Annotated in this window: 51 protein-coding genes, 3 tRNA genes and 1 pseudogene; 21 read left to right on the top strand and 34 right to left on the bottom strand. The window is 63.4% G+C overall.

Annotated elements, in window-relative coordinates; genetic code table 11:
- Nucleotides 1–267: pseudogene (locus ACN0X9_RS12650) on the top strand (hypothetical protein); the annotation flags it as partial.
- Between the two features lie 32 nt (nt 268–299).
- The gene (gene grxD, locus ACN0X9_RS12645; protein WP_417487932.1) at nt 300–632 is read left to right on the top strand and encodes a Grx4 family monothiol glutaredoxin; all 333 of its coding nucleotides are present in this window, start codon (nt 300–302) and stop codon (nt 630–632) included.
- A 13-nt stretch (nt 633–645) separates the two neighbouring features.
- Here grxD and ACN0X9_RS12640 read toward each other — a convergent pair whose 3' ends face one another.
- Complete coding sequence (locus tag ACN0X9_RS12640) at nt 646–1,173, bottom strand: hypothetical protein (RefSeq protein ID WP_417487931.1); 528 nt, start codon at nt 1,171–1,173, stop codon at nt 646–648.
- A gap of 254 nt (nt 1,174–1,427) precedes the next feature.
- On the opposite strand from ACN0X9_RS12640, the gene ACN0X9_RS12635 reads away from it, so the two are divergent.
- The gene (locus ACN0X9_RS12635) at nt 1,428–2,684 is read left to right on the top strand and encodes a potassium/proton antiporter (protein ID WP_417487930.1); all 1,257 of its coding nucleotides are present in this window, start codon (nt 1,428–1,430) and stop codon (nt 2,682–2,684) included.
- A gap of 75 nt (nt 2,685–2,759) precedes the next feature.
- Here ACN0X9_RS12635 and rpsD read toward each other — a convergent pair whose 3' ends face one another.
- Both rpsD and ACN0X9_RS12625 read right to left on the bottom strand, forming a co-directional pair.
- Nucleotides 2,760–3,377, bottom strand: a complete 618-nt coding sequence (gene rpsD, locus ACN0X9_RS12630) for a 30S ribosomal protein S4 (RefSeq protein ID WP_011642956.1) — start codon at nt 3,375–3,377, stop codon at nt 2,760–2,762.
- 460 nt (nt 3,378–3,837) lie between these two features.
- Entirely contained in the window at nt 3,838–4,707 is an 870-nt protein-coding gene (locus ACN0X9_RS12625) for a hypothetical protein (RefSeq protein ID WP_417487929.1), read from the bottom strand.
- A 154-nt stretch (nt 4,708–4,861) separates the two neighbouring features.
- On the opposite strand from ACN0X9_RS12625, the gene ACN0X9_RS12620 reads away from it, so the two are divergent.
- Together ACN0X9_RS12620 and ACN0X9_RS12615 are read left to right on the top strand one after the other, a co-directional pair.
- The gene (locus tag ACN0X9_RS12620) at nt 4,862–5,950 is read left to right on the top strand and encodes an amidoligase family protein (protein WP_417487928.1); all 1,089 of its coding nucleotides are present in this window, start codon (nt 4,862–4,864) and stop codon (nt 5,948–5,950) included.
- A 122-nt stretch (nt 5,951–6,072) separates the two neighbouring features.
- Nucleotides 6,073–7,176: a serine hydrolase domain-containing protein gene (locus tag ACN0X9_RS12615; protein ID WP_417487927.1), complete on the top strand. Its 1,104-nt coding sequence runs from the start codon at nt 6,073–6,075 to the stop codon at nt 7,174–7,176.
- Nucleotides 7,177–7,209: 33 nt separating this feature from the next.
- On the opposite strand, the gene ACN0X9_RS12610 is transcribed toward ACN0X9_RS12615, so the two are convergent.
- The gene (locus ACN0X9_RS12610) at nt 7,210–7,959 is read right to left on the bottom strand and encodes an RNA methyltransferase (protein WP_417487926.1); all 750 of its coding nucleotides are present in this window, start codon (nt 7,957–7,959) and stop codon (nt 7,210–7,212) included.
- A 109-nt stretch (nt 7,960–8,068) separates the two neighbouring features.
- Here ACN0X9_RS12610 and ACN0X9_RS12605 point away from each other — a divergent pair, with 109 nt between their 5' ends.
- The 3 genes from ACN0X9_RS12605 to ACN0X9_RS12595 all read left to right on the top strand — a co-directional run bounded on the left by ACN0X9_RS12605 (nt 8,069) and on the right by ACN0X9_RS12595 (nt 10,399).
- On the top strand, nt 8,069–9,292 hold the full coding sequence (locus tag ACN0X9_RS12605; RefSeq protein WP_041636819.1) for an NADP-dependent isocitrate dehydrogenase: 1,224 nt from the start codon (nt 8,069–8,071) through the stop codon (nt 9,290–9,292).
- Nucleotides 9,293–9,517: 225 nt separating this feature from the next.
- Nucleotides 9,518–9,907, top strand: a complete 390-nt coding sequence (locus tag ACN0X9_RS12600) for a hypothetical protein (RefSeq protein ID WP_417487925.1) — start codon at nt 9,518–9,520, stop codon at nt 9,905–9,907.
- 99 nt (nt 9,908–10,006) lie between these two features.
- Nucleotides 10,007–10,399 carry a hypothetical protein gene (locus ACN0X9_RS12595; RefSeq protein ID WP_417487924.1) on the top strand — a complete coding sequence of 131 codons (393 nt, stop codon included), beginning with the start codon at nt 10,007–10,009 and terminating at the stop codon, nt 10,397–10,399.
- A gap of 14 nt (nt 10,400–10,413) precedes the next feature.
- Here ACN0X9_RS12595 and ACN0X9_RS12590 read toward each other — a convergent pair whose 3' ends face one another.
- The 4 genes from ACN0X9_RS12590 to recA form a co-directional block, all read right to left on the bottom strand.
- The gene (locus tag ACN0X9_RS12590; RefSeq protein ID WP_417487923.1) at nt 10,414–10,860 is read right to left on the bottom strand and encodes a YybH family protein; all 447 of its coding nucleotides are present in this window, start codon (nt 10,858–10,860) and stop codon (nt 10,414–10,416) included.
- Nucleotides 10,860–13,514 (bottom strand): alanine--tRNA ligase, encoded by a 2,655-nt coding sequence (gene alaS / locus ACN0X9_RS12585; RefSeq protein WP_417487933.1) that lies wholly within the window; start codon nt 13,512–13,514, stop codon nt 10,860–10,862. The genes ACN0X9_RS12590 and alaS overlap by 1 nt, the downstream gene beginning before the upstream one ends.
- A 178-nt stretch (nt 13,515–13,692) precedes the next feature.
- Complete coding sequence (locus ACN0X9_RS12580) at nt 13,693–14,022, bottom strand: hypothetical protein (protein ID WP_417487922.1); 330 nt, start codon at nt 14,020–14,022, stop codon at nt 13,693–13,695.
- Nucleotides 14,023–14,091: 69 nt separating this feature from the next.
- The gene (gene recA / locus ACN0X9_RS12575; RefSeq protein WP_417487921.1) at nt 14,092–15,171 is read right to left on the bottom strand and encodes a recombinase RecA; all 1,080 of its coding nucleotides are present in this window, start codon (nt 15,169–15,171) and stop codon (nt 14,092–14,094) included.
- A 172-nt stretch (nt 15,172–15,343) separates the two neighbouring features.
- Here recA and mltF point away from each other — a divergent pair, with 172 nt between their 5' ends.
- Nucleotides 15,344–16,741, top strand: coding sequence for a membrane-bound lytic murein transglycosylase MltF (mltF, locus tag ACN0X9_RS12570; protein ID WP_417487920.1), 1,398 nt, complete (start codon nt 15,344–15,346; stop codon nt 16,739–16,741).
- A 144-nt stretch (nt 16,742–16,885) separates the two neighbouring features.
- Here the strand turns inward: mltF and ACN0X9_RS12565 are convergent, their stop codons facing one another.
- From ACN0X9_RS12565 to ACN0X9_RS12555, 3 genes are all read right to left on the bottom strand, one after another.
- Nucleotides 16,886–17,485 (bottom strand): DUF2497 domain-containing protein, encoded by a 600-nt coding sequence (locus tag ACN0X9_RS12565; RefSeq protein WP_417487919.1) that lies wholly within the window; start codon nt 17,483–17,485, stop codon nt 16,886–16,888.
- Nucleotides 17,486–17,641: 156 nt separating this feature from the next.
- Nucleotides 17,642–19,030 carry a TolC family outer membrane protein gene (locus tag ACN0X9_RS12560; RefSeq protein ID WP_417487918.1) on the bottom strand — a complete coding sequence of 463 codons (1,389 nt, stop codon included), beginning with the start codon at nt 19,028–19,030 and terminating at the stop codon, nt 17,642–17,644.
- Nucleotides 19,031–19,304: 274 nt separating this feature from the next.
- Nucleotides 19,305–19,958, bottom strand: a complete 654-nt coding sequence (locus ACN0X9_RS12555; protein ID WP_417487917.1) for a protein-L-isoaspartate O-methyltransferase family protein — start codon at nt 19,956–19,958, stop codon at nt 19,305–19,307.
- A gap of 210 nt (nt 19,959–20,168) precedes the next feature.
- On the opposite strand from ACN0X9_RS12555, the gene ACN0X9_RS12550 reads away from it, so the two are divergent.
- Nucleotides 20,169–20,242: transfer RNA gene (locus tag ACN0X9_RS12550), tRNA-Cys, on the top strand.
- 429 nt (nt 20,243–20,671) lie between these two features.
- Here ACN0X9_RS12550 and ACN0X9_RS12545 read toward each other — a convergent pair.
- A complete protein-coding gene (locus ACN0X9_RS12545; RefSeq protein WP_417487916.1) occupies nt 20,672–21,361 on the bottom strand; it encodes an SDR family NAD(P)-dependent oxidoreductase in 690 nt (229 codons plus the stop codon).
- Nucleotides 21,362–21,449: 88 nt separating this feature from the next.
- Between ACN0X9_RS12545 and ACN0X9_RS12540 the strand changes: the two genes are divergently transcribed.
- Entirely contained in the window at nt 21,450–22,970 is a 1,521-nt protein-coding gene (locus ACN0X9_RS12540; protein ID WP_417487915.1) for a cryptochrome/photolyase family protein, read from the top strand.
- Between the two features lies 1 nt (nt 22,971).
- Here ACN0X9_RS12540 and ACN0X9_RS12535 read toward each other — a convergent pair whose 3' ends face one another.
- On the bottom strand, nt 22,972–23,112 hold the full coding sequence (locus ACN0X9_RS12535) for a DUF2256 domain-containing protein (RefSeq protein WP_417487914.1): 141 nt from the start codon (nt 23,110–23,112) through the stop codon (nt 22,972–22,974).
- Between the two features lie 36 nt (nt 23,113–23,148).
- Nucleotides 23,149–23,499: an Mpo1-like protein gene (locus ACN0X9_RS12530; protein ID WP_417487913.1), complete on the bottom strand. Its 351-nt coding sequence runs from the start codon at nt 23,497–23,499 to the stop codon at nt 23,149–23,151.
- A gap of 368 nt (nt 23,500–23,867) precedes the next feature.
- On the opposite strand from ACN0X9_RS12530, the gene ACN0X9_RS12525 reads away from it, so the two are divergent.
- Nucleotides 23,868–23,943 (top strand) — tRNA-Asn (locus ACN0X9_RS12525).
- 72 nt (nt 23,944–24,015) lie between these two features.
- Here ACN0X9_RS12525 and ACN0X9_RS12520 read toward each other — a convergent pair.
- The 4 genes from ACN0X9_RS12520 to ACN0X9_RS12505 all read right to left on the bottom strand — a co-directional run bounded on the left by ACN0X9_RS12520 (nt 24,016) and on the right by ACN0X9_RS12505 (nt 29,055).
- Nucleotides 24,016–24,738 carry a prephenate dehydrogenase/arogenate dehydrogenase family protein gene (locus ACN0X9_RS12520; RefSeq protein ID WP_417487912.1) on the bottom strand — a complete coding sequence of 241 codons (723 nt, stop codon included), beginning with the start codon at nt 24,736–24,738 and terminating at the stop codon, nt 24,016–24,018.
- The gene (locus ACN0X9_RS12515) at nt 24,735–25,415 is read right to left on the bottom strand and encodes a hypothetical protein (protein WP_417487911.1); all 681 of its coding nucleotides are present in this window, start codon (nt 25,413–25,415) and stop codon (nt 24,735–24,737) included. The genes ACN0X9_RS12520 and ACN0X9_RS12515 overlap by 4 nt, the downstream gene beginning before the upstream one ends.
- Nucleotides 25,416–25,471: 56 nt before the next feature.
- Nucleotides 25,472–27,367 carry an ABCB family ABC transporter ATP-binding protein/permease gene (locus tag ACN0X9_RS12510; RefSeq protein WP_417487910.1) on the bottom strand — a complete coding sequence of 632 codons (1,896 nt, stop codon included), beginning with the start codon at nt 27,365–27,367 and terminating at the stop codon, nt 25,472–25,474.
- A gap of 677 nt (nt 27,368–28,044) precedes the next feature.
- On the bottom strand, nt 28,045–29,055 hold the full coding sequence (locus ACN0X9_RS12505; protein ID WP_417487909.1) for a LysM peptidoglycan-binding domain-containing protein: 1,011 nt from the start codon (nt 29,053–29,055) through the stop codon (nt 28,045–28,047).
- Between the two features lie 120 nt (nt 29,056–29,175).
- Here ACN0X9_RS12505 and ACN0X9_RS12500 point away from each other — a divergent pair, with 120 nt between their 5' ends.
- Nucleotides 29,176–29,775 carry a TIGR00730 family Rossman fold protein gene (locus ACN0X9_RS12500; protein ID WP_417487908.1) on the top strand — a complete coding sequence of 200 codons (600 nt, stop codon included), beginning with the start codon at nt 29,176–29,178 and terminating at the stop codon, nt 29,773–29,775.
- Here the strand turns inward: ACN0X9_RS12500 and ACN0X9_RS12495 are convergent, their stop codons facing one another.
- The 9 genes from ACN0X9_RS12495 to ACN0X9_RS12455 form a co-directional block, all read right to left on the bottom strand.
- Nucleotides 29,776–29,979 carry a helix-turn-helix transcriptional regulator gene (locus ACN0X9_RS12495; RefSeq protein ID WP_417487907.1) on the bottom strand — a complete coding sequence of 68 codons (204 nt, stop codon included), beginning with the start codon at nt 29,977–29,979 and terminating at the stop codon, nt 29,776–29,778.
- Nucleotides 29,976–30,365: a hypothetical protein gene (locus ACN0X9_RS12490; protein ID WP_417487906.1), complete on the bottom strand. Its 390-nt coding sequence runs from the start codon at nt 30,363–30,365 to the stop codon at nt 29,976–29,978. The genes ACN0X9_RS12495 and ACN0X9_RS12490 overlap by 4 nt, the downstream gene beginning before the upstream one ends.
- Before the next feature lie 2 nt (nt 30,366–30,367).
- Nucleotides 30,368–31,306 carry an alpha/beta fold hydrolase gene (locus ACN0X9_RS12485; RefSeq protein ID WP_417487905.1) on the bottom strand — a complete coding sequence of 313 codons (939 nt, stop codon included), beginning with the start codon at nt 31,304–31,306 and terminating at the stop codon, nt 30,368–30,370.
- Between the two features lie 290 nt (nt 31,307–31,596).
- The gene (gene gltX, locus ACN0X9_RS12480; RefSeq protein WP_417487904.1) at nt 31,597–32,934 is read right to left on the bottom strand and encodes a glutamate--tRNA ligase; all 1,338 of its coding nucleotides are present in this window, start codon (nt 32,932–32,934) and stop codon (nt 31,597–31,599) included.
- 44 nt (nt 32,935–32,978) lie between these two features.
- Nucleotides 32,979–33,446: a hypothetical protein gene (locus tag ACN0X9_RS12475; protein ID WP_417487903.1), complete on the bottom strand. Its 468-nt coding sequence runs from the start codon at nt 33,444–33,446 to the stop codon at nt 32,979–32,981.
- A gap of 28 nt (nt 33,447–33,474) precedes the next feature.
- Nucleotides 33,475–33,969, bottom strand: a complete 495-nt coding sequence (locus tag ACN0X9_RS12470) for a hypothetical protein (protein ID WP_417487902.1) — start codon at nt 33,967–33,969, stop codon at nt 33,475–33,477.
- Nucleotides 33,966–34,481, bottom strand: coding sequence for a hypothetical protein (locus tag ACN0X9_RS12465; RefSeq protein ID WP_417487901.1), 516 nt, complete (start codon nt 34,479–34,481; stop codon nt 33,966–33,968). Before ACN0X9_RS12465 ends, ACN0X9_RS12470 begins: the two co-directional genes overlap by 4 nt.
- 358 nt (nt 34,482–34,839) lie before the next feature.
- The gene (locus tag ACN0X9_RS12460) at nt 34,840–36,498 is read right to left on the bottom strand and encodes an NAD+ synthase (protein ID WP_417487900.1); all 1,659 of its coding nucleotides are present in this window, start codon (nt 36,496–36,498) and stop codon (nt 34,840–34,842) included.
- A 40-nt stretch (nt 36,499–36,538) separates the two neighbouring features.
- On the bottom strand, nt 36,539–37,468 hold the full coding sequence (locus tag ACN0X9_RS12455; RefSeq protein WP_417487899.1) for a Gfo/Idh/MocA family protein: 930 nt from the start codon (nt 37,466–37,468) through the stop codon (nt 36,539–36,541).
- Nucleotides 37,469–37,657: 189 nt separating this feature from the next.
- On the opposite strand from ACN0X9_RS12455, the gene ACN0X9_RS12450 reads away from it, so the two are divergent.
- From ACN0X9_RS12450 to ACN0X9_RS12435, 4 genes are all read left to right on the top strand, one after another.
- On the top strand, nt 37,658–38,494 hold the full coding sequence (locus ACN0X9_RS12450) for a DUF3667 domain-containing protein (RefSeq protein WP_417487898.1): 837 nt from the start codon (nt 37,658–37,660) through the stop codon (nt 38,492–38,494).
- A 23-nt stretch (nt 38,495–38,517) separates the two neighbouring features.
- A complete protein-coding gene (locus ACN0X9_RS12445) occupies nt 38,518–39,513 on the top strand; it encodes an NADP-dependent oxidoreductase (protein ID WP_417487897.1) in 996 nt (331 codons plus the stop codon).
- Entirely contained in the window at nt 39,513–40,247 is a 735-nt protein-coding gene (locus ACN0X9_RS12440; protein WP_417487896.1) for a DUF3667 domain-containing protein, read from the top strand. The genes ACN0X9_RS12445 and ACN0X9_RS12440 overlap by 1 nt, the downstream gene beginning before the upstream one ends.
- 399 nt (nt 40,248–40,646) lie before the next feature.
- A complete protein-coding gene (locus tag ACN0X9_RS12435) occupies nt 40,647–40,913 on the top strand; it encodes an HU family DNA-binding protein (protein WP_011642915.1) in 267 nt (88 codons plus the stop codon).
- A gap of 86 nt (nt 40,914–40,999) precedes the next feature.
- On the opposite strand, the gene ACN0X9_RS12430 is transcribed toward ACN0X9_RS12435, so the two are convergent.
- The 6 genes from ACN0X9_RS12430 to glmU are packed head-to-tail and all read right to left on the bottom strand — an operon-like array spanning nt 41,000 to nt 47,823.
- Nucleotides 41,000–42,370, bottom strand: coding sequence for a class II 3-deoxy-7-phosphoheptulonate synthase (locus ACN0X9_RS12430; protein ID WP_417487895.1), 1,371 nt, complete (start codon nt 42,368–42,370; stop codon nt 41,000–41,002).
- A 1-nt stretch (nt 42,371) separates the two neighbouring features.
- The gene (gene gor / locus ACN0X9_RS12425; protein WP_417487894.1) at nt 42,372–43,760 is read right to left on the bottom strand and encodes a glutathione-disulfide reductase; all 1,389 of its coding nucleotides are present in this window, start codon (nt 43,758–43,760) and stop codon (nt 42,372–42,374) included.
- Nucleotides 43,761–43,808: 48 nt separating this feature from the next.
- A complete protein-coding gene (locus ACN0X9_RS12420; protein ID WP_417487893.1) occupies nt 43,809–44,291 on the bottom strand; it encodes a DUF2059 domain-containing protein in 483 nt (160 codons plus the stop codon).
- A 9-nt stretch (nt 44,292–44,300) separates the two neighbouring features.
- A complete protein-coding gene (gene rpiA / locus ACN0X9_RS12415) occupies nt 44,301–45,002 on the bottom strand; it encodes a ribose-5-phosphate isomerase RpiA (RefSeq protein ID WP_417487892.1) in 702 nt (233 codons plus the stop codon).
- Nucleotides 44,999–46,468: an NAD-dependent succinate-semialdehyde dehydrogenase gene (locus tag ACN0X9_RS12410; RefSeq protein ID WP_417487891.1), complete on the bottom strand. Its 1,470-nt coding sequence runs from the start codon at nt 46,466–46,468 to the stop codon at nt 44,999–45,001. The genes rpiA and ACN0X9_RS12410 overlap by 4 nt, the downstream gene beginning before the upstream one ends.
- Nucleotides 46,465–47,823, bottom strand: a complete 1,359-nt coding sequence (gene glmU, locus ACN0X9_RS12405; RefSeq protein WP_417487890.1) for a bifunctional UDP-N-acetylglucosamine diphosphorylase/glucosamine-1-phosphate N-acetyltransferase GlmU — start codon at nt 47,821–47,823, stop codon at nt 46,465–46,467. The genes ACN0X9_RS12410 and glmU overlap by 4 nt, the downstream gene beginning before the upstream one ends.
- A gap of 115 nt (nt 47,824–47,938) precedes the next feature.
- Here glmU and ACN0X9_RS12400 point away from each other — a divergent pair, with 115 nt between their 5' ends.
- On the top strand, nt 47,939–48,628 hold the full coding sequence (locus tag ACN0X9_RS12400; RefSeq protein WP_417487889.1) for an HAD hydrolase-like protein: 690 nt from the start codon (nt 47,939–47,941) through the stop codon (nt 48,626–48,628).
- Here the strand turns inward: ACN0X9_RS12400 and ACN0X9_RS12395 are convergent, their stop codons facing one another.
- Complete coding sequence (locus tag ACN0X9_RS12395) at nt 48,629–48,847, bottom strand: hypothetical protein (protein WP_011642908.1); 219 nt, start codon at nt 48,845–48,847, stop codon at nt 48,629–48,631. It abuts the gene before it with no gap.
- A 251-nt stretch (nt 48,848–49,098) separates the two neighbouring features.
- On the opposite strand from ACN0X9_RS12395, the gene ACN0X9_RS12390 reads away from it, so the two are divergent.
- The 3 genes from ACN0X9_RS12390 to ACN0X9_RS12380 form a co-directional block, all read left to right on the top strand.
- A tRNA-Val gene (locus tag ACN0X9_RS12390) sits at nt 49,099–49,173 on the top strand.
- Between the two features lie 190 nt (nt 49,174–49,363).
- Entirely contained in the window at nt 49,364–50,425 is a 1,062-nt protein-coding gene (locus ACN0X9_RS12385) for an extracellular solute-binding protein (protein WP_417487888.1), read from the top strand.
- A partial coding sequence (locus ACN0X9_RS12380) for an ABC transporter permease (RefSeq protein WP_417487887.1) occupies nt 50,425–51,159 on the top strand: 735 nt, incomplete at its 3' end. The genes ACN0X9_RS12385 and ACN0X9_RS12380, both read left to right, overlap by 1 nt.

Below are 51,159 nucleotides of genomic sequence, written 5' to 3'. Positions count from 1 at the left end.
GTCGGGATAGAAGCCATGGCAGGCGCCGCCCGACCGACCGGACCACCCCGTTCCCGCAGCGATCTGTGGTATCTGGCCCGCCAGGTCAAACGCCGGCTGCGCGGCGACCCACCGGCCTCTGCCACCACAGCACCGGCCGACGGCCTGGCCTGGGCCCTGGCGCAACCCTTTGCCAACAATGTTATCTGCCTGACCACCCGCCCGGCCCATCTGGCGGCCAATGCCGCACTGGTCGCTGCTCTTGAAGCCGACGCCGCGAAGCCTTAGCTATCGATCAGGATCATTCGAGGAGTTCCGCCATGTCCGCCACTGCCCATGACAGCATCAAGTCGACCATTGACGGCAATGATGTCGTGCTTTTCATGAAGGGCACACCGGTCTTTCCTCAGTGTGGGTTTTCCTCGGTCGTGGCTCGCGTCCTGGATCATCTCCAGGTCAATTTCGAGAGCGTGAATGTCCTTGAGGATGACGGCATCCGCCAAGGCATCAAGGAATTCTCGAACTGGCCGACAATTCCCCAGCTCTATGTGAAGGGTGAGTTCGTCGGCGGCTGCGACATCATCAAGGAAATGTTCGAGAGCGGTGAGCTGCAGTCCTATTTCAAGGACAAGGGCGTCCTCGCCGAGGCATGACGGACACGCCTGGCTAGCGCCGCGCGGCCATGCTGGTGCGATTGTCGTTCCAATCCCAGGGACGCTCAGTGTCGATCGGATTGAGCAGGATGACCTGACCGCCGATCGGCACGCCCAGTTCTTCAAAGCCGAAGCCCAGCTGGACACCCCAGGGTGTCGGCGAGGTGCAACGGTCCTCGACCTGGCGGGTCAGCTGCACCGTATAGATATCGTCGTGATACTGTTCGACATTGACCAGATAGTCAGCGCGCGAGGTGCAGCCATTGGTGTCGGCATGGACGATCAGGATATCATCCTCGATCACCCGCCAATAAATCACCGGCTCGGCATCAGTATCCACGGCGGGCGCCTGGCGGTCGGTGCCGGGAATGCGCATGTCGGAGATGTTGATAGTCGGCAGTGACGGCATGGCCGGCATGGGTGGCAGGCTGGGCAGGAAGCGGTTCTCCGCCTCTTGCTGCGGCGCTCCGCTGGTCGCACAGGCCGAAAGAGAAACAGCCAGTCCCACACTGGCTACAATGCCTCGCCAAAACACACGCATACTTGCCCCCAAAACAAATCCCCCAAACATGCCCGGCCCCGCTCGTTTGCCCCCACAGGACAGGACAGTTCGGGTATCCAAGCAGGGTTTCACGATGGATCAACCATAGACTCGTGACAGGCGAGCCGGGGACGGGAAATGCTCGATTGTGACGCAAGCGCGCCTCACATCGCATCGACGCCATTTTTGTGCGCGCAGCGCATTCTGTTTGGCCCCCGGCGCGGCTACCATGCCGGCACCGGTCAGGCCGCGGCGTGCCCGTTCAACCAGCAGTCACGCCCGAGCCGGACCCGATGATCGAACCTGTCTTCCTTTTCAGCCTCATCATCGCCTTGAGCATCGTGCTGATCCCGCTCTCGGCCCGCTTCCGGGCGCCCATCCTTTTGCTTTTCCTTGCGGTCGGCATGATGTTCGGCGAGGACGGGCCCGGCGGTATCCTGTTCGAGGATTTCGCGCTGACCTACAATGTCGGCTCGATCTGTCTCGCCCTGATTCTCCTGTCCGGCGGTCTTGGAACGCGGCTCACCGATGTTCGCGCCGCGGCCTTGCCGGCGGGATTGCTGGCCGGGCCCGGTGTCATCCTGACCGCGGGGCTGGTCGGCTTGGCCTATTCGCTCGTCTTTGACGCCCCGTTGGTCGAGGGTTTGCTGTTTGGTGCGGTGGTCGGCTCGACCGATGCAGCCGCGACCTTCATGTCGCTCAAGGATGGCGGCGTGACGCTGGCCCGGCGACCGCGTCAGACCCTTCTCGTCGAATCCGGCATCAATGACCCGATGGCCATCTTCCTGACGGTGATGATGGTGGAAGTCGTTGATACGGGCCTGCCTCTGGATGGCGACACGCTCGCGCGATTTGCTCCCGTCCTCGCCCAACAACTCGGACTCGGGCTGATAATCGGATTGGGAGCAGGCTGGATGGCGTCACGCCTGATGGCCTGGATAAAACTGCCCGCCGGTGTCGGCTCACCCTTCCTGCTGGCGATGGGGCTGATGGCCTATTCGGGTACCACCATGCTCGGTGGCTCCGGCTTCCTGGCGGTCTATCTGTTCGGGTTGGGCGCTGCGAATTTCGGGGCCACGCCGCCGATCCGGGCCATTCATTTCCATGAAGGCCTGTCCTGGATCGCGCAGATCTGCCTGTTTGTCCTGCTCGGCCTGTTGGTGACACCCAGCGCCCTGCCCGACGTCGCCCTGGCCGGGCTGATCCTCGCCGCCGCCCTGATGCTGGTCGTCCGCCCGGCCGTGGTCCTGACCTGCCTGACGCCGCTGCGCGTGCCGCTGAGGGAGCAGGTCTATGTCGGCTGGATGGGCATGCGTGGATCGGTGCCGATCTTCCTCGCCATCCTGCCCGTGGTCAGTCCGGGCCCGATCACCCCGGTTTTCTTCAACCTGGTCTTTGTGATCGTGGTCATCTCGCTACTGGTACACGGTCTGACCGCCGCCGCCTCCGCACGCTGGCTTGGCGTGGACAAGGACGTCGAAACGGACCCGGACGGCACAGCAAGCGACTGACGGGAACAACAACTGGCACGAAAAAGGCCGCCCCGGTTGTCCGGAGCGGCCTGTTTCTGGTCGATTTTCGTCCTCTTACGAGGAGTAGAATTCGATGACCAGGTTCGGTTCCATCTGCACCGCGTACGGCACTTCAGAGAATTCCGGCATGCGAACGAAGGTGGCCTTCATCGCCTTGGCATCGAGGTCGATGTATTCCGGCAGGTCACGTTCCGGGCTGTCCAGGGCTTCCAGGACCAGAGCCATCGAGCGCGAACGCTCGCGGACTTCGATCACATCGCCCGGCTTGCAGCGGTAGGACGGGATGTTGACCTTGATGCCATTGACCTTGACGTGGCCGTGATTGACGAACTGGCGCGATGCGAAAACCGTCGGCACGAACTTGCAGCGGTAGACGATGGCGTCGAGGCGGCTCTCGAGGAGACCGATCAGCAGCTCGGCGGTGTTACCCTTACGGCGGGAAGCTTCGTCATAGGTACGACGGAACTGCTTCTCGGTGATGTTGCCGTAATAGCCCTTCAGCTTCTGCTTCGCCATGAGCTGAAGACCGAAATCGGACATCTTGGTCTTGCGGCGCTGACCGTGCTGGCCGGGGCCATAGGAGCGCGAATTGACCGGAGACTTCGGACGGCCCCACAGGTTTTCACCCATGCGGCGGTCAATTTTGTATTTCTGCGAATGACGCTTTGACATGTTCTCTCTATTCGATGCGGCCCGGCGCGCCTTCCCTCAAAGGCGTGCGATCTAAACGGCGGTTCTCGCATCGTCCCGTTGGTGTTGAACGAAGTCCGGTGACCCGACAGGGCCCCGGCGAGGGAAGCGCGGGTTTTACCTGTGTGGACAGGGAAGTCAATGGCGGGAGCGCGGCGGTCGCGGCGTGTATGCAGCGGCGGGATTGCCCGCCGCGTCGCGGGCCGCCGAGGAGGCGCTGAAAATCTGATACCACACGGGTGTGACTACACCTGCCAAACCATTGTTCTCTAGCCGAGATTCAGCCTTTCGGGATGTCTTCAGTCAAGGGTGGAACCGCGACGCGGCGGCTTTGCCGCCCTTGACTGAAGACATCCCGAAAGGCGCACTGGCTGACAAGAGATCAATGCCTCTTCCCGCGCCAGGCGCCAGAATTGGACCGGACGGCCTCGTTGAGACCTTCCTACCCCCGAGCCAGCACGCTGCCCAGACGTTCATGGAATCCGCGATTGCCCCATTCCGACGTGTAGGCGGTCGCCTTCGTCTTGGCTTCGCCGACCGAGACGCCCCAGAAGTCAGCGAGGGTCAGGGCGTCATCAAATTCCAGCTCCGTATCAACCCAGCTGCACTGGACGGACGTTGCAGTCGAGGCAATATCCACATCGACGAGATCGGTGATCCCACCGGCAATCTTCTGACCGATCACCGTCTTGGCGGAGCCAACATCCGTGCCCCAGACATGGGCCACCTTGAGCGCGTCGCAATAGCCGTAATCGCTGTCGAAGAACATCCTCTGATAGGCTGCATCATTGGGCGCCGACGGATATTGCGGGTGCGCCGGATTAAGGACGTGCTCCATCGTGCGCATGAAACCCCGATGCCCGAGATCGCTGGCCATATCGCCAGCCTTCGCCTTGGCCTCTCCGGGGCTGCGACCCCAGTAGTTGGCCAGCGCAACGGCCTGGTCCCAACCAAGACCCAGCTCGCCCCAGTCACAGGCAACGCGGCCCGACGTCGAGGCAATGTCGGAATTGACGAGATCGGTCAGGCCATTGGCAATCTTGCCACCGATAATGGCCTTGGCGCTGAACGGGTCCGTATTCCAGACATGGGCGACCTTGCGGGCGTCGCAATAGCCGTACTCGCTGGCAAAGAAGAGATCGAGATGGGCGCGGTTTCGCTGGGTGAAGGCAAGGCCGGAGGAGGATGCCGCGAGGATGGCGGAAACTTCCGCTTCCGGTAGCACGATTTCCGCTCCCGCCACCTCGGCGTGAGCCGAAGTCCCGACAGCTGAGACCAGAGCCAGCGCACTCATGACCGATATGTTCGACATTTCATTCCCCCCGGATATCAATTGTTTCAAGCCTTAACCGTGTTGGACTGGCCCGGCAATCGAAATGAAACCCGCCCTGCCTTGCAGACTCCCATGCGGATTGGATCGCTGCCAGATTGGCACCGCGCAGCGGCGAAACAGTGCGGAGCAAGACATGAGCGACCCGGCCCATCGCCCCTGGAAAAAAGGGTTCGAAATCGAACTCATGGCGCCGCGCGGGCTCAGTCGGCGTGACCTGGCCGACCGGATCGCCGAACGGGCCGGCGGCCGCGTGCGCACTGTCTTCTATCCCCAGTCAGAACCCAGCCTGGTGCCGGGCATGCCGGTGTTCGAGAACCTGGTTCTGGGCTTTGAGGTAGTCGGCAGCGCCGGCGAGCGCGTCGCGCTCTGCGTCGACGACCTGACCCTGCGTGACGGGCTCAATCCTCGTGCGGCGCCATTGCCGGGCTGGATGCGGATCCTGAGCGATGATGCCCGCCTCCTGGCGCTGGTGGCCGAGCATTGCGATCCGGACGCCGACCTCGCCGACATCTTGGCACCCGTCGCCGCCCTGTTCGGGACCGAGCCTGAATACACCGAGGGCGGCATCACCAAAATCGTGGATCGTGCCGCGCGCTCCATCGCCATGGCCGCCCCCCTGCCCGGCGAGCGCGAACGCCCCTGCGAGATCATCACCCGGCCCTATGAGGACGATCCCGAGGCCAAGCTGACCGCTCTGTTGGCTGATGCCAGCGCGCTCGGCTTCACCGTGCCACGGGAAGCCGCCGTGCATATCCATTTCGATGCCGCTCCGCTGTGCGACGCCGCCATCCTGTCACGACTGGTGGAAACGCTTCATCGACACGGCGCCTACCTACGTGACCTGGTCGGCACCAATCCGGCCTGCGTGCGTCTGGGACCGATCGCAGATGAACTTGTGGAGCGGGTCCGCAGCGAGGCTTTCCTCGACGCTGATTGGGACAAGGCCCGCACAATGCTGGCCGAAACCAAGCCAACGAAATACGCCGACTTCAACCTGCTCAACATCGCCCACGCCCTGCCCGACAAGCACACATTCGAAGCCCGCATCTTCCCCGGCTCGATGGACGTCGCTGACATAATGCGCAATGCCCGGCTGTTGGAGGCTGTGCTGGTGCGGGCTATCGGCGGTGATGGGGCTCGGGACGATACGGACTTGATTGCGTCACTGGACCTTTCATCCACCGACCGGGCTTTTTGGACTGCGCGCATGATCAAAGGCTGAGCCTGCGGCAACCGGCAAGCCCGTCGGGGTATCGGCTCCCCAAATCCCCACGGCTTTGCGACAATGGAACAGACCTCTGGCGGAGGCTTGTGTCACTTGGCCGGCTCTTTTACACGGGCGACATGCGACAGATTCTTGCCGGCCTTGTAGCCCTTCTCATTTCAGCCACCGCTTCCGCGCAGTCCGACCTTGAGACGGTGCTTCGGACGCGGATCGATGCTGCCATTACCGACGAACTTGCTCCCGGCCTTGCCGCCAGCCTCCTGCTGCCCGACGGCCGGCACATTGATCATCAGGCCGGACTGGCTGACCGGCGTCGGCACTTACCCGTCAACGCCGAGACACGCTTCCTCTCCGGCAGTGTCGGCAAGACCATCACCGCCCTGGTCGCGGTCCAGCTCGCCGAGGAAGGCGTGCTCGATCTTGATGCCCCGGTGGAGCCCTGGTTGTCCGGACGGGACTGGTGGCCCGCACTGGCCAATCATGACGGGATGACGCTGCGTCACCTGCTCAATCACTCGGCCGGTGTGCCGGACTATCTGGGAGATCTCGACTTCTTCCTGGCCGGCCTGACACGCGGTCAACGCGGCTTCACGCCGGATGAGACAGTCGGCTTTATTGCCGGCGACCGCGCCGAAGGCCCGCTCGGCCAGCATTTTTCCTATTCCGATACCGACTATATCCTGGTTGGCCTGGTCATCGAGGCCGCGACCGGGGAGGCGTTCTACGACCTGGCCCAACGTCGCGTCATTGCCCCGCTCAACCTGTCGCAGACCGAGCCGCTGCATGGCCGCGACTTCGAACGCCTGGCCGACGGACATCGCCGCGGCTGGTTTGGCCTCTCGCCGACCGCCCGCAATGGCCGCCTGTCACAAAATCTCGACCATGAATGGACCGCCGGCGGCTGGGTGACCACACCGCAGGACCTTGTCACCCTGTACAGCGCGCTCGGCGCTGGCGGAATGTTCGAGGCCGAGGGCCGGACCATGCGCGCGGATTACAACGCCTTCGAGTCCGGCGGCTCCTCCGGTTACGGGCTCGGCATCTATGTCCGTGTCACCGGCGACGGGACTTACCGGATATCCCATGGCGGCGATTTCGGCGGCTACCGCTCGGCCGTCCTCCATGACAGCGCCACCGGCCTCACTGTCGCAAGCCAGGGCAATGCGAAGGATTTCGAGGCGCCCGGTTTCAATTTCGAGCTCTGGCAGGCCCTGTCGCAATAGCGGGACAAATCGCGGAGGCAGGCGTCACCGCCCCTAATCCTCCCGCACCACCCGCGCCTTGCCCCGACCGAGCGTCAGCGCCTTCACGGCGCCGCGGAAGGTCCGCACCTCCTGCTCTGTCCAGCGCCCGCGGATGAAGGCATTGCGCAGGTTCTGCACCATGAGCGGGGTCTTTGACGGCGGGTGGAAGAAGCCGGCCCGCTCGAGCTCGCTTTCGAAATGCTCGAACATGCGCTCCAGGTCTTCGCGTTTGGCGACATCGGAAACCGGTTCGAACTCTGCCGGCGCGCCCTCGCCTGCGGTCCACTCATAGGCGATTACGGCGACGGCCTGGGCCAGGTTGAGCGAGGAGAAGGAGCGGTCGACCGGCAGGGTGATGATGGCATCGGCCAGATTGACCGCCTCATTGGGCAGGCCGGACTTCTCGCCGCCGAACATCACGCCAACCTTTTCGCCGGCAGCGATGGCCGCGTTCATGTCGCTGACCGCCTCGCGCGCCGTCATCACCGGTTTTTCCATCCCGCGCGGCCGGGCCGTGGTGGCGTAAAGCCGGGTGTGGTCATGAATCGCATCGCCAAGCCGGTATTCGACTCGCGCATTGCCGAGCACCGGCGAGCCGGCCGACATGGTCACCGCCTTGTCATTGGGCCAGCCATCGCGCGGGTCCACAACAACCAGTTCCGGCAGGCCGAAATTACCCATCACGCGGGCCGCCGCGCCAATATTCTCGCCCAGCTGGGGCGTGTGGAGTATGAAAGCGGGCGTTGCAGAGTTTTGCGGCATGGAACCAGCCCTTCACCTTGGCGCGCACCGGTGCTAGAGAGCGCGCAAATTATGTGTCCGCGCTGTCCTAGCGCGACTTCAGTCCGTCCGAAAAGAAATGAGAGCACCCATGGCGAAGATCAAAGTCGATACCCCGGTCGTCGAACTCGACGGCGATGAGATGACCCGCATCATCTGGCAGCTGATCAAGGACAAGCTGATCCTGCCCTATCTCGACATTGATCTGAAGTATTACGACCTCTCGGTCACCAAGCGCGACGAGACGGATGACCAGATCACCGTCGATGCTGCCGAAGCGATCAAGCATTACGGCGTTGGCGTGAAATGCGCCACCATCACGCCGGACGAAGCCCGCGTCGAGGAATTCGGCCTGAAGAAGATGTGGCGTTCGCCGAACGGCACCATCCGCAACATCCTCGGCGGCGTCGTCTTCCGTGAGCCGATCGTCATCTCCAACGTGCCGCGCCTGGTGCCGGGCTGGCAGCAGCCAATGGTCATCGGTCGTCACGCTTTTGGCGACCAGTATCGCGCCACCGATTTCCTGGTCGACCGTCCGGGCAAGCTGACCATGACCTTCGAGCCGTCCGACGGTTCCGATCCGGTCACCCGCGAAGTCTTCGACTTCCCGTCCCCGGGCGTTGCCATGGGCATGTATAATCTCGACGATTCAATCCGCGATTTTGCCCGCGCTTCGCTGAATTACGGCCTGCAGCGCGGCTGGCCGGTCTATCTCTCGACCAAGAACACCATCCTGAAAGCCTATGACGGCCGCTTCAAGGACCTGTTCGAAGAGATCTACCAGGCCGAGTTCAAGGACGCCTTCGCCGAGAAGGGCATCTCCTATGAGCACCGCCTGATCGACGACATGGTCGCCGCCGCGATGAAATGGTCCGGCGGTTTCGTCTGGGCCTGCAAGAACTATGACGGCGACGTCCAGTCCGACACCGTGGCCCAGGGCTTCGGCTCGCTCGGCCTGATGACGTCCGTGCTGATGAGCCCCGATGGCTCGACGGTCGAAGCCGAAGCCGCCCACGGCACGGTCACCCGTCACTACCGCCAGCATCAGCGTGGCGAGCAGACCTCGACCAACTCGATCGCTTCGATCTTTGCCTGGACGCAGGGCCTCTCCCATCGCGGCCGCATGGATGGCAATCAGGACGTAATGGACTTCGCAGCCCTGCTGGAAGACACGATCATCAAGACGGTGGAAGCCGGCTTCATGACCAAGGACCTGGCGCTGCTGGTCGGCGAAAGCCAGGGCTGGCTGTCGACCGAAGGCTTCCTCGACAAGGTCGATGAGCGCTTCAAGGCTGCCATGGCCGCTCGCGGCTGATCGCAAACGATCAAGTCAGAACAGGCAAGGGGCGGCTCCGACGGGGCCGCCCTTTTTCTTGCCCGCGGGCATCCAAGCCGGAACCCGCGGGCAATCTTCAACAACTCTTCATTGCACCACGCATGGACGCATGTTGAAACTTGTTGAAAAGAGTGCCGGCCGCTTAATATTGGTTGGGTAGTGCGTCGCCCCAATGGGCTCGCGCCATTGGCGGCATGGTGACCGATGATTGTGAATTTCGAATTCGAGCCGGACAACAGGCTGTGCGTCTATCGGATTTCCGGCCAGGTAACCGCCGATGCCCTCATGGACGCCTTCGCCGACGCCCGATCGAATGATGGCTGGTCGGATGATTTCAATGCCCTCACCCTTCTTCAGAATGCGTCGCTGTCCACCATGCCCGCCGAGGCCATGACCGAACTCAGGACCCGCATGGCGGCCGTCAATCCGGTAACGGACAAACCGACACGCCGGGCGGCGATTGTCTGCGCGGACAAGCTGTCCAAGGCAATGCTGACCTATTGGGAGATCATCACCGCCGGCCGGCTCACACCGCAACAGCGGATATTCCAGACCGAAGCCGAGGCCCGGGCCTGGCTTTGCGAACCTGTCTGATCACGGACAACGCTCGATCATGTCCCATCATCCACCAGCACGCCGCCGCCCCCCCCCGTTCGCAACCGCGCCGGTCGAACCCGGCAATCGGAGCCAATCTTGAAAGCCACATACCAGTTTGAACCCGACAATAACCTGATCGTCTATCGCATGACCGGTGCCCTCACGACAGAGGGCGTCATGGCGGTGTTGAACACCGCCCTCGCTGATCCGGACTGGTCGCCGGAATACGATATGATGTGCATGTTCGACGGGGCGGACTTTACAAACTTCACGGTTTCCGAGGCGCAGCGCCTGTCCCAGGCTATCAGGGTACTCGACGCCCGGCGCGGTGAAACACCGTCGATTCGCGCGGCTCTGGTGTCCTCGGATATGCTGGCGAACGGCTTGCTGACCTTCTGGGAAGGTCTCGGGCGCACGGAGCGCTCGGCCACGGACCGTGTCTTTACCACCGAAACAGAAGCCCGGGCCTGGCTCGCCAGCGCCGGTTGACGACACTGCGGCCGTCAGGTCTGACCGCTTCGCTTCATCGTCACGAATGTCTCGGCCTCGATGCGCCAGACGCCATCCATTTCGCAACGCCATTTGGCAAAATAGCGGCCGGAATAGCGGATGGCGACGCCATCCGTGGACCAGGCCCCCTTCCAGCGCCCGGTCTCGGCGGCCAGATGGGCATCCTCACACACTTCGATGCGTGACGGGGTGCGGACATAGCTGACATCCGGCATCTGGCTGAAGATCGACGCCCAGGCGTCCAGCTGTGCCGCGCGGCCGGTGATCAGCTGGGCCTCGTCACCGGGGACGAGAACCGCATCCTCGGCAAGATGTGTGGCGATCACTTTCAGCGCCCGGCTCTCCAGCGCGGCATTGAAGTCCGCCCGCGCGGTCGCAATGGCGCGCGCGGCCGCCTTGTCTCCGAGCAGCTGGGTATCGGATTTTGGCGATCGAGCCATCAGCCCGCCAGGGCAGCGCGGATCGCCGCCAGCCCGTCATCCGCCTTCGCCCCGTCCGGCCCGCCTGCCTGCGCAAAATCGGGCCGTCCACCGCCGCCCTTGCCACCGACGGCCGCCGCACCGGCCTTGACCAGATCAACAGCGACCAACCGGTCCTTGAGGTCGTCGGTGACGCCGACCGCGAGAGCCGCCTTGCCGTCATTGACGCCGATAAAGGCCGCGACACCAGAGCCCATCTGGGCCTTGGCCTCGTCGATCAGGCCGCGCAAATCCTTGCCGCCGACGCCCTCGACCACGCGGCCGATGAAGTTGACGCCATTGATGGATTCCGGTCCGGCCGGAGCGCCGGCCGCGCCGCCGCCCATGGCCAGCTGCTTCTTGGCTTCGGCCAGTTGGCGCTCCAGTTTCTTGCGGTCATCGACCAATGCAACGACGCGGGTCGCGAGATCAGAGGGCGAGGCCTTGATTGCGTCCGCAGCAGCGCGCCCGAAACCGATCTGCTCTTCCATGTAAAGACGCGCGCCCTCGCCGGTCATCGCTTCAATCCGGCGGATACCGGACGACACGGCTGTCTCGGCGACAATCTTGAACAGGGCGATATCGCCGGTGCGCTCGACATGGGTGCCGCCGCACAACTCGACCGAATACGGGACGTCTTGATCCGCCAGGCCCTGGCCCATGGCCAGCACGCGGACAGTGTCGCCATATTTTTCCCCAAACAGCGCCAGGGCTCCGGCCTCGATAGCAGCGTCCGGCGTCATTTCACGGGTGGAGACCGGCGAATTCTGGCGGATCACCGCGTTGACCTGCGCTTCGATGGAAGCGATCTGAGCCGGGGTGACAGACTTGTTGTGGGAGAAGTCGAAGCGCAAGCGGTCCGGCCCGACATGCGAGCCCTTCTGGGCCCCATGGGCCCCGAGCCCGTCACGCAGCGCGCCGTGCGCCAGGTGGGTCGCCGAGTGATTGGCCCGGATCGCGGCACGCCGCGGGGCGTCAGCATCCAGCTCTGCTGTGTCACCCAAGGTAATTTCACCCTTGGTCAGGACACCGATATGGGCGTGCATGTCGCCGCCACGCTTTTGCGTATCCTCCACGGTGAAGACCGCACCATCCGCAAAACGTATCTCGCCGCTATCGCCGCATTGGCCACCGCTCTCGCCGTAAAAGGGTGTCTGATCAAATACCAGCTCGGCCCTCTGGCCGCTGCCCAGCGCCTTGGCTTCCTTGCCACCGGAGACGATAGCAACGAGACGCCCTTTGCCACCTGTGCCGGCATAACCGGTAAACGCCGTTGCGCCGACCTTGTCGTGTACGGCGAACCAGACGGCATCGGGAGCGGCGTCGCCGGAGGAAAACTTGCTCGCACGGGCGTCGGAGCGTTGCTTGGCCATCGCAGTGTCAAAGCCGGCCTCGTCCACGGTCATGCCCTTGGCGCGCAAGGCGTCCTGGGTCAGATCAAGCGGAAAGCCATAGGTGTCATAAAGCTTGAAGGCCGTTGCCCCGGCGAGGGCATCGCCCGCCGCCAGACCGGCCGTTGCCTCTTCCAGCAGCGAGAGGCCGCGACCGAGCGTGCGCTGGAAGCGTTCTTCCTCGACCTGTAAAGTTTCCTCCAACAAGGCCTGGGCGCGCACCAGTTCGGGATAGGCATCGCCCATCTCGGCCTTCAGGGCTGCGACCAGTTTCCATATCACTGGCTCGCTCGCTCCCAGCAAATGGGCGTGCCGCATGGCCCGGCGCATGATCCGGCGCAGCACATATCCACGGCCCTCATTGGACGGGGTCACGCCATCGGCCATCAGGAAACAGGACGAACGCAGGTGATCGGCGATCACACGGTGGCTTGCCAGAGCGTCGCCCCGGGCCTTCACACCCAGCGCTTCCTCGCCTGCCGCGATCAGATTTCGGAACAGGTCAGTCTCGTAATTATTGTGCTTGCCCTGCAGGATGGCTGCGATGCGCTCGAGGCCCATACCGGTATCGATCGAGGGTTTGGGCAGGTTGATGCGCTCGTCCGGGCCCAATTGCTCATACTGCATGAAAACGAGATTCCAGATCTCGATAAAACGATCACCGTCCTCGTCCGGAGACCCCGGCGGGCCCCCGGCAATGGACGGGCCGTGGTCGAAGAAAATTTCAGAGCAGGGGCCACAAGGGCCGGTGTCGCCCATCGACCAGAAATTGTCCGAGGTTGAAATCCCGATGATGCGGTCGTCTGACAGACCGGCGATCTTGCGCCAAAGGGCCCGGGCTTCATCGTCCTCGGAGTAGACAGTGACCAGCAGCTTGTCGGCCGGGAGGCCGAATTCGCCTGTCACCAATCGCCAGGCGTGGCTGATCGCCTCTTCCTTGAAATAGTCGCCAAAGGAAAAATTCCCGAGCATCTCGAAAAAGGTGTGATGGCGGGCCGTATAGCCGACATTGTCGAGGTCATTGTGCTTGCCACCGGCACGGACGCATTTCTGCGAGGAAGTCGCTCTCGGGGAGGTCCGCTTTTCCTGCCCGGTGAATGCGTTCTTGAAGGGCACCATGCCGGCATTGACGAACAGAAGCGTCGGATCGTCCTGCGGAACCAGGGGCGCCGATTGCACGACCTCATGATCGTGCTTGGCGAAATAGTCGAGGAAAGTGGCACGGATGTCGCGCAGGCTGGCCATGATGTCCGATCCCGTCGGCTGGAGGTCGCGTGGCCGCATTCCGGCGGACACAAGTGTTTCGTCGTCTGACATATAGAAACGGGTGCCCGGCCTAGCCAAGCACCCGTTCCCAATCAAGCTGCGATTCTTCGACAAGTGCGACGAACCGGCAAGAGGCCGCGGTCTCGCCCCGCACACCTCAGCCCGGGAACAGCCCGCGAAACTCGATCAACGCCACGACGACAAAAATTAGGGCCAAGGGCAGGACGACGAACATCTTCAGGAAGCCGACCACGCCCTGTACCGAAAAACGAACCCAGCTCTGGTCTGCGGGTTTGCGCGAACTCAGCAGATAGCCGGCAAGCACCAGACAGCACGTCATGGAAACCAGAGCCAGCATCGCGCCCCCGACTGGCCCCAGAAATCCGAACACCATATCCGCCAGGAACAGCGCCAGTGAGACCAGGGTAAGGAGAGCAACATTCTTGCGAAGCGCCAAATTGCCGAATGTGTGTGGGTGACGGTCCATGATTGGACCCTTGCACCGCACACATCATCCTACAAGTCCGGGCCTGGACAGCCTTGCATCGTATCGGCCCTAGCCGGCCGCGGTGTCTTCCCCGGCCAGATCCGGCCCGGTCAGCATCTCGTCAGCGATCAAGCCGGCATTGGCGCGAACCCGAGCCTCGATTTCGGCGGCAATATCGCCATGTTCCAGCAGGAATTGGCGGGCATTTTCACGACCCTGACCGATCCGCTCGGAATTATAGGAATACCAGGAGCCGGACTTCTCGATCACATCGCCCTTGACGCCAAGGTCGATGAGCTCGCCCATTTTCGAGATGCCCTCGCCATAGAGGATATCGAATTCAACCTCGCGGAATGGTGGAGCCACCTTGTTCTTGACCACCTTGACCCGGGTCTGGTTGCCGATCACCTCGTCACGATTCTTGATGGCGCCGATGCGGCGAATATCAAGACGCACCGAAGAGTAGAACTTCAGGGCGTTGCCGCCCGTCGTGGTCTCAGGCGAGCCGAACATGACGCCGATCTTCATCCGGATCTGGTTGATGAAGATGACCAGGCAGTTCGACTTCGAGATCGAGCCGGTCAGCTTGCGCAAGGCCTGGCTCATGAGGCGGGCCTGAAGACCCGGCAGGCTGTCGCCCATCTCGCCTTCCAGCTCGGCGCGCGGCGTCAAGGCCGCCACGGAGTCGATCACCAGGATATCGATGGCACCGGAACGCACAAGCGTATCGGCGATCTCCAGCGCCTGCTCACCCGTATCCGGCTGGGAGATCAGCAGCTCACCCAGGTCGACGCCCAGCTTGCCGGCATAGATCGGGTCGAGCGCGTGCTCCGCATCCACGAAGGCCGCAACACCGCCCGCCTTCTGGGCTTCGGCAACCGTGTGCAGGGCCAGAGTCGTCTTGCCGGAGCTTTCAGGACCGTAGATCTCGATGATTCGCCCCTTCGGCAGACCGCCGATGCCCAAGGCGATGTCGAGACCCAGCGAACCGGTGGAAATCGTCTCGATTTCCATCGCCGGCTTCTGGCCCAGCTTCATGACCGAGCCTTTGCCAAAGGCCTTGTCGATCTGGCTCAGCGCCGCCTCGATCGCCTTTTCCTTGTCCATGTTCTTTTCGTTCTTCACGAGTCGAATCGCGCCCTTGCTCATAGCCTTCATCCCTTATTTCACGCCCCTCAGGTGCGGGCAACTGACTGCTGATGTACCAATTTTGTTCCGGGAACACAAGCGGAACATTTATGGTTAACAAAACGGAACAAAAACCGATCATTCCGACCGACAATGATTTGTCTTTCCGACCCGGCGGCACTAATTTGGACCGATGACGCAAATCCTGAAAACGTTGCGCGCCAGTCTGAACGGCGCCCCGCATCTGGTTCGGTCCCTGGCCTTTTTGCTGCTCGCCCTGCCTGTCGGCTGCAGCGGACCGCCGCCCGCCCCGGAACCCGATACACTTGCGTTGATTCGGGAGCGGGGTGAGCTGATTGTTCTCACCCTGAGCGGCCCCACCAGCCATGTCGAAGCGGATGATGGACCTGCCGGCTACGAAGTCGACCTCGCCAACGCGTTCGCTGACAGTCTGGGCGTGACCGCACGATTTGAAGTCGCGGCCTCCCTTCCGCAATTGTTCGAGGCACTGGCCGCTGGCGACGGCCACATCGCGGCGGCGGGCCTGACGCTGACGCCTGACCGCGCGGAGCGACTGGCCTTCTCGCCGGTCTACAAGTCGGTGACCGAGCAGCTGGTCTGCCGTCGCGGCGGCATCAGCCCGACGCGGCTGGGCCGCCTGCCGGATGCTGACATCGTTGTGCTGGAAGGCTCCAGCTATGAAGACACATTGCGGGCGATTGGCGAAACCCATCCGGCGCTTGAATGGCGGACCCGACCGGGCGGGTCGGCAATGCCCCTGCTGGAGGCCGTGGATGACGGGCGGGCCGACTGCACGGTGGCGGACAGTCACCTGGCGGACTTCGCCCGCCGCCGTCACCCCGAGCTCATCGTGGCGCAGGACCTGACCGGGGAGCAGCCCCTGGCCTGGGCCTATGATGCCCGCGTCGATGGCCTGGGAGACGCCCTGACCGCCTGGTTCGCCACGGCTCACGCGAACGGTCTGCTGGAGGCGCTCGACGAGACCTGGTTCGGACGTTTCGGCGATTATGACTATGTCGACGTCGCGCGCTTTGTCCGCCGGGTCGAGAACCGCCTGCCGCGATATCGCAGCCTGTTCGAGGAGGTCGCGGACGAACTCCCGTTCGAATGGGAATTGCTGGCGGCCCAAGCCTACCAGGAATCACATTGGGACCCGGACGCCGTGAGCGCCACCGGGGTGCGTGGCCTGATGATGCTGACCCTGTCGACCGCTGACCGGGTGGGTATTGAGGACCGCACCGACCCCCAACAAAGCATCCTCGGCGGCGCGGCCTATCTTGATGATCTTTATGAGCGTGTACCGGACAGCGTGACGGGGCCGGACCGGCTCTGGTTTGCCCTGGCAGCCTATAATGTCGGCATGGGCCACATGTATGATGCCCGACGACTCGCCGAAAGACTTGGCCGCGACAAGGACAGTTGGGAAGACCTCGCTGAAACCCTGCCCTTGCTGTCCGATCCGGAGCACTACACGACGCTTCGCTATGGCTATGCGCGCGGACATGAGCCGGTGCGCTACGTCGCCAAGATCCGGGAATACCGGGCCTTGCTCGCCGCCCAGGACCTGTAGCGGCAGCTGCAATGGCGTGGACCGGCCAAGCCATTGGCGACATATAGCAGGCAACAGGCGACGGGCGACGGGGAAAAGGCAGAAAAAAGGGCGCCGCCCATCGGGTGCGCCCTTTTCAATGCCGATTAGTGGAGACTATCCGTCCTAGCGACGGCGGCGGGCCACCCGGTCGATCTCGGCCTGGACCTTCTCATCGACGATCGACGGCAGGTTCGAGTCGAGCCATTCCTTCAACATCGGACGCAGAAGAGCTCGCACCACGCCTTCCAGCGTGCGCCCTTCCTCGTCGGAGATCCGGATATTCTCGGCCAGGGTGTGGAAGGAGCCCATCGCGGCGGCGGCGGCGGGCTCGCTCATGATGCCGTCAGCCGTTTCATCCGCCAGGGCATCAAAATCGATCTCGGGCTCGGGCTCGGCCATGACCGGCTCGGGCTCCAGCTCGGACTCGGGCTCTTCGCGATCAACGATCATCAGATCATCATCAACCGCCATCGGATCGGTGCCCTCGTCTCCGGCATCGACGAGTTCGGTCAGTTCCAGCACATCATCACCGCCGGCATCGGCCACCGGTTCGTCGAACATCGCGTCGACATCGTCCTGGCTTTTCGGTTCATCGTCAGCCGGCGCAGCTTCGGCTTCGGCCTCGGCTTCCGCTGGTGCATCCTCATCGTCTTCATTGATGATGCGGCGGATCGAGGAGAGGATTTCCTCCATCGACGGTTCGTTTTCAGCGGCATCGGCCATGAGCGCCCAATTCCTTGTCTTCGGTCAGCGTCTGCAGAGCTTCACTGCAGCCCGGATCCATGATCGGCAACGGCAATCTGCCTCCGGCAGCTTCCCGTATCACGCGAATAAACCGGGCTGGAACTCGCCTGTCCAGCCCGTGACTCTGCGAAAACCCTAGTCCCAGGGCGTTAAGTCAAGGTTAGGGAAGCGCGATTCGCGGGAATCGGCCGCTGCCGCATCATAGATATCCACATCCAGCCCGAGACGCTCGGCCGAAGCCAGGCCCATGGCCTGCAACAAACGATAGCCGGCAACGAAGCTGTCACGCTCGGCCGTCACGAATGTCAGTCGCGATTCCAGCAGCTCCTGCTCGGCATTGAGAACGTCCAGCGTGGTGCGGATGCCGACGAATGCCTCCTGCTGGACACCATCGAGCGCAATCTCATTGGCGCGCACGGCCTGCCGGCTTGATTCGATCACGGTGAGCGAGGTCACATAACCGTACCAGGCATTGGTGACGGCTTCGGTGACCTGGCGGCGGGCTTCCCGGACCTGGTGGCGGGCCTGTTCTTCCTGGGCGACAGCGGCGCGAATGCGCGAGCGGTTCAGCCCGCCGGTGAAGATCGGCACCGACACCTGCCCCATGATCGAGGCGCTGTCGCGAACATCACCAGAAAAGCTGGAGTCGCGGGCCGACGACGCCGAAGCGGTGAGCGAGACCTCGGGCCGCAATGCGCCACGGGCGATACGAATGGCGTGCTGAGACGCCTCTTCACTATATCGGGCGGCCAGCAATTGCGGGCTGTTGTCGAATGCGTATTCCGCCGCATCGGCCAGATTGTCCGGCAGGCTGGGCAGCGCCGGCGGCGCGCTCAGTGAGGCGGCCGGCTGCCCTGTCACGCGCTCATACGCGGCCCGACTGGCAGCGAGCTGCGCCTGGGCCGCAGACAATTGCGCCTGCGCCAGGGACAGGCGGGCTTCGGCCTGCGACACGTCGGTCCGGGTGATCTCGCCGACCTCGAAACGGTCGCGCGCAGCCCGCAATTGCTGGGCCAGCACTTCCACATTGTTCTGTCGGATCTCGACGACATTTCCGTCGCGCCGAACGTCCATGAAAGTGGTGACGGCTTCGATCAATACAGTCTGTTCGGTGGCCCGAAGTGACTCGCGACCGGCCATGACAACCGCTGTTGCCTGATCGATGGCGCCATCGATCCGTCCACCGCGATAGATGGGCTGGCTGGCCGAGACACCGTAATTTTTCGGCGTTGCGTCTGATTCGAAACTGTTTGTCGTGTTGCTGACCTGGGAAAAGCTCTCGCCTTCCGAGTGCGACCGGGAAATCGACGCCGAAGCCGAAACGGTCGGCAAGCGCCCTGCGCGCGCCTGGACGCGGCCTTCGTCGGTCGCCCGCAAGCGAGCCCGCTCGGCCTGCAGGGTCGGGTTGGAATTATAGGCCAGCGCGAGGGTTTCCTCCAACGTCTGGGCCTGCCCTGTCCCGGCCAGCACCAGGGCTGATGCACCAGCTGCCAACACGAGCGCAAAACTTTTCAATCGCGACATTACGAACCCCTCTGACAGCACCGGACCCAAGCACGGTGCTCTTGTGCCTCATACTAACGCGTCACGCCGACCGATCCAGTGCCGACGACGTGGCTGGCCGAATTCCGACCATACGCCTGTCTAATCCGCATATAGGCACGGCAATGTTAAAAGTGAACACTGTTCACCCTGATATTTTTGTAACCCGCTTCGAAATGCGCCTGCTGGCGACCTCGGGATACCGGGCATGACACGTCCAGCACGCCGAATTCCGTCCCGAAGCCGCTGAATAATGTCAGAGCGCGAAACCGGCCTCGGCCTGAAACCCCGGCAAGGGGGCGACATGCGCGTCAAAGGCAACCCGTTCACCGATACCGGCTGCCGAACGGGTGAACACCGTCGCCTTGCCAATCGGGCCCTTGCGGATCACCGCAACCAGGCGCCCGCCCGGCGCCAGCTGATCGAACCAGGCTTGCGGCACAGAATCGATCGCACCATTGACGAAAATAACGTCGAACGGACCCTGCTTGGCGACTCCGGCCGCCAGGTCGCCCTCGATCACGACAGCATTGTCTGCGCCGGCATCGGACAACAGGCCGGACGCTCGCGACAGGCTGTCCTCGTCTGACTCAAGACCGACCACGGTGCCCGCCATTCGCGCCAGTACCGCCGTGGAATAGCCACGCGCGCAGGCGATATCGAGGACCAGCTCGTGCGGCTGGATATCAGCTGCATGGACCATTTTGGCAAAGTCACGCGGACGCATCAGCGACCGGGCATCACCGACTTGTACCTGGCCGTCCGAATAGGCCGATGCCCGCCGCGCGCGAGGCACGAAGAGATGCCGCGGAATATCGAGAAAGGCAGCGATCAAACGCCGGTCGGTGACATCGGACGGCCGGATCTGGCAATCCACCATCTGCTTGCGCGCGGTCTCGAATTCGCTCACGAGGCTCTCCCTGTCCAGGCCCGGTACCGATACTGTTGGCGCTGATATATCCCGGCATTGCGCACCCCGGCAAGCATGCCACTGCGTGCGCGGCGAAATGCCCCTGGGGCCGCCGCTGCGGGATCCGACCGTGGATGCCTGCCAATGAGGTGAGAAAGCCGGATTGCTCGCACCGCGCGACAGCGCTATAGCTCCCGGCTCACCAAGCTTGGCACCGTGGCGGAGTGGTGACGCAGCGGATTGCAAATCCGTGTACCCCGGTTCGATTCCGGGCGGTGCCTCCAAGCCTTCTCCCCGACATGACAGGACTAACGCCCGTGCGTCACCAGGCGATGGGTTCCGCGTTGTGGCCAGGGAAACGACCGCCGACAGACTTGCGTTCGACAATTAAAAGAACGTACGAGCCGGAGCCATGCCCTCCCCCAGCGTATCCTGATCGCTTGCTGATCAGCAAGAAAGAGAGCGCCTCGCGCAGGACTGCCCATAAATCGCTTGTCAGCCAGCAGGCCGTATCCGCTTCTTCAGCTCAAGGGTGAAACCGCGGAGCGGCGCCTGCGGCGCCCTTGACCTGAAGAAGCGGATACGGCGGTCTCTCGGCAAGCGGTTTGTGGCGGGGTATGTGCCGGAGGCGCGATAGGCAACGTGAATCGCGCGAGGCGATTTGCTGGACGGATAGGCTCTCGGCCGCTGGGATCAAGCCCAAGCACCACACCTCAAAACGCGATCGACTCGCCCTTGTGATCAAAGAAACCGCCGGTATCCGCGGCCGTCAGGCCGTCAATGACCGCGAGTATGTCGTCCGCCGCCTCGCCGGCCGAGCGCACGTCCAGCCCCGATTTCGAGAAAGGCTGGGACAGCGGCGTGTCGACGGTTCCCGGATGCAGGGCAACGCAGACGGCTTCCTTGCGGCGCCGGCCCAGCTCGATCGATGCACCGCGCACCAACTGGTTGAGCGCCGCCTTGGAGGCGCGATAGCTGTGCCAACCGCCCAGCCGGTTGTCGGATATCGACCCGACCCGCGCCGACAGGGTGGCGAAGACGGAGCGGCCGTCCCGGGGCAGGAGCGGCAGGATGTGCTGCATGAGGATCGCCGGACCGATGGCGTTGATCAGGAAGGCCTTGCTCATATGGTCAGGGTCTAGGTCACGCAGGCTGCGCTCCGGGCCGAACCGGTCGTCATGCAGGAAACCGGTCGCGTCGATGACCAGACGTATCTCGCCGGGCTGCTCGGCCAGCCAGCCTGCAGCGCGCTCGACAGATCCGATGTCGGTGAAATCAATTGCCGGGTCTGATTGTCGCGACAGGCTGATCACCCGGTCATAAGCGCCCTGTTGTTCGAGCGCCTCGACCAGCGCCGCACCAATGCCACCTCGCCCTCCGATCACCACCGCCAATTTCGTCATCACCCTGAACCTCTCGTCCTGCCATCCAGACTGGTCTGTCTCGGCCTGTCATACGTAGTCCGAACGTCACTGGATGATGGAGCCCGGCATGACTGACCTTGTTTTGGTGCTGGGCGACCAGCTTTCCCCCGACCTGCCCAGCCTGCGCCAAACCGCGCAGGACGAGGCTGATATCCTGATGGTCGAGGCGGTCAGCGAAACAGAATATGTCTGGCATCACCGCAAGAAGATCGTCCTGGTCCTCGCCGCCATGCGCCATTTCGCGGCCGAACTGGAAGCGAGGGGACGGCGGGTAATCTATCACCGGCTCGACCAGGCGAGGCCTTGCACCAGTTTCACCGATGCGGTCGAACTGGCGCTGGCGGAGGGGGCATACAAGCGCATCATCCTGACCGAACCGGGCGAGTGGCGACTGCGCGAGGAGTTCGAGGGCTGGCGGGACCGCTTCGATGTGCCGGTGGTGATTGTCGAGGACGACCGGTTCATCTGCAGCCATGACCGCTTCGATCGCTGGGCCGAGGGACGCAAGCAATTGCGAATGGAGTACTTCTATCGCGAGATGCGGCGCGAGACAGACCTGCTGATGGACGGCGACAAGCCGGCTGGCGGCAAGTGGAATTACGATGCAGAGAACCGCAAGCCAGCCGAATCCGACCTGTTCCTGCCGCGCCCGCACGCCGTCGAGCCGGACCAGACGACACAAGAAGTGCTCGACCTTGTGGCTTCACGCTTTCCTGATGGGTTCGGCGATATCGAGCCATTTCGCTTCGCCGTGACGCGGGTCGGGGCCGAGGCAGCGCTGGATCATTTCATCGACACCGCCCTGGCCGACTTCGGCCACTACCAAGATGCGATGCTGGCCGGCGAAGCTTTTCTCTATCACTCGCTTTTGTCGGCCTACATCAATATCGGACTGCTCGACCCGCTCGCCGTCTGCCGCCGGGTCGAGGCGGCCTGGCGCGCCGACAAGGCGCCGCTGAATGCGGCCGAAGGCTTCATCCGCCAGATCATCGGCTGGCGCGAATTTGTGCGCGGCATCTATTGGCGCGAAGGGCCGGACTATGTCCGCCGCAACGCGCTCAACGCAAAACGCCCCCTGCCCGATTTCTACTGGTCGGGCGAGACCGACATGGCCTGCCTCGCCGCCACGATCGACCAGACCCGCCGCGAGGCCTATGCCCACCATATCCAGCGCCTGATGGTGACCGGCACTTTCGCCATGATCGCCGGCATCGATCCGTACGCCGTGCACGAATGGTATCTCGCCGTCTATATCGACGCCTTCGAGTGGGTCGAGGCACCCAATGTGATCGGCATGTCGCAATTCGCCGATGGTGGGCTGCTGGCCTCCAAGCCCTATGCCGCCAGCGGTGCCTATATCGACCGGATGTCGAACTATTGCTCCGGCTGCCGTTTCGATGTGAAGGACAAGACCGGGCCAAACAGCTGCCCGTTCAATTCGCTGTACTGGGACTTCCTCGACCGCAATGCCGACACCTTGCGCGGCAATCCGCGGCTCGGCCCGGTCTATCGCAACTGGGACCGGATGAGCGATGACAGACGCCAAGCCTATCGCGACCGGGCCCGCGACGTCCTCGACACGCTCTAGCTCAGCGCGCCCGACGACATCGCTGCGAGCAAAATCTCACCTCATTCCAGACCAACGCCCATTTGCGACGCCACTCGAAGGGGCGCCCGCAAGCGGCACAGGTTTTGGCGGGCTTTGGTTTTCGCTTGGACTGGCGGCTCATCAAGCCGGAGATAGGGCCCGGCGCGTCACGGGAAAGTCAGACCTCGTCGGCCTGGCGTCCGGTTGGCACCCCTGCCTTGTCGAGCTCGGCGTCCAGGCGGCCGGTCAGGAAACAGCCATACATGCGGTAATCGGCAACCAGCGACCACAGCGGATAGGTGAAGGTCGCCGGCTTGTTGCGCTCGACGAAGGCATGACTGACCCAGGCGAAGAAATAGCCCGAGACCGGAACGGCGGCCAAAAGCCACCAGGTCTGTGTCACCAGCGCGTAGATCAAGACCGCAATGGCCAGGGTCGAGCCGACAAAGTGCCAGGTACGGGTCCAGAGCTTGGCGTGCTCTTGCAGATAGAAGGGCCAGAAGGACTGGAATGTGGCGTGCTCGCGCATGGTCATCTCCGGTGATTCGCCCGCCCGGTGCCCGGACTGGCAGTTCGCAAAGCCCAGACCGGGCCGGGTCATGGTGAATGAATCGTCTCGACTTATCCACGCATTTCCATGAATCCATTAGGAATTCGGCAATGACGATAAACCAAATGCCTAATTTGGCCTCACCCATTAACCCGTCCTTAAGGGTTCAGGCCCGATTTTAGGGGCGTCTTCCCGTGAAGACACCCCACCATCCACCCAATGCCTTTTCGGGAGCCCTCGCGGCTCCCGATTTTTTTTGCACACAGTTTGCGCTTCTTGCGCAGCAGGGTGCTTGCGCCCGGAGCAAAAGCTCTGATAAAAGCCGGGCCTCGCTTGAGAGACGGTATTCCTCGGTAGCTCAGTTGGTAGAGCAGGTGACTGTTAATCACCGGGTCGGCGGTTCGAGCCCGTCCCGAGGAGCCACTCTCGAGAGACACCCCTGAAAAGGGGTCGACAAGCCCGCCACCCGGCGGGCTTTTTCGTGGCCGAAACGCCCTACTCCAACCGCTCGTCCAACGCTCGCGCCGCCTGGAAAAAGCGCTCCCGCAATTCGCCGGCATGCGGGTTGTGACGCTCGATGGCGCGGAACAGCTCATCGCTGTCACCGGCGACCAGATCCGCGGCCTGTTTGAGCAGGTCATAGCTGCGCGTCGTGTAGGGCGCGGTCGGCAGATCCAGGTCGGTGATGACCTTTGACACCAGATGGGTCAGCGCCTGCACGCTGGCCATGGTGCGGTCATGGGTATCGGCGTCAGAGATGTGAACGTGCAGACGCAGATCGTCGCGCAGAAAGTCGGCGACACAAGACGAATCAACGCCCGGTTCGGGACACAGGACGATAGACTGGCCCTCCAGACCGCCTGCCGCACTTTGCGGTCCGAACAGCGGGTGGGTGCCCAGGATGCACGTTCCGGTCGGCAAATGCGCCCGCATCGCCGCCATCGGCTTGAGCTTGACCGAAGCCACATCGAGGACCAGCGCGCCCTCCGGCAGGTGCGGGGCGATCTGTTGGCAGGCCTCCGCGATCAGTTGGACGGGCACTGCAAGGATGACGACCGGCCGCGACGCTGCCTCGGCCAACGGGGCACAGGCAATACCATCCATGTCCGCAATCGCCGGGTCATGGGCGACCAGGTCGAGATGCGGTGAGAGATGGGCTGCTGCGAGGCGTCCGAACGCACCCAGGCCAATCAGGCCGACAGCGGTCGTGTCGCTCATGCCGCAACCTCGCGTGCCCTGGCCAGCGCTGCGACAACGCGGTCGACTTCGCGCGATCCGCGCCATATCCGCCAGAAGAGGTAGAGAATTCCAACCGACACAAGGCTCGCAGTTGCCCGATAGATGGCAACCAGACCGGAAACCACAAGATTGGCCGGATTGTTTTCGAGCGGGGCAAAACCCAATCCGAACACTTCCGGCACATCGCCAAGCGCGCCGCGAAAGACCTGGTCTGCGAGGAATGTGAGGATAGCGGGAATGGAGGCCGGATACCCTGCCGCACCGGCAACCGGGTCGGCATAGCCGGGCAGCAGCCAGTTGTGCGACCAGATGATCGTGAACAGCAGCAAAGACGGCCCACCAATCCCGAGGACAAGCAGGCCGGCCGCACGCAAAAAGGCTTGGGCACGCGCTCTGTCACGGGTCGCATGCAACTCCGCAATACGCCGGTCAATCGACTCGGGCCGCTTGGGCGCGCGGCCGGGTTTTCGCAGCAATAATTCGCTTTCCCGAAAGCCATCCAGAATCTTCAACTGGTGGCGCGCCAGTCCGACAAAGCCGACAAACCCGAGGGCCAATGCGATCCACGCATAGATACGCTGCGCCTCCACGGACGTCACCGCGCTGCCAAAGCCGCTGGCCCGAAAAGCCAACCAACCATCCACAACCATGTCCATGAGACGCCCCCGCGCTGCTGTCGCCAGACTAGGCAGACGGACGGCAAAGACAATGTCTATTCGGCGACCGGAACCGCTACAGGGCCGACCACAGCGGCGGATACCGCCTCGCTCTGGCGGCGCCACATGTCGGCGTAGAGACCGCCGCGAGCGAGGAGTTCGTCATGGCTGCCGGTTTCGGCGACCCGCCCGGCATCGAGCACGAAAATCCGGTCGGCGCCGGCAATGGTCGACAATCGGTGGGCGACGGCGATGGTGGTGCGCCCCGCGGCCGCCTCGCTCAGGGCGGCCTGCACCTCGCTCTCGGTCTGGCTGTCGAGCGCCGAGGTGGCCTCGTCGAGAATCAGGACGGCCGGGTCTTTCAGGATCGCCCGGGCCAGACCGACCCGCTGTTTCTCACCGCCAGAGAGTTTCAGCCCGCGCTCGCCGACCCGTGTCTCCAACCCGTCCGGTAGCCCGGCGACAAAATCGCTGAGATGGGCCCGCTTGAGCACGTCGGCGATCTCGGCCTCGCTGGCTTCCGGCTTGCCATAGATCACATTGGCCCGCAGCGTGTCGTTGAACAGCACCACGTCCTGCGGCACCAGGCCCAGCGCATCGCGCAGGCTGGCCTGGGCAATCGAACGCAGGTCCTGGCCGTCGATCGAGACCGATCCCTGCTCGGGATCATAAAAGCGGAACAGCAGGCGCAACACGGTCGACTTGCCGGCCCCGGACGGCCCGCAAATGCCGACAAAACTGCCGGCCGGAATGTCCATCGACACACCGCCCAGCGAGCGCGAGCGGCCATCATGGGTAAAGCCCACATCGTCAAAGCGCACCGCACCGCCCTGAAGGGCCAATGGGCGGGCGTTCGGCGCGTCGGCGACATCGGGTTTCAGCGCCAGCGTCTCATAGACCCGCTCCATGTCGACCGCGCCCTGCTTGATCTCGCGATAGGCCCAGCCAAGGATGTTGAGCGGCTGGTAGATATTCATCAGCACCAGCGTCACCGCCGCCACATCGCCAGCGCCCAGCACGCCGTTGAACGCCTTCCAGCCGGCCGTCAGGGCCATCGCCAGCAGGCCGGCATTCATGATCAGTGCCTGCAGGCCGTTGAGCAGGGCGAGCGACGACTGCGACTTAGCCGCCGCCCCGGCATAGCGCTTCATCGCGCCATTATAGGCATCGCTCTCGCGCTCTTCGGCGGCAAAGGCTTTCACGGTTTCGAAGTTGATCAGCCCGTCAACGGCGCGGGCGGAGGCTTCATTGTCGGCATCATTCATCTGCCGGCGTATGCCGACGCGCCATTCGGTCATCGACCAGGTCAGCGCCATGTAGATGATGATGGTGACCACCGCGATGACCGCGAATTCCCAGCCGTAATTGGCGCTGAGCACAATCGCCGCCAGGGTCAGCTCGAACAGGGTCGGCGCGATGTTGAAGATCAGGAAGCGCATCAGGAAATCAACGGCGCGGGCGCCGCGCTCGATGATCCGCTGGAGCGCGCCGGTGCGCTTGGTCTGGTGGTAGCCGATCGACAGGCTCTGGACATGGGCGAATGCCCGTACGGCGGTCAGGCGCTGGGCGTCCTGGCTGACCGGCGCAAACATGGCGTCGCGCAATTGCGGCGCACCGACCGAGAGGAAACGCGCCGCCGCATAGGCGATGAAAGCCAGGGTAAAGGTGGTCAGCAGGCCCGGCCACAAGGTGCTGATCTGGCCCGCCTGCGAGGCCGGAGCATTGCCCGTCGCGTCAACAATCAGGTTGATGCCGTCACCGAACAGGATCGGCGCCGCCACCGAGAACAGCTTGGCAATGATGGTCAGGACCAGCGCCAGCCCCATGCGGAAGCGCCATTTCGCCATCTCCGGCGAGGCCAGCAACGCAAATAGCCGCCACATCGTCTTGCCGAGCGAGCCTTGCGGCGCTTGCTTGGCGTCTTCCGCGCTATCGGGAGCTGTCGGTTTCATTGTGGGCAGAGATAGGGCGTCGGTGACGCAAGCGCCAGAGGAGAGGCTGCGACCGCGGGCAGGCACCATCGCCGCCCATCCAAACACCACACCGCGCGTCATCCCACGGGGATCGCGCAGCGAGCATCCGGGGGGATGACCGTGAAGTATCGTAATTCGAAAGTCCGCGCGGTCGCTCAGAGAGCCCCATACAACGCTTGCCGGGAGCTCGCCTCAGGGGTTCTGCCGCGTCAAGGTGCATGCCCGCGTTGCGGCGCCGAAGGCGACCTTGACGCGGCTGAACCCCTGAGGCCCCTTGGCTGGCATGAGATGAATGAATGCCTGCGCGCTAACACGCGGCCCCTCGACATTCGGCTGGCGCGGTCCACGCTTCACAATCATAGCAAAGGACTTTCGACTCTGCCCCATCACCAATTCGTTGAACCCAGCCGTCACCGCTCAACCCCGCCTCGAAGCGCCAGACTTCGTCGTCAACAATCACTTGGCCCGTCAATCGGCAAGCCTGCCAAAGCTGTTCGTGGTGCCAGCGAGGACCGGATACCCTTTCACCGACCGAGACAAATTCGCGTGCGTGCGCGATCAGTGTCGCTTGATCGCTTTCGGTGCCGTTTTCGGTCGCGCAAGCACTTCCGACTTCGACCCATTCAACAGCGTCATCAGGCGGAAGCTCGATCACCCTACCCGTCTTCACCCGGTGCTTCGAGCACCTGTCCGGGATAGATCAGGTTGGGGTCGCGGATCTGGTCGCGATTGGCCTCGTAGATGACGGTGTATTGCACACCTTCGCCATACAGGCGCCGGGCCAGGCGCCAGAGCGAATTGCCCGGCTGCACAACAACCGAATTGGGCCCCATGTTGAGATCTTCCGCGGCGACGCGCTCGAACGGCAGAACGATTACGGCGCTGACCTGGCCATCCTCGTCGACCTGGTCGATCTGAAGGTCGTAGACACCCGGAGCCAGAAGCGCACCGGCCTGCAGGTTCCAGCGGCCATTGCGACCGACCGTGGCTTCACCGACCAGGGCACCATTGGCGAAGATACGCACCGTGGTGCCGGCATCGGCTCGGCCGGAGAAGATGACCGCACCGGTCTCGTCATAATCGACAGTTTCGAGAACCAGCGGGCCCATCTCGGAATTGGAGCAGGACGGGCATTGCCAGACACGGCTGGCCTCACCCGGACGGCCGACCACGACCAGCGGCGTCGGGCCGCGCTGTTCGGGGATGGATACGACAACAACCTGGTCGGACCGCAGCTCGCGTCCGTCCTGCGCGGTCATCAGCAGGGACAGCTCGACAGCGCCCGATGGCAGCGGGTCCTGCAGGATGATCGCCCACTCGCCACGCTCATCGATGAGCATGTGATCGGTGCGACCATCGCTGCTGTCAAATTCGAGCACGTCGTCATTGGCCAGAAGCCGGATCGAGGCGCCCGGTTCGCCGCGTCCAGCGATCACAGCCGTGCCGGCCGGCGCGACCCGAACGATGTCAAAGACCGGCGCCGCCAGCATGGCGGCGCTGGGGTCGGGCTCTGCGACCGTGCCAGCGGGGGACACAGGATTGCCGACGACCGGCCCGCCTGCGCTGTCCTCGACCGGCCCCGGACGATACATGATGAAGGCCAGCGCGGCGGCGATCGCCAGCGCGGCAAGGGCTGCAGCGATGATAAACGACCGCGTGGCGGTCATGGCCTGTCTCCTGTCATCCATCAGCCAAAGTACGAATATGTACTCCGGCGCTCAAGAACTGGATGCAATCCTCGCGCCGCCGACCTTCGGCAATTAGCATCCCGATCCGATAAAGCAAATATGAGTGATGTCACGATGGCAAAACTAAGGTCGATTGGTGTCTTCTGCGGATCACGGATGGGTGAACGCCAATCCTACGCTGGCGCGGCGGCTGGGGTCGGATGCGCGATCGCGCAGTCGGGCTGCCGCCTGGTTTATGGCGGCGGCGATGTCGGTCTGATGGGGATCGCCGCCTCGACAGCCGCGGCGGAAGGCGGCGCGGTGCATGGCATCATTCCCGGCTTCCTGATTGCCCGTGAGGGCCATCTTGACGGCGTCGAGATCAAGATCGTCGAGACGATGAGCGAGCGAAAGAGCCTGCTCATCGCCGAGAGTGACGCCTATATCATCCTGCCCGGCGGTACCGGGACGCTGGAGGAAGTGTTCGACGTCATCTCGCGCCAGCAGCTGGGCCTGCAGGACAAGCCGATCGTCTTCCTCAACACGGACGGTTTCTGGGCCCCCTTCATCGACCTGATCGCCCACACGGTGCGCGAAGGGTTCACGCCTCAGTCACTGGCCGATCATGTCGAGCTGATTGACGACGCAGAGGTCGCAATCAAGCGCATCATCTCCCAGCTGGACAGGCAGGATTCGGCGAGGACCGACAGCGCGGACTGATCAGTCCGCCTCTCCATGCGGGTCGAACACGTCCTCGATAGTCAGGTCAAAGGCGCCGGCCAGAGCAAAGGCGAGCGTGAGAGACGGGTCGTGCTTGCCCGTCTCGACCGCATTGATCGCCTGACGGGACACGCCGACACGTTCGCCCAGCTCCGCCTGGCTCCAGCGCCGCTCGGCGCGCAGGACGCGGAGACGGTTCCTCACCGGTACACCACGTATTTCTGGAAACAGCCAACCAGACCCCACAGACCGATCAGGGCCGGGAAGATCCAGATCGTGGGGACGGGCGGCAAGCCAAGCGCCCCTTCCAGAAAGCCATAGGCAAAGCTGCCAAAGCCCAAAAGCAGCGCCGAAATGATCATCGCTTCGGCCAGGATGCGCTGCTTGAATTCGTCCAGCGAGCGATAGAAGACGATCACCGCCCACAGGGCAAACAGGCCGGGGATGACCGGCAGCAGCGCGACAACGCCGCGGACCAGTGGGCCGGTCTCATTGGCGCCGAGCCAGGTCACCGAGCCGATCAGGACCAGCATGTAGGCCAGCATCGAGCCGCCGAAGCGGATCATGTAGAGGCGTGCGTTCTTCGCCATGATCAATTCTCCCCTTCAGGGCGCCCGATGACAGCGCCCAGAGCCGAGCGGAACAGGTCCGGCTGGTCGAGCATGATGAAATGGCGCGAGTCATCAACCCGCATCAGCTCAACCTGCGCCAGACCGGCATATTGGCCTGCATAGACAGATTCGAGTTGCTCCGCGCTCATCGGCGATCCCTCGCTCCAGGCGAACATCACCGTCACCGGCACCGACACTTGCGGCAGGACCGCGCTGTAATCCGAGCCCATCACCTCGCCCATGGCCGCGCTGACAACGGCCTGGTCGGCCATTTCCATCCAGCCCATCACCCGGGCCTGACCCTCGGTCGTGATCGACTGCACCGGCAGGCCCTGACGCGACATGGTCAGGAATTGCTCACGCGGTGCTGCTGCCATCTGCGCCGACATGCCCGCCGCATAGGCAGACGCCTGGTCCGCCGTGATCGCCGGATTGAACAGGCGAGCAAAGAAGGGGGCGCTGTCGACCACGACAACCGCGCCTACCTGATCAGGCGCCTGCGCGGCCAGCTGCAGCGCGATCTGTGCACCCATGGAGTGACCGACCAGCACCGCGTCTTCGATATTCTCGGCCTCCAGCCAGGCAGCCAGATCGGCCACCGCGCTGCCAACCACGCCAGCCTCACCGCGCGGGACCGCCGGGACGTCGCCGAACCCTGCCAGTGTCACGACATGGGCATCCACACTGTCGCCAAGGGTCGCGACGGTGTCGGTCCAGACCTCACCCGGTGTTGCCAGGCCAGGAATGAGAACCAGATCGCGGCCAGCGGGCGAACCCAAGCGCTCCACCTGCACCGACGCCGACATCACCGGATCGGGCCCCTGCCCGTCAGCCTGCGACCCGATGGCGCCGACCACGCTCGCCATCACAATTGCGATCCAGGCACCGATACTGATCTTTCCGTTCCCACCAGCTTTCATCATTTGCTCCATCAGCTTTGCATGACTTAGTGTCATGTCAACCTGACACTACGGAGCGTAGAAGTCAAGACAACCTGACAAAGTGAAATGAAAACATGTCAAATTGTCAGGGCAAGGATGCTCGGCGCAACCCTGCCCGGGTTGTCATCCCTGATGAACGCCCCGCGAAGGCGGGGCGAAGTCAGGGACCTATATGTGGCAGATAGTTGGGTCCCCGCCTTGCGTCCGGCCTGCGCCGGACATTCAGCGGGGATGACAAGACGCGTGAAAGCGCTGACCGAGCCGGAAGGCTAGGCCGCCTCACCCGCGAGACGCTTGAGCACCTTGTCGCGACCGATCAGGGGCAGCAACACTGCCATTTCGGGACCCCGGGCCTCACCGGTCAGCATCAGGCGCAGCGGCATGAAGAGCTGCTTGCCCTTGCGGCCGGTCGCCTCCTTGAGGGCATTGGTCCAGGCCGACCAGCTGTCACCATCGAGCTCACCGGCGGGCAGGTGCTGCGCGGCGGCTTCGGCATAGTCCGCCTCTTCGATCACCGGCGTCACCGGACCATCGATCAGCACGGCCCACGCCTTGGCATCGGCCATGACGTCCAGATTGGGGCGCACGGCTTCCCAAACGGCTTCACCCTTGTCGGCCCCAAGCGCGGCCAGCTTCGGCTGGGCGTTGGCATAGGGCATGGCATGCAGCAGCTTGGCATTCACGCGCTTCAGCTCTTCATCATCAAAGCGGGCCGGCGAGCGGGACAGCTTGCCCAGGTCAAAGCCTTCCAGAATGCCCTCGACATCGGCAAAGGCCTCGACCGGGTCCGAGGTGCCGATGCGGGCCAGCAGCGACATGATCGCCATCGGCTCCAGCCCATCGACATCACGCAAATCGGCAATACCCAGCGAGCCCGTCCGCTTGGACAGCTTGCCGCCATCAGCGCCGACCAGCAGCGCCTGGTGACCAAAGATCGGGGCCTTGCCGCCAAGCGCTTCGAAAATCTCGATCTGGGCGCCGGAATTGGTGGTGTGGTCCTCGCCGCGGATGATGTGGGTGATCTCCGACTCGATATCATCCAGCACGCTGGGCAGGGTGTAGAGGAAGGAGCCGTCCTCGCGGATCAGGATCGGGTCAGACAGCGACGACGTCTCGATCGAGACGGGTCCACGCACCATGTCGTCCCACTGGACCGGATTGCCTGACAGCTTGAAACGCCAATGCGGCTTGCGGCCCTCGGCCTCGAAGGCGGCCTTCTCGGCGTCGGTCAGGTCCAGGGCGGCGCGGTCATAGACCGGCGGCCGGCCATTGGCCATTTGCAGGCGGCGTTTGCGGTCGAGATCCTCGCCGGTTTCATAACAGGGATAGAGCAGCCCCTTGGCTTTCAAGGTCTCGGCGGCGGCCTCATAGCGGTCAAACCGGTCCGACTGCTTGAAGGTCTCGTCCCAGGAAATGCCCAGCCAGGTCAGGTCGGCGCGAATGCCGTCCTCATAGGCCTGGGTCGAGCGCTCGACATCGGTATCGTCAATGCGCAGCACAAAAGTGCCCCCGGCCTTGCGCGCGAACAGATAGTTGAAAATCGCGGTGCGAACATTGCCGACATGAAGCTTGCCGGTCGGGCTGGGCGCAAAACGGACTTTGGTCATCGACGTGGAGCCTCACAGAGATTGAGGCGCAGGGCTTAGCGCTGTCAGGGCAAAGGGGCAAGCGGGGGGTGCGGATGGGGCCGCACCGACAGCCACCAATACACCCCGCCGCCAACCAGTCCGGTCGCTGCGAAGAAACCGGTCATCGGCACGCCTTCCAGGCCGTAGGAGAGCGGCATACCGAAGACCTGGATGGCGGCGCCGCCGGTCAGGGCGCCCATCAGCAGGTGAACGGGCAGGCCGTACCAGCCGCGCCAGCGCCGGACCCAGGTCAGGATCACCGTCGGGAGGGCGGTCAGGATCGCGATATAGCCGCCGATGAACAGGCTGGCCGGGATCAGGGCTTGCAGGAATTCGGCCTCGGCCTCGACGCCGCCTTCCGCCTCGATGACCGCCAGCAAGGCAAAGCCGATGACGACTGTCAGCCCGGACGCGACCGCGGCGGCCAGCCAGGCCAGGATATTGCGCATCGAGCCGGCGAGGCTCAGTGACGGGCGTGTCGGTGTGGTCATGATGATCCCCTTCCCGGCCTTACTCTTATCAATCAAAGACATGATCCTGAACGATTTTCTGCGGCAGAGGATCATTCGGGCGAGGCCGCCCGGCGACGCGCCAATAAACCCAACCGCTGATGGCGCCGGCGAGGGCGAAACCTGCCACGGTCAGCCAGCCGCTCCAGCTGCCCCCCCTGGTTATCGCCACCCCGCTTATCCCAACAATCAACGCGGCACCGAGACCGGCGCCACCGATCATGTCGGCAAGGGGACGGGGCCAGCGGATGGCGCGGATCACACTGGTCAGAATCAACGCGGGTATGGCTGTGAAGAAGGCCACGACAAAGCCGACGAGAAAGCCCAAGAACGGTGCGATCAGTATCGTGCTCAATCCGGCCGCCAGCGCGTTTTCGACGACAATACCCTGGTACAGGCCAAACTCGAGCGAAACTGCCGCGCCCGCCACATAACAGGCAACCATCCAGGCCCCGATTGCCTGCAAGGGGTCCGCACCAAACGCTGTCTTCCAGATCGTCGTCATGCCGGTGCCCTCCCGAGCCCAATCTCTCCATCCCCTCTGCACGGGCCGGGTCTCCCGGCGGCCAGCCAGTAGGCCAGACCGCCAACGCCGCCGCTGAAGGCCGCGAACAAAGTCAGCGCGATGCCGCGCGGACCGTCCAGAACCGGCCAGCCGAACAGTTGGGCCAGTACCGCCCCCATCAAGGCCGCGGTGAGGAAATCCGATGCGCCACGCCGCCAATGTGCGGCGCGTTCGGCAAGGACAAGGAGCGGCATGGGAATGGCGGTCAGGAAGGCCACCAACGCGGCATAGGCCAAGGCCCCAGGCAGAGCGCCGGCCAACACGGCCAGAAAGCCCAGAGGTTCGCTCTGCCCGCCGGCAAGATCGGCGACACCGATTGCCCAGTACCCGGTCAGAGCCGTGGCCGCGCAACCGGTGAGCCAGGCGACCACCGGGCTGCATGTGCGGGGTGGCGTCACAGAGCCGGTCACGGCCCTGTCGGCACCCGCGCCCGGGGTGTTGCGGTTCGTCATGCGGTCAAGAACGACATCCCGCTGCGCCATCCGGACAGCGTTCCGGGCCAGCGTTCGCGGGAGCGTTCCGGGGAGCCTGCCATATGCGGTCATATCCACCTCCATTCGTACTTTTCTGTTTTGACAGAAATAACCGACGTAACGAATGTGGCGGGGTGACGCAGGTGGTGGGGCTGGGCAGGCGCTCTCAAAACCAACAACCGACAAGCCTTGTCATCCCCGTTGGATGTCCGGCAAAGGCCGGACGCAAGACGGGGACCCAACAGGTCGCAGCCACATAGGTCCCTGACTTGCGCCCCGCCTGCGCGGGGCGTTCATCAGGGATGACAAATATTGTGTGAGGCGGTGAGGCCGAAACCTAGTTCCGGAAGCGATTGGTGATCGGATAGCGCCGATCGCGGCCAAAATTCTTGGGGCCGATCTTGACGCCGGGCGGGGCCTGGCGGCGCTTGTATTCGGCGCGGTAGAGCAGGTTTTCGATACGCTTGACCTCGGCCTCGTCATGACCGTCAGCGACAAGGTCGCGAACCGAACGCTCCTCCTCGATCAGGCCGTAGAGGATGGCATCCAGCACATCATAGGGCGGCAGGCTGTCCTGGTCTTTCTGGTCTTCGGCCAGCTCGGCCGAGGGCGGCTTGGTGATGATGCGTTCCGGGATGACCTGGCCGACCGGGCCGAGACCGACCTGGTGATTGGCCGAATTGCGCCACCAGGCCAGCTCGAAGACCTCCGTCTTGTAGATGTCCTTGAGGGCGTTATAGCCGCCATTCATGTCGCCATAGAGGGTGGCATAGCCAACCGCCATTTCCGACTTGTTGCCGGTCGAGAGCACCATCGGGCCAAACTTGTTGGACAGCGCCATCAGCACCACGCCGCGGGCCCGCGATTGCAGGTTTTCCTCAGTCGTGTCCGGCTGGGTGCCCTTGAAGGGCGTCGACAGGATAGCGTTGAAGGAGGCGATGGTCGGCTCGACATCGATGATGTCATAGCGAATGCCCAGCGCCTCGGCGCAGGCCTTGGCGTCCTCGAAGCTTTCCTGGCTGGTGTATTTCGACGGCATCATCACCGCCCAGACCTTGTCGGCGCCCAGCGCGTCGACCGCGATGGCCGCCGAGATCGCACTATCGATCCCGCCGGACATGCCCAGCACAACACCGGGAAAGCCATTCTTGCCGATATAATCGCCCAGCGCCCGGGTCATCGCCTTCCAGTCGGCTTCGAGATCTGACTTGACCGAGACGACCTGGCCGCCGGCACCGAACCAGCCCTTGTCGGTGCGGACCCATTCGACAGCATCAATGGCTTCTTCAAAGGCAGGCAGACGCTGGACTTCGCGGCCTTCGCTGTCGCGCGAGAAGGAGGCGCCATCGAAAACCAGCTCGTCCTGGCCACCGACCTGATTGACGAAAATCATCGCCTTGGGTGAGGCCCAATTGTCAAACCAGCCGGAGAAAGCCTGTTTGCGTTCACGCTCGATCGTGCGGCGCCAGGGCGAGCCGTTGAGCGTGATGATCATCTCGGCGCCCTTGTCGATCAGCGCCTGAGGGACGTCACCCAGCCACAGGTCTTCGCAGATCGGCAGGCCCAGCTTTATGCCGCGCCATTTGACGATGTCGGGCATCGGGCCCGGCTCGAACACGCGTTTCTCGTCGAAGACCGCATAATTGGGCAGCTCGCGCTTGAAGCGCAGGGCGACCAGGTGGCCCTCATCCAGCAGGGCCACGGCGTTGTGCAGGCGCTTGTTCTGCCGCCACGGGAGGCCGATCAGGATCGCCGGCCCGTCGCGGGTGATGGCTGCCAGCTCGTCGAGGGCAGACCGGCAGGCCTCCACCGCCGACGGTTTCAGGACCAGATCCTCGGGCGGATAGCCGAGCAGGAACATTTCCGGGAAGACGACCATGTCGCCGCCGCGCGTCTTCGCTTCAGCGTGCGCGGCGCGGGCCTTGGCCAGATTGCCCGCCACATCCCCGACGACCGGGTTGAGCTGGGCGGTGACGAGGATGATGCGATCTGTCATGGCCGCGATTTAGACCGCGCCGCAGGTCCCCGCAAGAGGGTCAGGAGCCGTAGCTCCGGGCGCCGTCGATGGCCCGTGCAGCGTCGAGCGCCCGCAATCCCGCGATTCCCGGTACGGCGACCGGCCCGCCATCCAGGACGGCAGCAATGAAGGCCGACACATTGGCACCGAGTGAATCCTTCGCGATCGGATCGTCCGCAAAATCCGGATTGAGATTGTAGGGCGTGGAATTCTCGAACGTCTTGGCGACAAAATCGATGTCCAGAACTCCATTCTCATACTCCACACGCATCTTGCGGTCGCGCTCGTGATGGACCCGACTGGCAGTCAGTTCGGCCTCGCAGCCATTGTCAAACACCAGGCTGGCACGGGCTATGTCGGGATGTCCGAAGCGACCCTCATCGACCTGTCCGGAAACCGTCTTCACCGCGCTGCCCGACAATGCGATCACCAGGTCCAGATCATGGATCATGAGATCGAGGGTCACCGAAACGTCGAGGCAACGGTCGGATGGTGGGCCCATCCGGCTGGCCGTGATCTTCTTCGGCGTGGCATCAACCGCGAACAGGCCCATGGCGTTGAAAACGAAGCGTTCCTGATGACCGACCTGGAGCACACAGCCGTGCCGGGATGCCAGGGCAATCAGCTCCCGCGCCTCCTCGACCGACGCTGCAATCGGCTTCTCTACCAGGACATGTTTGCCGAGGGCCAGCGCCGTGGCGGCCGCTTCAAAGTGATGGACCGCCGGGCTGGCGACGGTGATGGCATCCACGCCTGACAGGAAATCGGCGAAATTGTCATAGGCCTTGACGCCATGCCTGTCGGCCAGCGCCCGCGCGCGATCCAGCTCCGGTTCATAGACTCCCACCAGCTCGACCCGCTCATTGGCCGCATATTTCGACGCATGGAAGCCGCCGAACACGCCGGCACCGACAACGCCGGTCCGCAGGATGCGAGAATTGGATGTCATGAACAAAAACCTCGATTGATGCCGCCGTGAATAGCGCTGCGGCTGTCACGATCAAGCACCCCATGCATCACCACTTGTTTCGGGCGATTGCAGGGCAGACGCTGCGATCGTCAGTCGCGAGGCCCAACAATCGCGGCTTGCACCACAACCGGCCCGGCCTAGGATACCGCCGAGACGGGGGGAAAGTGCGTGACGGAAACTCAAGGCGATCAGGACGGCCCTGGCAATCTGGAAGGCCCCGGCAAACGCGACGGCGATACGCCGCTGGATTCCCTTTCAATCGCGGTCTTCGATGTTGATGCGCGCATTTTCCGGACCATACGCGACTATTTCCTCAAGCCGGTGACGGTCGCCACCGCCGGGATCGAGCGCGATTATGAGCGCTACCTGTCGCCGATCCGCGTCTTCATCGCGCTGTTCTCCTTCCAGTTTGTCGCGGCGGCCCTGTTCGGCACCCCGGTGACCGCGACGATCGAGTCGATGACAGCAACGGAACCCGATATTGATGTCGCGGCTTGGCTGACAACGACGCGCATGGAGTTCGACACGCCACTTACCCTGGAAAGGGTCGAGGCCGAGTTGAGGGCTGTCCAGTCGCTCACCTTGTGGCCACTCACCGTCCTGTCTTCCCTGCCCTACCTGATCGCGCTCAAGCTTTTCCGGCCATCGATTCCGACCTGGGGGCATGTGCAAATCTATCTTGCCGTCACCAATACCAGCTTCATTGTGATGATCGCCCTGATCCCGCTGCATACACTGGGCGGGGCCGGCATGGCGGCCGGCATGGTGATCGCACTGGCGGTGTTCTATGTATATGCCGGCATTTTGCTGGCCCGACTTTACGGCAAATCGGTCACCGCCCTGGTTTTGCGCCTCGCCGGACTTGTCGCCCTTTTACCCATCACCATGTTGATCACGATAATCGGTACCTACATCACGATCGACTGGGTGCTGGAGCACTCATTCGGCCTGCACCTCCTGGCGCTGCTGTCGCCAGAAGCGTTTGCCGAATTATCCTCATCATAAAAATCACAAACGGGAGTTGGTTGATGAAATCGCGTGAAATCCATTTGAACGCCTATCTGAAGGGCGCACCGGATCCGAAATACTATGACGTCGTGGAAACGGACGTTCCCGCGCCCGGCGACGGGGAGGTCCTGGTCCGCAATCTCTACATCTCTGTCGATCCCTACATGCGCGGACGCATGAGCGGCATCCACACCTATATCGCCCCCTTCGGGATCGGCCAGGTGATGGATGGCGGCGCCGTCGGCGAAGTGATCGAGAGCAATTTCGACGGGCTGAAGCCGGGCGACCATGTCAGCTCGATGCATGGCTGGCGTGAAGCCTATACGGCGCCGGGTGCCGGCCTGACCAAGATCGACACCTCGATCCTGCCGCCGCAGGCCTTTCTCGGCATTGCCGGCATGCCGGGCCTGACCGCCTATGTCGGTATCAAGCGCATGATCGACCTGCAGCCGGGCGAGACCCTGTGGATGTCGGCCGGTGCCGGTGCTGTCGGCTCATCGGGCATCCAGTTCGCCAAGGCGATGGGGGCGACCGTGGTCGCTACGGCCGGTGGTGCAGAGAAGTGTGCCTTCGTGAAGTCACTCGGCGCCGACCATGTGGTCGACTACAAGGCGACCGATGATCTGACCGCCGCCATTACAGCGGTCGCGCCGGACGGCGTTGACGGCTATTTCGAGAATGTCGGTGGCACGCATTTCACCGCCGCCCTGAACACGCTGCGCCGCAAGGGCCGGATCGCCGCCTGCGGCATGATCCAGCGCTATAACGACACCAGCGCCGCCACCCTGCCCGACAATCTGACCATGATGATCGGCAAGTCGCTGACCATTCGTGGCTTCATTGTCTCCGACCATGCCGACATGTTCACCGACTTCGTGAGCGATCTCGGCAACTGGATGGCCGCCGGCAAGATCAAGCCCGCGGAGACGGTGATGGAGGGTATCGAGAACGCTCCCGCTGCTTTCTCGGGTCTGTTCACCGGTCAGAACACCGGCAAGATGCTGGTCAAGATCTGATGACGGACAGGGCGCAGGAAGAAAAGCCCGAACAGCGACGCGTCCTCGAGGACGTGCTCGACGAGGTGCTGAGCTTCAACTATCGAAGCTTGCGCACGCTGAGGGACATTTTCCTGCGCCCTGGAACCGTCGCCCGGACATTCCTGTCGGGTGATCGCGACACCTATACCCCGACGATGCGGGTCTGGTTCGGCGTCCTGACCTGGATGTTCGTCCTGTCGATGATCTGGGGCGGTTGGGGCGAAATCATCTGGCGGGCCTCCTCCGACGGTGCCGCCTTTGGCGATGCCCTGCACGAGGGGCGCCGCGATGTCGGGGCCGTGCGTGACGCCATCTCGACCATGGCGGCCCTGATCTACGTTCCGATCGAAGCCCTGCTGATCCCGCCCGGCCTGTTGGTGCTGAGGGCCATGCGCAACAGTGTGAACCGTCTCCACGCCACACAATGTTACTTCATCCCGATTACCGCCACTGCCGTGTCGAGCACACTCGTCCTGCTCGCCTCGACGATCTGGCCCGGCATCCTGCAGTGGGGGATGGTGCTGAACATGTCGGTTTTCGTGCTCGTGGCCATCCCGGTGGTCCGGACCGGATTCGCGTCGGCGTGGCCCGGCGCGATCGGCAAGTCTCTCGTTCTCGCCCTGGTGGTCCTGGCCCTGTCGATGATCGCCCGGATCTCGACCCTGTTGATCAGTATCTTCTGGGCATTGGGTCAGGTCCCGCCGACCGGCTGACCTCGTCTAGCGTCGGGTCAGTCGGCCCAGGGTCCAGCCGGCCGCGATGGCGGCCAGGATCGGCGTCCACACCTCCCCCGCACCTGCGAGATGAGCAAGCAGATAAACGCCCAAACCTGCTGCGAGTGCGAACGGGAGCATGCGAATCGGGCGATTCGTCGGAGCGGCGTTATGATGCGGTTCACCCTGATACATGCTGTTCAATGTACGCAATTTGGGGGCCGAACTGTGAAAAACCGCGTTTTACCGGGGAAATTGCAGCGATTTGGCGCGGATTCGCCTGTTGCAGCTTGCAATGACGGGCAGTTCTTGGCCTTGATGGACCGTCAACGAACACGCGACTACCGGACGGATACGATGACCGTACTTGCCGGACCGCGAACAACTGGGGGGAACCCTATGAACAAGTCTGATCTTGCCAAAGCCGTCGCCGAAAAAACCGGCCTGTCCCGTGCACAAGCGGGCGAAGCTGTTGATTCCGCCATCGAAGCCATTGTCGGCTCGGTGAAGGGCAATGACAGTGTCCAGATCGCTGGCTTCGGCACCTTCTACGCCAAGCACCGCGAAGCCCGCGAAGTGCGCAACCCGCGCACCGGCGAAACGATGATGTCCAAGGCTCGCACCCAGGCGGCTTTCCGCCCGGCAGCGGCTCTGAAAGACATCTGATCCAGCCTTTCAGGTACCGATCAAGTGAAACGCCGCCCGGATTGCTCCAGGCGGCGTTTTTCTTTGGCTGACGCCTGACCGGCAGGTCAGGCCGCGTTGGCGGCCGAGTTGTTGTTGCGGACCCGCTTGAGGCTCTCGGCAATGCGGAAGGCCATGTCGAGCGCCTGGTCGGCATTCAGGCGCGGATCGCAATGGGTGTGATAGCGCGCCGCCAGATCGGCCTCGGTGACCGTCTTGGCACCGCCGACACATTCGGTCACGTCGCGACCGGTCATCTCGAAATGCACACCGCCGGGATAGGCGCCCTCGGCATAGAGTACATCCATGAAGCCCTCGAGCTCGGACAGGATGCGGTCGAAATCGCGCGTCTTGTATCCGTTGGAGGTCTTGTGCGTATTGCCGTGCATCGGGTCGGACGACCAGACCACCTTGCGACCGGCCTTGGTCACCGCCGCGGCCAGTGCGGGCAGGTTCTTGACCACATTATCGGCCCCCATGCGCACAATCAGGACGAGGCGGCCGGCCTCATTGTCCGGGTTCAGCGCGTCAATCAGTGGCAGCAGATCGTCCGGCTGCATGGTCGGACCACATTTGACCCCGACCGGATTGGCGATGCCGCGGGCATATTCGACATGGGCACCGTCGAGCTGACGGGTCCGCTCGCCGGTCCAGATCATGTGCGCCGAGGTGGCATACCACTGGCCGGTATTGGGATCGCGGCGGGTCAGCGCCTCCTCGAAAGGCAGATGCAGCGCTTCGTGACTGGTGAAGAAGTCGACGGCTTCCAGCGAGGGCGCACTGTCGCGACCGATGCCGCAGGCCTTCATGAAGGCCAGGGCTTCGGAGATGCGCGCCGCGGTCTCGGCATAGCGTTCCGCCGCCGGACTGTCGCTGACGAAGTCCTGGGTCCACTGGTGGACATTGTGCAGGTCGGCGTAACCGCCGGACGCAAAGGCGCGCAACAGGTTCAGCGTCGAGGCGGATTGATCATAGGCGCGGATCAGGCGCTGCGGATCGGGCTCGCGCGCTTCCGGCGTGAATTCGGGACCATTGACGCTGTCACCGCGATAGCTGGGCAGGGAGACACCATCGATCGTCTCCATGTCGGCCGAGCGCGGCTTGGCGAACTGGCCGGCGATCCGGCCGACCTTCACGATCGGCTTGGAGGCGGCAAACGTCATCACCACCGCCATCTGCAGCAGCACACGGAACGTGTCGCGCACGCCTTCGGTCGAGAATTCCTTGAAGCTCTCGGCACAATCACCGCCCTGCAACAGGAAGGCCTTGCCCGCCGACACATCCGCCAGCTGACGGTGCAGGCGCCGCGCCTCGCCGGCAAAGACCAGGGCCGGACGCGCCGAAAGCTCGGCGATCGCGGCGTCCAGCTTGGCGGCATCCTTGTAGTTCGGCATCTGACTGACGGGTTTGGAGCGCCAGGATTGGGGGGACCAGGTCATGTTACTCTGCTGCTTTCAACTCCGGCGGTGTCCATTTTTCCTTCATGGTCACCAGCTCTTCCGCACTGGTCGGATGCACGGCGCAGGCCGCGTCGTATTGATCCTTGGTCAGGCCCGCCTTCACGGCGATCCCGGCCAGCTGGATCATCTCAGGCGCATCCGGCCCGACAATATGCACGCCCAGCACCCTTTGTGTCTCCCCGTCGACGACGAGTTTCATCAACATCCGGGATGCATCCGGCGTGAGGGACAATTTCATAGGGCGGAACGAGGTCTTGTAAACATCAACCTGTGCAAATTTTTTGCGCGCATCCGCCTCTGACAGCCCGACAGAGCCAACAGGTGGCTGCGTAAACACGGCTGACGCAATGTCTTCGTGGTTATACGCCGTTGGCGTACCGCCAAACACGGTCGCCGCGAAAGCGGCCCCTTCGCGGATGGCCACCGGCGTCAGATTGACCCGGTTGGTGACATCTCCGACGGCGTGAATATTGTCAGCGGTGGTTTTCGAGAAGGCGTCGACCTTGATTGCGCCTTTCGCGTCAAGCTCGACCCCGGCCTTGTCGAGCCCCAGCCCGTCGACATGCGGGCTACGTCCGACCGCATACATCACGACATCGGTGTCGATATGGTTGCCATTGTCGAGATGGACGCGCTTGCGGCCATCCGGCAAGGCCTCGATCTTTTCGAAGACCGTATGCGTGATCACGCGGACGCCCGAGCGCACCAGCTCCTCGTGAACATGGCTGCGCACATCATCATCAAAGCCGCGCAACACGGTGTCACCGCGATAGACCTGACAGACTTCGGCGCCCATGCCGGCGAAAATCTGAGCGAACTCACAGGCGATATAACCACCGCCGGCGATCACGACATGCTTGGGCAGGGTCTCGAGGTGGAAGGCTTCATTGGAGGAAATACCCAGCTCGGCGCCCTCGAGCTCCGGCACAAAGGGTGTGCCACCGACCGCGATCAGAATCTTGTCGGCGGTGACGGTCCGGCCCGATTTCACCAGGCGGATTGTGTGCGCATCCTCGAACTCGGCCCGGTCCTCGATCACCTCGACGCCGGAATTGTTGAGATTGCGGCTATAGATGCCCGACAGGCGATCAATCTCGGCATCCTTGGCAGCGATCAGCTTTTCCCAGCTGAACGCGGTCTCACCGACGCTCCAGCCATAGCTCTCCGCCAACTTGAACGTTTTGGCGAACTCGCTGGCATAGACCAGCAGCTTCTTGGGTACGCAGCCACGGATCACACATGTCCCGCCGACCCGATACTCCTCGGCAATGGCAACCTTTCCGGCCCCATGCTGTTTGGCCATGCGGGCCGCACGAACGCCGCCGGAACCGGCGCCGATGACGAAGAGATCGTAGTCGTACTGGGTCATGTCAGGTCTTTCCGAAGTCACGTGGAAGGAAGGCAGGCTCGGATCAGATTACTGGAAGACAGCCTGCAGGCGCCCGATATTCTGCTGAACGGCCTGGCCGCCGAGCATTTCGCCGATCTGTGCCAGCTCGCCGGTGATACCGGGAAGCTCGGTTGCCAGCTTTTGTCCGACCGGGGTCTGGTAGAAGGCGAGAAGCTCAGCCAGCTCGGCTTCGGTAAACCGGCTCGCATAGACATTGCTCGAGGCTTCAATCACGTCCGGATAGGTGGACATCAGGATCTCGAGCATGATGTCCATCGCTTCATCGAGCTGGGCATCGGTCGATCCGGGAATGCTGGCCGCAAAATTCTGGCGGGCCAGCGGCAGGCTCGCCTCCAGCGCGACCCGATAGACATCCTCGGAGGTTGACGTCTCGACGATCTGGCGCGCGAGCTCGACGCGCCGGGCGGTATCAGCGTCCTGCGCCTCGACGGCCGGCATGGCAAAAATCATGAAAACGGCGCTCAGCGCGCCAACAAGAATACGTGTCATGGAAGTCCCCTATAATTCCATCACCCGCGCTTCACCGTCCTCTCCGACGATGACCACGCGGGCCAGATCAATGAACAGGCCGTGTTCGACCACGCCCGGAATCACTTTCAGTGCCTGGTCGACAGCCCGGGCGTCCGGGATCGTCTCGCAGGCACAATCAAGAATGTAATTGCCGCCATCGGTGACCAGTGGCTCCAGCCCGTCACCCTTGCGGCGCAGCTGCACGTCGGGCGCCTTGATGCCGACCTTGCGCAAGGCCTCATAGACCTGGCTGGCACTCAGCGAGAAGCCGAAGCGGTCCACCTCTACGGGAAGTGGAAACTTGCCCAGGGTCGAGACCAGCTTGGTCTCGTCGACCATTACAATCATCAAGTCGGACGCATGGGCGATGATCTTCTCGCGCAGGAGGCAGGCACCGCCGCCCTTGATCAGCTGGAAGCGACCATCAACCTCGTCCGCACCATCGATTGTGACGGCGATGGCGTTGACGTGGTCGACATCGATCAGCGGCACACCGTTCTCGGTGGCGACCTCGGCCGTGCGTTGCGAGGTCGGCACACCGCGCACATCCAGCCCGTCCTTGATCTTCTCACCCAGCAGGCGAAGGAAAATCTCCGCCGTGGAGCCCGAACCGAGCCCCAGCGTCATACCGTTTTCGACATAGTCCAGAGCCGCCGCCGCGGCGAGCGTCTTCTGGCGCTGGGCACTCATTGGTCGACGCCGCCGAGAAGGACGTATTTGAGCTCGGTGAACTCTTCGACGCCCCACTTGCCGCCCTCGCGGCCAATGCCGCTTTCCTTGACGCCGCCAAATGGCGTCGAGGCGGCCCCGACCATCGGCGCATTGACGCCGATCATGCCGTACTCGATGCCCTCGGTCAGGCGGTGCACCCGACCGACATCCTGCGTGTAAATATATGCAGCAAGGCCATAGGGCGTGTTATTCGCCATCGCGATGATGTCGGCCTCGCTTTCGGCGCGATAGACCGAACAGACCGGTCCGAAGATCTCCGAGCACGACACATCCATCGCCGGGTCGCCACCATCGATCAGGGTCGGGGCGTAGAATGAACCACCCAGCTCCTCGGTCAGCGGCTTGCCGCCGGTGACGATCCGGGCTCCGGATTCGCGGGCCTGGCTCACCAGCTTGTCGACACGGGCGACCGCATTCATGTGGATCAGCGGGCCAACACTGGTCTCTCCGTCAAAGCCGTCGCCAGCCTTGAGCCGGGAGACGCGCGCTTCCAGCGCCGCGACGAGTTTGTCGGCGATGGCCGGCTGGGCGATGATCCGGTTGGCCGAGACACAGGTCTGGCCGGACACGCGAAATTTCGAGGCGATAACGCCATCGGCAGCTTTCTCGATGTCCGCATCGTCCATGACGATGAAGGGCGCATTGCCGCCCAGTTCGAGCGCCACGCGCTTTACCGTCGAGGCGGCCTGGCTCATCAGCAATTTGCCGACCGCCGTCGAACCGGTGAACCCGACCATGCGGACATCGTCCGAGCTGGTCAGCACGCCGCCAATGGCCGGCGCATCACCACACACGACATTGAACACGCCGTCGGGGATGCCGGCACGCCTGGCCAGTTCGGCCAGCGCCAGGGCCGAGAGCGGGGTTTCCGGGGCCGGCTTGATCACCATGGTGCAACCCGCGGCCAGGGCCGGCGCGCATTTGCGGGTGATCATGGCGTTGGGGAAATTCCACGGGGTGATACAGCCGACCACGCCGATCGGCTGGCGAATGGTCCAGCCACGCGATCCGGGGAAGGGCGTCGACAGGGTTTCGCCATGCACGCGCTTGGCTTCCTCGGCCGACCATTCGATGAAGGACGCGCCGTAGACGACCTCGCCTTGAGCCTCCTTGTAGACCTTGCCCATTTCCAGCGTGATGAGCCTCGCCAGATCCTCGGCATTCTCCAGGATCAGCTTGTGCCATTTCATCAACAGGGCTGCGCGCTCGAAAGGCGAAACCGACTTCCACGTCTCGAATGCCCGAGCGGCGGCCGCGACGGCCTTGCGGGCACCAGCCTCGCCGACATCACCAACCGTCGCGATAACGTCGTTATTGGCCGGGTTGAGGATATCCAGCCCGCCCTCACCGCTGACCCACTGGCCATCGATGAAGCTGTCGGTACGAAACAGGCTCTTGTCGCTCAAGCGATCCGTCACACTCATATCTGGCTGTCCTTCCTGGCCTTGCGGGCTTGTTTGGCGGCGTGGAAACGGGCCGCCCAACCCGGCTTGTGGGTTTGCGGGGTGCGGGCGAGCGCGAGCGCATCGGCCGGCACATCCTCGGTTATGATCGCACCGGTCGCGGTGAAGGCGCCGGCACCAATGCTGACGGGTGCCACCAGACAGGTGTTCGAACCGATAAAGGCATTGTCGCCGATCACGGTGCGATGCTTGTCATATCCATCGTAATTGCAGGTAATGGTTCCGGCCCCGACATTGGCGTTCGCGCCAACCGACGCATCGCCGATATAGGTAAGGTGCGAGACTTTTGCGCCCTCTGCGAGCTGCGATTTCTTGATCTCGACGAAATTGCCGACTTTCGAACCCTCTCCCAGCACGGCGCCGGGGCGCAAGCGGGCATAGGGGCCGGCATGGGCGCCGCGCTTCAGGTGCGCACCCTCGATATGCGAGTGGGCGTGGATGACGACGTCCTCCTCGATCACCACACCGGGGCCGAAAACGACATTGGGCTCGATCACCACATCGCGGGCGATCTGGGTGTCGTGGGCGAAGAAAACCGTTTCCGGCGCGACGAGGGTCACGCCGTCAGCCATCATGGACTTGCGCGTGCGCGACTGGAACGCCGCTTCGGCCTCGGCAAGGTCGGCGCGGGAATTGACGCCAAGGACTTCGTCGGAGTCAGCCACAACCACGGCGGCGCGCAGATCGCGGTCGCGAGCCAGGCCGACGACATCGGTCAGATAGTACTCGCCATTGGCATTTTCATTTTTCACATCGCCCAGGAGATCAAACAGGAGATCAGCCGGTGCTGCCAATACGCCGGAATTGACCAGTCTGACCGCGCGTTCGGCCTCGGTTGCGTCCTTGAATTCAACAATCCTGTCGAGGTCGCCGGCGTCATTCGTGATCAAGCGGCCATAGGCAGCAGGGTCATCCGGCTCGAAGCCGAGCACCGCGACCGAGGCGCCGCCTTCCAGCGCCTCGAACACGCGGGCAACCGTCGCGGCGGTGATCAGCGGTGTGTCTGCATAGAGAACAATGGCATCTCCTGACAGATCAGCCAGCGCTTCGCGGGCGGCGAGCACGGCATGGCCTGTCCCCTTGGGCGGATCCTGAAGGGCAGTGCGCGTCCCCAATGCGTCCGCCGCATCGCGGACGGCAGGCGAGTGAGCGCCCCACACCGTGACAATGTCCGTCGCTCCACACTCTCCAGCCAGAGACACCGCCCAGTCCAGCATTGGCCGCCCGGCGACCTTGTGCAGAACCTTGACCGTTTTCGACTTCATCCGCTTGCCTTGGCCGGCAGCGAGGATGATGGCGGAGCGGGATCGGGACATTTGGATTTCCTTGGCTACTGGAATCGACGGTTTCGACCTGTCAGGCGCTATAGCCTATCGTTGTGGTGCGCGTAACCTAGCTTCTCCCGCATTGCCCATCCAAAGGCCTGAAATCATGCTCGACTCCCGTGACGCCGCCTTGTTTGCCGACGCCTCGATCGCCTTTGACCTGGACGGCACGCTGGTCGACACCGCGCCTGACCTGCTGCGGGCCCTGAATGCGGTGATCGAGCCTCGCGGGCTTGAGCCGGTGGAATTGGGTGCTGTGCGGGCGATGGTCGGTCGCGGCGCGCTGGCGCTGCTCGAGCGCGCCCATGCGGCCCAATCGGTGCGGCTTGAGGACCCCGAAGTCGCAGTCGCGGATTTCATCGAGATCTACAAATCCGACGTGGCCGCCCATTCAACGCCATTCGAAGGCGTCGAGACCACGCTCGCCTGGCTGCGGGCACAGGGATGCCGCCTGTCGGTGTGCACCAACAAGCCATCCGTCCTGTCGGACATGTTGATCGGGGAATTGGGGCTGGCCGGATATTTCGACCGCATCATCGGTCCCGAGCGGACGACGGCCAAAAAGCCTGCAGCGGATCACCTGCTTGACGCCCTGGGAGACGGCTATGCACGCGCCGCCCTGGTCGGTGACAGCGAGCCCGATGTCGCGTCAGCGGCAGCGGCCACCTTGCCCAGTGTGATCATGAGCTATGGCTACAGCGAAAGACCGGCCGGCTCCTTGGGAGCCGACCGGGTCATTCATGCATTCAGCGATGTACCGCTGGCGCTCGCCGAGATCTGGCGAGGCTCGACCTGATCAGGCCGAGCGACGCTCGCGGCCTGCATCATTGGCAGCGCGGGTCGGCATGCCGTTGACGAGGTTGGAGCGCACATCCGTGCGGGCAGAGCGCATGGCGGGCATGAAGCCGGCTTCCACGAGATCCACGGAAACATCATAGCCGCGCTCGGCCCAATAGGCTTCAATTCGCGCTTTAAGACGACGCGCACCTTCGGGCGTGCACAGATCATTACTCATGAACAAAACCTCCTACTCGGCCGAAGCTTCCCCCGGCCGGGAATTGCGTCCAATCTGGTGATTGACGGGACGGGCCACGACGGCCGCGTTCCAGCTTGGTGGAGGCTGATATAGGCTGGCTGGCCATATGACGAGAGCGTGACGGTGTGGCAAGTTGTCGCACCACAATCCCGATGCATGTGCGCTTCAACTTCCACATGTGGTTGACCGGGTAAAAGTGCCTGCTTATACGGTCGTTTTCCGGGAATACCGGGCGATTAGCTCAGCGGGAGAGCACCTCGTTCACACCGAGGGGGTCACTGGTTCAATCCCAGTATCGCCCACCATTTCCTTCCAGTGACACTCCCAACCTCACCGGATTCGGCCTTCGTGGACGCCCATTAGGCGCCCGACGCCCGTGATTCTGCCGTCCGGAACAGCTGTGACGATGCGGCGCATCCCTGATCTGCACGCATTTCTTGCGAAACATTCTCAGAAGTGAGAGGAGTGGAGCACGTCAATAATATTGGGTGCGACATGAATTCCGTGAAACTTCTCGCTGCCGCTGCCGGCCTCGTCCTGGCAGCCTGTTCCCAACCGGCCACCGACAGCGCGTCGGGCGAGACCGAAGCCGCCGCCGAAGCGCGTGTCGTGAACGTCTATAGTGCCCGCCACTATTCCAGCGACGCGGCCATCTACGCCGCCTTCACCGAAGAAACCGGGATCGAGGTCAATCTGGTCTCGGCCAATGGCGACCAGCTGATCGAACGCGTACGCGCCGATGGCGAGCGCAGCCCGGCCGATGTGATCATCACCGTCGACGCCGCCCGCCTGCACCGGGCCGAACAGGCAGGCCTGTTCGCCGCCGCCGACTATTCCGACCTGGCGTCCGGCATCGGGTCCAACCTGGTCGATCCGGAAGGATATTGGGTCAGCTTTGCCAAACGCTCGCGCGTGATTGCCTATTCCAACACACGCGTCGACCCGGGCGAGATCGCGACCTATGAAGACCTCGCCGATCCGCGCTGGGAAGGCAGGATCTGCGTCCGCGAGAGCGGCAATGCCTACAACCAGTCCCTGCTCGCTGCGATGGTGGCCCATCTGGGCGAAGACGGAGCCCAGGCCTGGGCCCAGGGCATTGTCGACAACATGGCCCGCGAGCCGCAGGGCGGTGACCGCACCCAGATCAACGGCATTGCCGCCGGTGAGTGCGACGTCGCCATCCTGAACCATTACTACTACGCCATGATGGTCAATTCCGACGACCCGGCAGCCCAGGCCGCCGCAGCCGCCGTCACGCTCTTCTTCCCGAGCCAGGAGACCACCGGTGCCCATGTCAACGTGTCCGGCGCCGGCATCGCCGTGAACGCCCCGCATCCTGACGAGGCGCGTGAACTGATTGCGTTCTTCCTTGGCGACTACGCCCAGCGCGCCTTCGCCGAGATGACCAATGAGATCCCGGTCCGCGGTGATGTCAGCTGGGACAATCCGACCCTGGCCGCGATGCTGCCCTTCGTCGAGGACGACCTCAACGTCTCGGAACTGGGTGACCACAACGAAACCGCCCAGCGCATCTTCGACCGGGTCGGCTGGCAGTAGTGGACAAGGCGGGATCGCCATCCCGCCTGCCCGGCCGGACCTCCGGCCTGGCAGTCCTGGCGGCGCTGGTCTGCGCCGCACCGGTCCTCGCCGTGGCGTGGATCGCGCTGACCCGTGACAGCGGGGACTATCTCCAGCACCTCGCGCAGACCCGCCTGCCCGTCTACCTCACCACTTCGGCGCTGGTCGCCCTGGTGGCCGGTGGCGGCGCCGGCCTGATCGGGACCGGTCTGGGCTGGCTGATGGCCCGGACCGAGTTCTGGGGCCGCAAGACCCTCAGCTGGATCCTCATCCTGCCACTGGCGGTGCCGGCCTATGTCGCCGCCTACGCCTGGCTCGACCTCAGCCAGGCCGGTGGCCCGCTCGACGCGGCAACCGGCGGATGGTTCCCGACCATTCGCGGCGGCGTCGGCGCCGGGCTGATGTTCGCCCTCGTTCTCTATCCGTATGTCTACCTGCTCGCCCGCGACACCTTCGCCAGCCAGTCGGCCGATGCCTACAACGCCGCCCGCACGCTCGGCGCCGGCCCCCTGACCGCTTTCTGGCGCACCTCCCTGCCGATGGCCCGCCCGGCTGTCGCCGCTGGCCTGGCGCTGGTGGCCATGGAAAGCCTGGCCGACTACGGCACTGTCTCGCACCTGGGCGCCCCAACCCTGTCGATCGGCCTGATCCGGGCCTGGAGCGGCGCCGGATCGCTGGTCGACGCCGCCCGTCTCTCCCTCGTCCTGGTCTTC

Source organism: Maricaulis sp. (assembly GCF_048268525.1).
In the GTDB taxonomy this organism is placed as follows: Bacteria; Pseudomonadota; Alphaproteobacteria; order Caulobacterales; family Maricaulaceae; genus Maricaulis.
Note: the sequence above shows the minus strand (reverse complement) of the source record. Positions and strands in the feature narration are given on the sequence as shown.

Coding starts and splice junctions, on each gene's coding strand:
- ACN0X9_RS12535 (WP_417487914.1), bottom strand. CDS start 23,112: ATGAGCCGCCAGTCCAAGCGAAAACCAAAGCCCGCCAAAACCTGTGCC.
- ACN0X9_RS12600 (WP_417487925.1), top strand. CDS start 9,518: ATGATTGTGAATTTCGAATTCGAGCCGGACAACAGGCTGTGCGTCTAT.
- ACN0X9_RS12590 (WP_417487923.1), bottom strand. CDS start 10,860: ATGGCTCGATCGCCAAAATCCGATACCCAGCTGCTCGGAGACAAGGCG.
- ACN0X9_RS12540 (WP_417487915.1), top strand. CDS start 21,450: ATGACTGACCTTGTTTTGGTGCTGGGCGACCAGCTTTCCCCCGACCTG.
- ACN0X9_RS12420 (WP_417487893.1), bottom strand. CDS start 44,291: ATGACACGTATTCTTGTTGGCGCGCTGAGCGCCGTTTTCATGATTTTT.
- ACN0X9_RS12510 (WP_417487910.1), bottom strand. CDS start 27,367: ATGAAACCGACAGCTCCCGATAGCGCGGAAGACGCCAAGCAAGCGCCG.
- ACN0X9_RS12475 (WP_417487903.1), bottom strand. CDS start 33,446: ATGACCACACCGACACGCCCGTCACTGAGCCTCGCCGGCTCGATGCGC.
- grxD (WP_417487932.1), top strand. CDS start 300: ATGTCCGCCACTGCCCATGACAGCATCAAGTCGACCATTGACGGCAAT.
- ACN0X9_RS12490 (WP_417487906.1), bottom strand. CDS start 30,365: ATGGCGAAGAACGCACGCCTCTACATGATCCGCTTCGGCGGCTCGATG.
- ACN0X9_RS12640 (WP_417487931.1), bottom strand. CDS start 1,173: ATGCGTGTGTTTTGGCGAGGCATTGTAGCCAGTGTGGGACTGGCTGTT.
- recA (WP_417487921.1), bottom strand. CDS start 15,171: ATGAGCAAGGGCGCGATTCGACTCGTGAAGAACGAAAAGAACATGGAC.
- ACN0X9_RS12520 (WP_417487912.1), bottom strand. CDS start 24,738: ATGAGCGACACGACCGCTGTCGGCCTGATTGGCCTGGGTGCGTTCGGA.
- rpsD (WP_011642956.1), bottom strand. CDS start 3,377: ATGTCAAAGCGTCATTCGCAGAAATACAAAATTGACCGCCGCATGGGT.
- ACN0X9_RS12605 (WP_041636819.1), top strand. CDS start 8,069: ATGGCGAAGATCAAAGTCGATACCCCGGTCGTCGAACTCGACGGCGAT.
- gltX (WP_417487904.1), bottom strand. CDS start 32,934: ATGACCAAAGTCCGTTTTGCGCCCAGCCCGACCGGCAAGCTTCATGTC.
- ACN0X9_RS12565 (WP_417487919.1), bottom strand. CDS start 17,485: ATGGCCGATGCCGCTGAAAACGAACCGTCGATGGAGGAAATCCTCTCC.
- mltF (WP_417487920.1), top strand. CDS start 15,344: ATGACGCAAATCCTGAAAACGTTGCGCGCCAGTCTGAACGGCGCCCCG.
- ACN0X9_RS12615 (WP_417487927.1), top strand. CDS start 6,073: ATGCGACAGATTCTTGCCGGCCTTGTAGCCCTTCTCATTTCAGCCACC.
- ACN0X9_RS12400 (WP_417487889.1), top strand. CDS start 47,939: ATGCTCGACTCCCGTGACGCCGCCTTGTTTGCCGACGCCTCGATCGCC.
- rpiA (WP_417487892.1), bottom strand. CDS start 45,002: ATGAGTGCCCAGCGCCAGAAGACGCTCGCCGCGGCGGCGGCTCTGGAC.
- ACN0X9_RS12465 (WP_417487901.1), bottom strand. CDS start 34,481: ATGACGAACCGCAACACCCCGGGCGCGGGTGCCGACAGGGCCGTGACC.
- ACN0X9_RS12485 (WP_417487905.1), bottom strand. CDS start 31,306: ATGAAAGCTGGTGGGAACGGAAAGATCAGTATCGGTGCCTGGATCGCA.
- ACN0X9_RS12435 (WP_011642915.1), top strand. CDS start 40,647: ATGAACAAGTCTGATCTTGCCAAAGCCGTCGCCGAAAAAACCGGCCTG.
- ACN0X9_RS12395 (WP_011642908.1), bottom strand. CDS start 48,847: ATGAGTAATGATCTGTGCACGCCCGAAGGTGCGCGTCGTCTTAAAGCG.
- ACN0X9_RS12560 (WP_417487918.1), bottom strand. CDS start 19,030: ATGTCGCGATTGAAAAGTTTTGCGCTCGTGTTGGCAGCTGGTGCATCA.
- ACN0X9_RS12620 (WP_417487928.1), top strand. CDS start 4,862: ATGAGCGACCCGGCCCATCGCCCCTGGAAAAAAGGGTTCGAAATCGAA.
- ACN0X9_RS12440 (WP_417487896.1), top strand. CDS start 39,513: ATGACGGACAGGGCGCAGGAAGAAAAGCCCGAACAGCGACGCGTCCTC.
- ACN0X9_RS12430 (WP_417487895.1), bottom strand. CDS start 42,370: ATGACCTGGTCCCCCCAATCCTGGCGCTCCAAACCCGTCAGTCAGATG.
- ACN0X9_RS12545 (WP_417487916.1), bottom strand. CDS start 21,361: ATGACGAAATTGGCGGTGGTGATCGGAGGGCGAGGTGGCATTGGTGCG.
- ACN0X9_RS12515 (WP_417487911.1), bottom strand. CDS start 25,415: ATGGACATGGTTGTGGATGGTTGGTTGGCTTTTCGGGCCAGCGGCTTT.
- ACN0X9_RS12530 (WP_417487913.1), bottom strand. CDS start 23,499: ATGCGCGAGCACGCCACATTCCAGTCCTTCTGGCCCTTCTATCTGCAA.
- ACN0X9_RS12505 (WP_417487909.1), bottom strand. CDS start 29,055: ATGACCGCCACGCGGTCGTTTATCATCGCTGCAGCCCTTGCCGCGCTG.
- ACN0X9_RS12580 (WP_417487922.1), bottom strand. CDS start 14,022: ATGGACCGTCACCCACACACATTCGGCAATTTGGCGCTTCGCAAGAAT.
- ACN0X9_RS12610 (WP_417487926.1), bottom strand. CDS start 7,959: ATGCCGCAAAACTCTGCAACGCCCGCTTTCATACTCCACACGCCCCAG.
- ACN0X9_RS12460 (WP_417487900.1), bottom strand. CDS start 36,498: ATGACAGATCGCATCATCCTCGTCACCGCCCAGCTCAACCCGGTCGTC.
- glmU (WP_417487890.1), bottom strand. CDS start 47,823: ATGTCCCGATCCCGCTCCGCCATCATCCTCGCTGCCGGCCAAGGCAAG.
- ACN0X9_RS12445 (WP_417487897.1), top strand. CDS start 38,518: ATGAAATCGCGTGAAATCCATTTGAACGCCTATCTGAAGGGCGCACCG.
- alaS (WP_417487933.1), bottom strand. CDS start 13,514: ATGGCCAGCCTGCGCGACATCCGTGCCACTTTCCTCGACTATTTCGCC.
- ACN0X9_RS12470 (WP_417487902.1), bottom strand. CDS start 33,969: ATGACGACGATCTGGAAGACAGCGTTTGGTGCGGACCCCTTGCAGGCA.
- ACN0X9_RS12410 (WP_417487891.1), bottom strand. CDS start 46,468: ATGAGTGTGACGGATCGCTTGAGCGACAAGAGCCTGTTTCGTACCGAC.
- ACN0X9_RS12385 (WP_417487888.1), top strand. CDS start 49,364: ATGAATTCCGTGAAACTTCTCGCTGCCGCTGCCGGCCTCGTCCTGGCA.
- ACN0X9_RS12455 (WP_417487899.1), bottom strand. CDS start 37,468: ATGACATCCAATTCTCGCATCCTGCGGACCGGCGTTGTCGGTGCCGGC.
- gor (WP_417487894.1), bottom strand. CDS start 43,760: ATGACCCAGTACGACTACGATCTCTTCGTCATCGGCGCCGGTTCCGGC.
- ACN0X9_RS12625 (WP_417487929.1), bottom strand. CDS start 4,707: ATGTCGAACATATCGGTCATGAGTGCGCTGGCTCTGGTCTCAGCTGTC.
- ACN0X9_RS12500 (WP_417487908.1), top strand. CDS start 29,176: ATGAGTGATGTCACGATGGCAAAACTAAGGTCGATTGGTGTCTTCTGC.